57 protein-coding genes, 3 pseudogenes and 1 other annotated feature (2 of these 61 only partly in view) are annotated in these 55,191 nt (G+C 65.7%); of the genes and pseudogenes, 30 read left to right on the top strand and 30 right to left on the bottom strand.

The annotated features are described in order from the left end of the window. The 5 genes from ACQW02_RS10050 to ACQW02_RS10030 all read left to right on the top strand — a co-directional run. Positions 1-740: the 3' portion of a LysR family transcriptional regulator gene (locus ACQW02_RS10050; RefSeq protein ID WP_431285104.1), read on the top strand. 157 nt of this gene lie to the left of the window's left edge; only the last 740 of its 897 coding nucleotides appear in the window; its start codon lies off the left edge, out of view; it ends in the stop codon at positions 738-740. Positions 741-1,679: 939 nt separating this feature from the next. Next, positions 1,680-3,155 carry a DUF6880 family protein gene (locus ACQW02_RS10045; protein ID WP_431285103.1) on the top strand — a complete coding sequence of 492 codons (1,476 nt, stop codon included), beginning with the start codon at positions 1,680-1,682 and terminating at the stop codon, positions 3,153-3,155. Then, the gene (locus ACQW02_RS10040) at positions 3,152-3,949 is read left to right on the top strand and encodes an MFS transporter (protein WP_431285102.1); all 798 of its coding nucleotides are present in this window, start codon (positions 3,152-3,154) and stop codon (positions 3,947-3,949) included. Before ACQW02_RS10045 ends, ACQW02_RS10040 begins: the two co-directional genes overlap by 4 nt. Positions 3,950-4,006: 57 nt before the next feature. Beyond that, the gene (locus tag ACQW02_RS10035) at positions 4,007-4,375 is read left to right on the top strand and encodes an MFS transporter (RefSeq protein ID WP_431285101.1); all 369 of its coding nucleotides are present in this window, start codon (positions 4,007-4,009) and stop codon (positions 4,373-4,375) included. Positions 4,376-4,706: 331 nt separating this feature from the next. Continuing rightward, positions 4,707-4,988, top strand: coding sequence for a hypothetical protein (locus ACQW02_RS10030; protein WP_431285100.1), 282 nt, complete (start codon positions 4,707-4,709; stop codon positions 4,986-4,988). 324 nt (positions 4,989-5,312) lie between these two features. Here ACQW02_RS10030 and ACQW02_RS10025 read toward each other — a convergent pair whose 3' ends face one another. Further along, positions 5,313-5,438: a hypothetical protein gene (locus tag ACQW02_RS10025; RefSeq protein ID WP_431285099.1), complete on the bottom strand. Its 126-nt coding sequence runs from the start codon at positions 5,436-5,438 to the stop codon at positions 5,313-5,315. Between ACQW02_RS10025 and ACQW02_RS10020 the strand changes: the two genes are divergently transcribed. Next, complete coding sequence (locus tag ACQW02_RS10020) at positions 5,437-6,078, top strand: MBL fold metallo-hydrolase (protein WP_431285098.1); 642 nt, start codon at positions 5,437-5,439, stop codon at positions 6,076-6,078. The two genes, ACQW02_RS10025 and ACQW02_RS10020, sit on opposite strands and share 2 nt — an antisense overlap. Further along, entirely contained in the window at positions 6,075-6,323 is a 249-nt protein-coding gene (locus tag ACQW02_RS10015; protein WP_431285097.1) for a hypothetical protein, read from the top strand. Before ACQW02_RS10020 ends, ACQW02_RS10015 begins: the two co-directional genes overlap by 4 nt. Positions 6,324-6,331: 8 nt before the next feature. Here the strand turns inward: ACQW02_RS10015 and ACQW02_RS10010 are convergent, their stop codons facing one another. Both ACQW02_RS10010 and gnd read right to left on the bottom strand, forming a co-directional pair. Continuing rightward, complete coding sequence (locus ACQW02_RS10010; protein ID WP_431285096.1) at positions 6,332-6,850, bottom strand: gluconokinase; 519 nt, start codon at positions 6,848-6,850, stop codon at positions 6,332-6,334. Beyond that, a complete protein-coding gene (gnd, locus tag ACQW02_RS10005; RefSeq protein ID WP_431285095.1) occupies positions 6,847-7,824 on the bottom strand; it encodes a phosphogluconate dehydrogenase (NAD(+)-dependent, decarboxylating) in 978 nt (325 codons plus the stop codon). The genes ACQW02_RS10010 and gnd overlap by 4 nt, the downstream gene beginning before the upstream one ends. Before the next feature lie 43 nt (positions 7,825-7,867). On the opposite strand from gnd, the gene ACQW02_RS10000 reads away from it, so the two are divergent. From ACQW02_RS10000 to ACQW02_RS09975, 6 genes and pseudogenes are all read left to right on the top strand, one after another. Beyond that, the gene (locus tag ACQW02_RS10000) at positions 7,868-8,053 is read left to right on the top strand and encodes a hypothetical protein (protein ID WP_431285094.1); all 186 of its coding nucleotides are present in this window, start codon (positions 7,868-7,870) and stop codon (positions 8,051-8,053) included. Positions 8,054-8,065: 12 nt separating this feature from the next. Continuing rightward, positions 8,066-8,344, top strand: coding sequence for a UTRA domain-containing protein (locus tag ACQW02_RS09995; RefSeq protein ID WP_431285093.1), 279 nt, complete (start codon positions 8,066-8,068; stop codon positions 8,342-8,344). Between the two features lie 15 nt (positions 8,345-8,359). Further along, positions 8,360-9,025 carry an amino acid ABC transporter permease gene (locus ACQW02_RS09990; RefSeq protein ID WP_431285092.1) on the top strand — a complete coding sequence of 222 codons (666 nt, stop codon included), beginning with the start codon at positions 8,360-8,362 and terminating at the stop codon, positions 9,023-9,025. Positions 9,026-9,175: 150 nt separating this feature from the next. Next, positions 9,176-9,310 (top strand): annotated as a pseudogene (locus ACQW02_RS09985) (IS481 family transposase); the annotation flags it as partial. Positions 9,311-9,500: 190 nt separating this feature from the next. Then, positions 9,501-9,989, top strand: coding sequence for a hypothetical protein (locus tag ACQW02_RS09980; protein WP_431285091.1), 489 nt, complete (start codon positions 9,501-9,503; stop codon positions 9,987-9,989). After that, positions 9,986-11,143, top strand: a complete 1,158-nt coding sequence (locus ACQW02_RS09975) for a DUF2252 family protein (RefSeq protein ID WP_431285090.1) — start codon at positions 9,986-9,988, stop codon at positions 11,141-11,143. Before ACQW02_RS09980 ends, ACQW02_RS09975 begins: the two co-directional genes overlap by 4 nt. A gap of 277 nt (positions 11,144-11,420) precedes the next feature. Here the strand turns inward: ACQW02_RS09975 and ACQW02_RS09970 are convergent, their stop codons facing one another. Continuing rightward, on the bottom strand, positions 11,421-12,443 hold the full coding sequence (locus ACQW02_RS09970) for a 2-hydroxyacid dehydrogenase (protein ID WP_431285089.1): 1,023 nt from the start codon (positions 12,441-12,443) through the stop codon (positions 11,421-11,423). A 48-nt stretch (positions 12,444-12,491) separates the two neighbouring features. Beyond that, the gene (locus ACQW02_RS09965) at positions 12,492-14,063 is read right to left on the bottom strand and encodes an aspartate:alanine exchanger family transporter (RefSeq protein WP_431285088.1); all 1,572 of its coding nucleotides are present in this window, start codon (positions 14,061-14,063) and stop codon (positions 12,492-12,494) included. 725 nt (positions 14,064-14,788) lie between these two features. On the opposite strand from ACQW02_RS09965, the gene ACQW02_RS09960 reads away from it, so the two are divergent. Next, positions 14,789-15,100, top strand: coding sequence for a hypothetical protein (locus ACQW02_RS09960; RefSeq protein ID WP_431285087.1), 312 nt, complete (start codon positions 14,789-14,791; stop codon positions 15,098-15,100). Positions 15,101-15,251: 151 nt separating this feature from the next. Here the strand turns inward: ACQW02_RS09960 and terL are convergent, their stop codons facing one another. The 8 genes and pseudogenes from terL to ACQW02_RS09920 form a co-directional block, all read right to left on the bottom strand. After that, positions 15,252-15,512, bottom strand: coding sequence for a phage terminase large subunit (terL, locus tag ACQW02_RS09955; RefSeq protein WP_431285086.1), 261 nt, complete (start codon positions 15,510-15,512; stop codon positions 15,252-15,254). Positions 15,513-15,562: 50 nt separating this feature from the next. After that, a pseudogene (locus ACQW02_RS09950) lies at positions 15,563-15,751 on the bottom strand (IS481 family transposase); the annotation flags it as partial. A gap of 57 nt (positions 15,752-15,808) precedes the next feature. Next, positions 15,809-16,615: an enoyl-CoA hydratase/isomerase family protein gene (locus tag ACQW02_RS09945; protein WP_431285085.1), complete on the bottom strand. Its 807-nt coding sequence runs from the start codon at positions 16,613-16,615 to the stop codon at positions 15,809-15,811. Beyond that, on the bottom strand, positions 16,608-17,054 hold the full coding sequence (locus ACQW02_RS09940) for a MaoC family dehydratase (RefSeq protein ID WP_431285084.1): 447 nt from the start codon (positions 17,052-17,054) through the stop codon (positions 16,608-16,610). Before ACQW02_RS09940 ends, ACQW02_RS09945 begins: the two co-directional genes overlap by 8 nt. Further along, on the bottom strand, positions 17,051-17,464 hold the full coding sequence (locus tag ACQW02_RS09935; RefSeq protein ID WP_431285083.1) for a RidA family protein: 414 nt from the start codon (positions 17,462-17,464) through the stop codon (positions 17,051-17,053). Before ACQW02_RS09935 ends, ACQW02_RS09940 begins: the two co-directional genes overlap by 4 nt. 16 nt (positions 17,465-17,480) lie before the next feature. Continuing rightward, positions 17,481-18,800, bottom strand: a complete 1,320-nt coding sequence (locus ACQW02_RS09930; protein ID WP_431285082.1) for a phenylacetate--CoA ligase family protein — start codon at positions 18,798-18,800, stop codon at positions 17,481-17,483. Between the two features lie 24 nt (positions 18,801-18,824). Continuing rightward, positions 18,825-19,784 (bottom strand): Bug family tripartite tricarboxylate transporter substrate binding protein, encoded by a 960-nt coding sequence (locus ACQW02_RS09925; RefSeq protein ID WP_431285081.1) that lies wholly within the window; start codon positions 19,782-19,784, stop codon positions 18,825-18,827. Then, positions 19,778-20,989 (bottom strand): NAD(P)H-dependent flavin oxidoreductase, encoded by a 1,212-nt coding sequence (locus tag ACQW02_RS09920; RefSeq protein WP_431285080.1) that lies wholly within the window; start codon positions 20,987-20,989, stop codon positions 19,778-19,780. The genes ACQW02_RS09925 and ACQW02_RS09920 overlap by 7 nt, the downstream gene beginning before the upstream one ends. Before the next feature lie 72 nt (positions 20,990-21,061). On the opposite strand from ACQW02_RS09920, the gene ACQW02_RS09915 reads away from it, so the two are divergent. From ACQW02_RS09915 to ACQW02_RS09905, 3 genes are all read left to right on the top strand, one after another. Beyond that, positions 21,062-21,844 (top strand): SDR family oxidoreductase, encoded by a 783-nt coding sequence (locus tag ACQW02_RS09915; RefSeq protein WP_431285079.1) that lies wholly within the window; start codon positions 21,062-21,064, stop codon positions 21,842-21,844. Then, complete coding sequence (locus ACQW02_RS09910; protein WP_431285078.1) at positions 21,841-22,308, top strand: MaoC/PaaZ C-terminal domain-containing protein; 468 nt, start codon at positions 21,841-21,843, stop codon at positions 22,306-22,308. The genes ACQW02_RS09915 and ACQW02_RS09910 overlap by 4 nt, the downstream gene beginning before the upstream one ends. Positions 22,309-23,416: 1,108 nt before the next feature. Continuing rightward, positions 23,417-24,115 carry a GntR family transcriptional regulator gene (locus ACQW02_RS09905; RefSeq protein WP_431285077.1) on the top strand — a complete coding sequence of 233 codons (699 nt, stop codon included), beginning with the start codon at positions 23,417-23,419 and terminating at the stop codon, positions 24,113-24,115. A 21-nt stretch (positions 24,116-24,136) separates the two neighbouring features. Here the strand turns inward: ACQW02_RS09905 and ACQW02_RS09900 are convergent, their stop codons facing one another. Continuing rightward, positions 24,137-25,039 (bottom strand): amidohydrolase family protein, encoded by a 903-nt coding sequence (locus ACQW02_RS09900; protein ID WP_431285076.1) that lies wholly within the window; start codon positions 25,037-25,039, stop codon positions 24,137-24,139. 255 nt (positions 25,040-25,294) lie between these two features. Between ACQW02_RS09900 and ACQW02_RS09895 the strand changes: the two genes are divergently transcribed. The 4 genes from ACQW02_RS09895 (at position 25,295) to ACQW02_RS09880 (ending at position 31,067) form a co-directional block, all read left to right on the top strand. Next, positions 25,295-26,836: a class I adenylate-forming enzyme family protein gene (locus tag ACQW02_RS09895; protein WP_431285075.1), complete on the top strand. Its 1,542-nt coding sequence runs from the start codon at positions 25,295-25,297 to the stop codon at positions 26,834-26,836. A gap of 114 nt (positions 26,837-26,950) precedes the next feature. After that, on the top strand, positions 26,951-28,330 hold the full coding sequence (locus tag ACQW02_RS09890; RefSeq protein ID WP_431285074.1) for an MmgE/PrpD family protein: 1,380 nt from the start codon (positions 26,951-26,953) through the stop codon (positions 28,328-28,330). Between the two features lie 5 nt (positions 28,331-28,335). Beyond that, positions 28,336-29,703: an FAD-dependent oxidoreductase gene (locus ACQW02_RS09885; RefSeq protein ID WP_431285888.1), complete on the top strand. Its 1,368-nt coding sequence runs from the start codon at positions 28,336-28,338 to the stop codon at positions 29,701-29,703. Beyond that, positions 29,700-31,067: an MmgE/PrpD family protein gene (locus ACQW02_RS09880; protein WP_431285073.1), complete on the top strand. Its 1,368-nt coding sequence runs from the start codon at positions 29,700-29,702 to the stop codon at positions 31,065-31,067. The genes ACQW02_RS09885 and ACQW02_RS09880 overlap by 4 nt, the downstream gene beginning before the upstream one ends. A gap of 37 nt (positions 31,068-31,104) precedes the next feature. On the opposite strand, the gene ACQW02_RS09875 is transcribed toward ACQW02_RS09880, so the two are convergent. From ACQW02_RS09875 to ACQW02_RS09865, 3 genes are all read right to left on the bottom strand, one after another. After that, complete coding sequence (locus ACQW02_RS09875) at positions 31,105-32,100, bottom strand: Bug family tripartite tricarboxylate transporter substrate binding protein (RefSeq protein WP_431285072.1); 996 nt, start codon at positions 32,098-32,100, stop codon at positions 31,105-31,107. Positions 32,101-32,306: 206 nt separating this feature from the next. Continuing rightward, entirely contained in the window at positions 32,307-32,966 is a 660-nt protein-coding gene (locus tag ACQW02_RS09870) for a GntR family transcriptional regulator (RefSeq protein ID WP_431285071.1), read from the bottom strand. After that, the gene (locus ACQW02_RS09865) at positions 32,950-33,312 is read right to left on the bottom strand and encodes an amidohydrolase family protein (protein WP_431285887.1); all 363 of its coding nucleotides are present in this window, start codon (positions 33,310-33,312) and stop codon (positions 32,950-32,952) included. The genes ACQW02_RS09870 and ACQW02_RS09865 overlap by 17 nt, the downstream gene beginning before the upstream one ends. A gap of 141 nt (positions 33,313-33,453) precedes the next feature. On the opposite strand from ACQW02_RS09865, the pseudogene ACQW02_RS09860 reads away from it, so the two are divergent. Then, positions 33,454-34,016: pseudogene (locus tag ACQW02_RS09860) on the top strand (transposase); the annotation flags it as partial. Beyond that, positions 33,738-33,854, top strand: a sequence feature (AL1L pseudoknot). It overlaps the preceding pseudogene by 117 nt. A 49-nt stretch (positions 34,017-34,065) precedes the next feature. Here the strand turns inward: ACQW02_RS09860 and ACQW02_RS09855 are convergent. Then, positions 34,066-34,626 (bottom strand): Bug family tripartite tricarboxylate transporter substrate binding protein, encoded by a 561-nt coding sequence (locus tag ACQW02_RS09855; RefSeq protein ID WP_431285070.1) that lies wholly within the window; start codon positions 34,624-34,626, stop codon positions 34,066-34,068. 215 nt (positions 34,627-34,841) lie between these two features. Here ACQW02_RS09855 and ACQW02_RS09850 point away from each other — a divergent pair, with 215 nt between their 5' ends. Then, positions 34,842-35,561, top strand: a complete 720-nt coding sequence (locus tag ACQW02_RS09850; protein ID WP_431285069.1) for an enolase C-terminal domain-like protein — start codon at positions 34,842-34,844, stop codon at positions 35,559-35,561. A 16-nt stretch (positions 35,562-35,577) separates the two neighbouring features. Here the strand turns inward: ACQW02_RS09850 and ACQW02_RS09845 are convergent, their stop codons facing one another. From ACQW02_RS09845 to ACQW02_RS09790, 12 genes are read right to left on the bottom strand one after another with little or no spacing between them, the layout of a single operon-like run. Then, on the bottom strand, positions 35,578-36,747 hold the full coding sequence (locus tag ACQW02_RS09845; protein WP_431285068.1) for an NnrS family protein: 1,170 nt from the start codon (positions 36,745-36,747) through the stop codon (positions 35,578-35,580). Then, positions 36,744-37,304: a molybdopterin adenylyltransferase gene (mog, locus tag ACQW02_RS09840; RefSeq protein ID WP_431285067.1), complete on the bottom strand. Its 561-nt coding sequence runs from the start codon at positions 37,302-37,304 to the stop codon at positions 36,744-36,746. The genes ACQW02_RS09845 and mog overlap by 4 nt, the downstream gene beginning before the upstream one ends. Further along, positions 37,301-37,864 (bottom strand): DUF2478 domain-containing protein, encoded by a 564-nt coding sequence (locus ACQW02_RS09835; RefSeq protein ID WP_431285066.1) that lies wholly within the window; start codon positions 37,862-37,864, stop codon positions 37,301-37,303. Before ACQW02_RS09835 ends, mog begins: the two co-directional genes overlap by 4 nt. Beyond that, a complete protein-coding gene (locus ACQW02_RS09830) occupies positions 37,861-38,622 on the bottom strand; it encodes a carbonic anhydrase (protein WP_431285065.1) in 762 nt (253 codons plus the stop codon). The genes ACQW02_RS09835 and ACQW02_RS09830 overlap by 4 nt, the downstream gene beginning before the upstream one ends. Next, positions 38,609-39,148, bottom strand: a complete 540-nt coding sequence (locus tag ACQW02_RS09825) for a hemerythrin domain-containing protein (RefSeq protein ID WP_431285064.1) — start codon at positions 39,146-39,148, stop codon at positions 38,609-38,611. The genes ACQW02_RS09830 and ACQW02_RS09825 overlap by 14 nt, the downstream gene beginning before the upstream one ends. Then, positions 39,135-39,476 (bottom strand): hypothetical protein, encoded by a 342-nt coding sequence (locus tag ACQW02_RS09820; RefSeq protein WP_431285063.1) that lies wholly within the window; start codon positions 39,474-39,476, stop codon positions 39,135-39,137. Before ACQW02_RS09820 ends, ACQW02_RS09825 begins: the two co-directional genes overlap by 14 nt. A gap of 10 nt (positions 39,477-39,486) precedes the next feature. Next, the gene (locus ACQW02_RS09815) at positions 39,487-40,311 is read right to left on the bottom strand and encodes a peptidylprolyl isomerase (protein WP_431285062.1); all 825 of its coding nucleotides are present in this window, start codon (positions 40,309-40,311) and stop codon (positions 39,487-39,489) included. Between the two features lie 5 nt (positions 40,312-40,316). Further along, complete coding sequence (gene narI / locus ACQW02_RS09810; protein WP_431285061.1) at positions 40,317-41,048, bottom strand: respiratory nitrate reductase subunit gamma; 732 nt, start codon at positions 41,046-41,048, stop codon at positions 40,317-40,319. 12 nt (positions 41,049-41,060) lie between these two features. Next, positions 41,061-41,807, bottom strand: a complete 747-nt coding sequence (gene narJ, locus ACQW02_RS09805; RefSeq protein WP_431285060.1) for a nitrate reductase molybdenum cofactor assembly chaperone — start codon at positions 41,805-41,807, stop codon at positions 41,061-41,063. Then, positions 41,807-43,384, bottom strand: coding sequence for a nitrate reductase subunit beta (gene narH / locus ACQW02_RS09800; RefSeq protein ID WP_431285059.1), 1,578 nt, complete (start codon positions 43,382-43,384; stop codon positions 41,807-41,809). Before narH ends, narJ begins: the two co-directional genes overlap by 1 nt. Beyond that, a complete protein-coding gene (locus ACQW02_RS09795; protein WP_431285886.1) occupies positions 43,330-47,073 on the bottom strand; it encodes a nitrate reductase subunit alpha in 3,744 nt (1,247 codons plus the stop codon). Before ACQW02_RS09795 ends, narH begins: the two co-directional genes overlap by 55 nt. Before the next feature lie 28 nt (positions 47,074-47,101). Continuing rightward, positions 47,102-49,870 (bottom strand): nitrate/nitrite transporter, encoded by a 2,769-nt coding sequence (locus ACQW02_RS09790; protein WP_431285058.1) that lies wholly within the window; start codon positions 49,868-49,870, stop codon positions 47,102-47,104. Between the two features lie 246 nt (positions 49,871-50,116). On the opposite strand from ACQW02_RS09790, the gene ACQW02_RS09785 reads away from it, so the two are divergent. The 7 genes from ACQW02_RS09785 to ACQW02_RS09755 all read left to right on the top strand — a co-directional run. Beyond that, positions 50,117-50,815, top strand: a complete 699-nt coding sequence (locus ACQW02_RS09785) for a cyclic nucleotide-binding domain-containing protein (RefSeq protein ID WP_431285057.1) — start codon at positions 50,117-50,119, stop codon at positions 50,813-50,815. Positions 50,816-50,825: 10 nt separating this feature from the next. Beyond that, complete coding sequence (locus ACQW02_RS09780) at positions 50,826-51,515, top strand: Crp/Fnr family transcriptional regulator (RefSeq protein ID WP_431285056.1); 690 nt, start codon at positions 50,826-50,828, stop codon at positions 51,513-51,515. Between the two features lie 247 nt (positions 51,516-51,762). Next, positions 51,763-52,080 carry a hypothetical protein gene (locus ACQW02_RS09775; protein WP_431285055.1) on the top strand — a complete coding sequence of 106 codons (318 nt, stop codon included), beginning with the start codon at positions 51,763-51,765 and terminating at the stop codon, positions 52,078-52,080. Positions 52,081-52,648: 568 nt separating this feature from the next. Then, a complete protein-coding gene (locus tag ACQW02_RS09770; protein ID WP_431285054.1) occupies positions 52,649-53,299 on the top strand; it encodes a hypothetical protein in 651 nt (216 codons plus the stop codon). An 81-nt stretch (positions 53,300-53,380) separates the two neighbouring features. Continuing rightward, the gene (locus ACQW02_RS09765) at positions 53,381-54,727 is read left to right on the top strand and encodes a site-specific DNA-methyltransferase (protein ID WP_431285053.1); all 1,347 of its coding nucleotides are present in this window, start codon (positions 53,381-53,383) and stop codon (positions 54,725-54,727) included. After that, entirely contained in the window at positions 54,720-55,088 is a 369-nt protein-coding gene (locus ACQW02_RS09760) for a DUF5681 domain-containing protein (protein WP_431285052.1), read from the top strand. Before ACQW02_RS09765 ends, ACQW02_RS09760 begins: the two co-directional genes overlap by 8 nt. Before the next feature lies 1 nt (position 55,089). After that, positions 55,090-55,191: the beginning of a hypothetical protein gene (locus tag ACQW02_RS09755; RefSeq protein ID WP_431285051.1), read on the top strand. 1,149 nt of this gene lie beyond the right edge of the window; only the first 102 of its 1,251 coding nucleotides appear in the window; its start codon is at positions 55,090-55,092; its stop codon lies off the right edge, out of view.

Here is a 55,191-nt window from a genome sequence, read left to right as displayed (position 1 = left end):
GCCGGACCGTGCAGTTGACCTCGGCCGGCCGTGCATTCCTCGCCGAGGCAAGGGCCTTGATGCTGCAGGCCGAGGCTGCCGGCCACGCAGCGCGGCGCGCCGTTGGAATACAGAGCGGTTCCGTCGCCATCGGCTTTATCGGCGCGGCAACCTACAGCGCCGTGCCTCGGCTCATTGCGCGAGCGCGGGATCAGCTTCCCAAGGTCGATCTGGTGATAAAGGAGCTTCTCACTGTCGATCAGATCGATGCTCTTGCCTCACGTAGGATCGACATCGGTCTCGTCCGACTGCCGCTCGAGCATCGAGGTCTCGACAAGCTGCTCGTGCAGAGCGAACCATTGATGCTTGCCGTTCGACGGGGCGAGCGTCTGGCGACCAAACGCGCATTGCGCCTCGCCGACCTCGATCGGCAGCCCTACGTCATGTATTCGCCACATGACGGCTGGTACCTGCACGAGATGCTGACGCTGCTCTTCCGTGAGGCAGGCATTCTGCCGGACTATGTGCTGCACGCGAGTCAGACACATGCCATCCTTTCGATGGTCAGCGCCGGCGTTGGTGCAGCGCTCGTGCCGTCCAGTGCGCAGAACGCGTGCTTCGCGAATGTCGTGCTCCGCCCGCTGCCGCTGCCACCGAACCTGCGCGTCAGGCTCCATGCGGTCTGGCGGCGGGACAATGGCAATGCGGCAGTTCCACCTGTCCGCGAGTTGCTGGCATGCCTCTTCGAGCAAGAGACATAGTGGATGCATCGCACTCCGCGTTTTCCGGCTGTCAGTCCGGGAGCCTGACTTGCCGCGGGTCGATGTGCGCGGCCGCGACAACCGGCATCGGCGAGGCAACGATCGATCGCCACCAGGTCGTCATTCATGCCGGTGGGTAGGGCACGTTCCATGCCGACATCGATGCACCGCTTCGCCAACTGAACCAATGGCGGGAACGCCTTGAGGATCATGCCGACGGTTTCCGCAACGGCGGCTCCCAACTCCTCCGGCTTCACCAGCTTATTGATCAGGCCAACAACCGTCAGCTTTTCGGCGATTCACCGCACGATCCAGCAAACTGCGGAAATCTCCAGACTGCCTGATTGTGGACGCAGTCTGCTGCGAACCCGTCTCTGGCTTCAGTTCCCTGCTTTCAGGGAAAAAATCAGGGAAAGTAGGCCAAACGTGCTTTCGGCCAAGGCACACTCTGGCAGCTTCTTTAGAATATCAAAGACTTGTGGTTCGCCCACCGGCGCATCGACCAGGGAATGATCCTTACAGAACAGGGACGCGTCTGGCCGAAGCGGCGCCTTGCAAAGACCGCTTGGCAGGCAAGGAAACCTGATAGGGCGCGTAGGACCACGCGCGTCGGTCGTCTCCGGGACATCGGCCCCCCTGCCCCGCTCACCATGACATCGACCAACGACGTCGTCCCCGGCGCCCGCCCCTGGCGCCTCCAGTGCACCTCGGCGCAAGCCTATCCACTCTCCGCCGGCGCCGACAACTACGGCGTCTCCACCCGAACCGGACCCCAACGACCCGGCCGTGATCCACGACGCCGTGGCCGAGGCCATCGCGCGCCGCGGCATGCATAGCTAGCGCTCCATCCAAAGCATGTCCTGATCGGCGAAGACGACATCGACGACAGAGCCATCCGCACGGATGGTGTGCGCTTGCGCCTGCGCGCGAGCGACCGCCATGATCCTCTCCATGCCGGCCAAACCTCAATCGCGCCGAAAACAGAACACGATGGCGCCCTCCGCCCCGCCCACAAAGGCACCCTCGCGCGCATCGCCCAGACTGACTGCATCTGCGCTGGAGCAGCTCGGTGCGGCGCGCCTTGCCGCGTTCCTGATCGCGCAAGCCGAAGGTGATCCGGTGCTGGCGCGCAGCCTTCGCCTTGAACTCGCGGGCGCCGATAGCACGACGCGCCTGGCCGCCGAGGTCGACAAGCGCCTGCGGACGATCCAGCGTTCACGCAGCTTGGTCGACTGGGCCAAGGTTCGCCCCCTCGCGCGGGAGATCGACAGCCTGCGAGAGGCCGTCGCCGGGCCGCTCGCAGCCGCCAGCCCACGCATGGCAGCCGAGCAGATGCGCCGCCTGCTGGAGTTGGCCGGGGGCATCTTCGAACGCAGTGATGACGGCAGCGGCACCCTGGGCGAGGCATTCCGGACGGTCGGCGCAGCGCTGGGGCAGGTCTGGAGCCAACTGCCGGATCGCAAGCCGGCGGACCTCGCCCGAGAATTGCTCGCCATCCTCGACGCGGATGGCTATGGCGCCGCAGATCGCCTGCTGGAGGCGGCCAGTCCGGCACTGGGACCCGACGGGCGCTCGGAGTTGCGCCGGTTGCTTCTGATACGGCTGGCGGCGTCGCCGCCGATGCGCAGTGCGAGCGGCTATGACACCAGCCCCGATCGCCGTGAGGCGCTGCGGCACCTACGGGACCTCGCCGATCTCGACGGCGATGTGGATGCCTTCATCGTCGCCATCGAAGCCCTGGACCACCCGGAGTTCTTCGCCGGGGAGGTGGCCGAGCGGCTGCTGAAGCACCAGCGCCCGGCCGAAGCGCTGGCATGGTTGGACCGCGCACCCGACCGCCTGGCCGACAAGGCCCTACGCCTCGCCGATCTGCGGATCGCGGCGCTCGATACGCTCGGACGGAAGGAGGAGGCCCACACGCTCCGCTGGGCGACGTTCTGCCGCTGGCTCAGCGCACCCCATCTGAAGGCACACCTGCGCACCTTGACCGGGTTCGACGATGTCGAGGCGGAGCAGCGCGCCTTGGACCACGCGCTCGGCCATGCCGACCGGAACCTGGCGCTGGCTTTCCTCGTGGCCTGGCCGGATCTGACTGCGGCGAACCGGCTGGTTCAGGCGCAGGTAGGCGCCATGGATCCGCGCGATTACCACCGTCTCCGTCCTGCCGCCGAAGCGCTGGCCGAACGCTACCCCGCTGCCGCGGCCTTGCTGCATCGCGCGCTGGCCGAGGATGTGCTTCGGCGGGCCGCATCGAAGAACTACCCCTACGCCGCGCGCGATGTGCAGAGTTGCGCGCGCCTGGCGGACCGCCTGCCGGACGAAGAAAGTTTCGAAAGCCATGCCGCCTTTGTGGCGCGCCTGCGGCGCGAGCACCCCCGCAAGAGCGGCTTCTGGACGCTGGTCCCGGCCGGGTGACCGGCGCAGCCCCACCCGCCGATCCGCTTCGCCGCATCCTGATCGCGCGCGGCCTGCGGGATTTCGGCGACGGCTTCAGCGCCGTCCTGCTGCCGGCCTATCTCATCATGCTCGGGCTCGATCCCTTCGCCATCGGGCTGGTGGCCACGGTCGCGCTGTTCGGCTCCGCGATGATGACGCTCGGCATCGGCCTGATCGGCGCGCGCATCGGCCAGCGCCTCCTGCTCCTCGCGGCCTCTGCATTGATGGCGATGACGGGGCTGGCCTTCGCCGCGACCGATGATCTCGCCATGGTGCTGGTGGTGGCGCTGCTCGGCACCATAAACCCCTCCGCTGGCAGCGTCAGCGTCTTCACGCCCCTCGAACAGGCGGTCCTGGCGCATACCGCGCCGGACGCGGAGCGCACCGGCATCTTCGCCCGGTACAGCCTGGTCGGCGCGCTCGCCGCGGCCGCCGGCGCTCTGGCCGCAGCGAGCCCCGAACTGATGGAACGCCTGGGGCTTCAACCGCTGGCCGCCTTGCGCGCGATGTTCCTGGGCTATGCGGCACTCGGCGTCGCGGCGGGGCTAATCTATTCCGCGCTCGAGCCGGAGGCGCCGGCCAGCGCGGCCGGGCCGGTCTCGGCGCTCGGGCCCTCCCGCGGGATCGTCTATCGGCTGGCCGCGCTGTTCAGCGTGGACAGCTTCGCCGGTGGCTTCGCGGTGCAGTCGCTGCTCGCGCTGTGGCTGTTCGATCGCTTCGACTTCTCGCTGACCTCGGCCGGGCTGTTCTTCTTCTGGTCGGGCGTGCTCTAGGCCTTCTCGTTTCCCGTCGCGGCCTGGCTGTCGCGCCATATCGGGTTGGTCAACACCATGGTGTTCACGCACATCCCCTCCAGCCTCTGCCTGATCGCGGCGGCACTGGTGCCGAACCTCGAGGCTGTGCTGGTCCTGCTGCTGCTGCGCGCGACGCTTTCGCAGATGGATGTGCCGACGCGCACCTCCTACGTCATGGCGGTGGTCACGCCAGGCGAACGCACGGCCGCCGCGAGTTTCACCGCGGTGCCGAGGAGCCTGGCCGCCGCCGCCAGCCCGGTTCTGGCCGGGGCGCTCTACACGGCAGGCTACGATGCCTGGCCGTTCATCATCTGCGGCGTGCTGAAGATCAGCTACGACATCTTCCTGTTGCGCGGCTTCCGGCACCTGCGCCCACCGGAGGAGCAACGTCGCTATCCGAGTTGATGTGAGGAAGCTGGACGGGGAGCCCGCTCGTCCCCTGCCCGACCCGAAACTGGGACCTTCCAGCTCAGGGCCGTCCAGGAAACCGGGGGCAGGTCACCCGCGAGAAGACTGCACCATCAATCCCCGCGATCAAACACTTAGGTCTTCGGAACGGGAGCACTTCTTCTGGCGTTCAAAAATCGCAGGCGGGAACGCCTTCTTGTATATGGTGGCCATTGATCACATATCTGAACGGGCATTAAGAGGACCGTCGCGCTGTACAATTCTATATACAATAAGATATGAGATAATATTAACGTATTTAATATTTTATCTCTTCGCGCGAGAGTTTTTGTCTGCCCCCAATCATTTCATTAAAATTACCGTCTTTATTGAAACAGATATTAACGAACTAGCCAAACCATCTCATCTTATTATTTTTTGCGATTGCATTGCTCGCCACTCGCCGCCCACATTCTCTACTTTTTGGGAACTCGACATGGCCAAAGGTCAGATGCGCAGCACTCGCGAAATCAAAAAGCCGAAGGCGAGCAAGCCGGTTACCGCGGCCATTGTGTCGACACTCATCAGCAAGGGCGTTAAATCCCTCGCCGCCCATCCAAAGAAGGCCTGACGTGCGCGGCGCGCCCACGGAGCAGGAGCTACCGACACCTCCCCTGCCCCGTTTCTTCGCTGCCCAGAACATGCGCGTTTGGTGACCATGGAACGCGCTCGAGCGCATTCCGTTCGCAAGCCATGGTGCGCCACCGACCTTCGACCCTGGAGCCATCTCGGGCAGGCGAGCGAGGCGCAGCGCCGTACCGCCGGGATCGGCACCGGCTTCGCCGAAGGCGACACCACGCGCGATGGAAGACAGCGACTGGTACGGGCGACCCTGATATTCCGTACCCGGCATGCGGCACGATCACGTGGTGCTCGACGCCCCGGTACTCACGGATCAGCCGCGGATGGTGCGGGAGAAGCAAGGGTCGTTCCGGTCCGCCATGCCGCCATGCCGTTCCAGCAGGCGCAACAGGTCACTCCACCTTGCCGCACCGGCGCCGCCACGCCAAGGTCGCGCCATGAGCATTGCCGCCTCCATCATTCCCGTGACCCCCTTCCAGCAGAACTGCACCCTGGTCTGGGACGATGAGACAAAGGAGGGCGTGGTCATCGATCCGGGCGGCGATGCCGAGCGCATCCAGGAGGCGATCCAGCAGTCCGGCATCGCCGTACAGCGCATCCTGCTGACGCATGGGCATCTGGATCATGCCGGTGCGGCGGCCGAACTCGCCGCGACGCTCGGCGTGCCCATCGAGGGGCCGCACCGCGCCGATGCCTTCCTGCTCGAAGGCCTCCCGGCACAAGGTGCGAAATATGGGATGGCATGCCGCCCGGTCGCGCCGGATCGCTGGTTGGACGAAGGCGAGACTGTCGATATCGCCGGGCAGGATTTCGTGGTGTTGCACTGCCCGGGGCATACACCGGGGCATGTGGTGTTTGTCTCCACCGCACTCGGCTTCGCGTTGGTGGGGGATGTGCTGTTCCAGGGCTCGGTCGGGCGGACAGATTTCCCGTATGGCGACACGGCGGCGCTGATCGCGGCGATCCGAGGGAAGCTGTTCCCGCTTGGCGACGACATCCAGTTCATCTGCGGGCACGGGCCCGGTTCGACCTTCGGCGCCGAGCGGCGCACCAACCCCTATGCCGGAGACGGCGCATGACCATGAACGACGGCATTATCCAGTCCGCCAGGAAAAACGGCGTACAGCCGCGTGATGCGCGCGCCAAGATCCGCAATTTCCCCCCGCAACCCGAGCCGTCTCGGCGCGGCGAGGCCGGTCGGTCGCAGCATGGGCCCCGATCCGACCGGCTTCGGTTCGGCGAAGCGTTCCAGCGCCGTCACGCGATGCCCCGCACGACCGAGCAGCGTCACGACGGCAAGCCCGCCCACACCGGCACCCGCTAAGTCACAGATCACGCGAGGTCGCCGCGACGACGCAATGCGGAAATGGCATTGGCGATGATGGCGGGCGGTTCGGAACCGACGTCGAGGTTGATCACGTCCACCTCGGTCTCCGGCTGTTCAAGCGTGGCGAACTGGCTGGCGATCAGGGAGGCCGGCATGAAATGCCCGGTCCGAGCGGCCTGGCGGGCGATGATCAGTTCCGCCGAGCCGGTCAGATGCAGAAAGCGGATATCGGCGTGACCATCGCGCAGCACGTCACGATAGGCGCGCTTCAGTGCCGAGCAGCCGATGATCACCGGCGTGCCCGCCGCTCGCGCGCATGCGATCCGTGCGGCAATCGCCCGCAGCCAGGGCCCGCGGTCGTCATCGGTCAGCGGCGTGCCGGTGGACATCTTCGCGACGTTGGCAGGCGGGTGAAAGGCGTCGCCATCCTCAAACGGCCAGCCGAGGCGTTCGGCCAGCAGGCGGCCGATGGTGGATTTGCCGCAACCGGACACGCCCATAACCACGATGGCGGCGAAGGTCATTTGGGTTCGAGATGCCCGCCGAAGCCGGCACGCATGGCTGACAGCGCCTTGCCCGCGAAGCGGGTTTCATCGCGCGAGGCGAAGCGGGCGTACAGCGCCGCAGTCAGCACCGGCGTCGGCACCGCCGTCTCCACGGCCTGCTGCACGGTCCAGCGGCCTTCCCCTGAATCGCCGACCGTACCAGCGTATTGCGCCAGCGCCGGGTCCTGCGCCAAGGCCGACGCCGTCAGGTCGAGCAGCCATGACGTGATGACCGACCCGCGCCGCCAGACCTCCGTGACATCGGCGAGATCGACGGTGATGCGGTGGTCCACTGGCAGCGCGGGGCTGTCGGCGGCGCGCAACAGGTCGAGGCCCTCGGCCAGCGCCTGCATCATCCCGTATTCGATACCGTTATGGACCATCTTTACCAAATGCCCGGCGCCGTGGCCGCCACAATGCAGCCAGCCCTGTTCGACATTCGGCGCGCGACCATCGCGTCGCGGCGTAGCGGGAATGTTGCCGGACCCTGGCGCCAGCGCATCGAAGATCGGCGCCAACCGCGCGACAGGCTCGGGATCCCCGCCGATCATCAGGCAAAAGCCGCGCTCCAGCCCCCAGACGCCGCCCGAGGTGCCGATATCGAGGTAATGGATGCCATGGGGCCGCAATTCGGCGGCCCGGCGGACATCGTCCTTCCACTGCGTGTTGCCACCATCGATGGCGACGTCGCCAGGCGAAAGCATGTCGCCCAGGGCGTCGATTGCCTGCTCCGTCGGCTCGCCATGTGGCAGCATGACCCAGACGGCGCGCGGCGCATCAAGGCCGGCGACCACGCCCGCAAGATCTTCAGCCGGGATGGCGCCCTCAGCCGCCACTGCGGCGACCGCCGACGAGTCGCGGTCCCACACCACGCAGCGATGCCCGGCGCGCATCAACCGCCGCGCGATATTCGCGCCCATGCGCCCCAGGCCGACGATCCCGATTTCCGCCATGCACCGATCCCCCTGCAGGGCGATGGTGGCCCGAGAGGATGGCATGGCGCAACAGCACGCAGCAATCGGCATCTATGCAGAACCGCCAGTGGCCGTTGAAGCGCAGGTGACCGGAGTGGAAGTGGCGCGGACCACTCCCATCGAGGAGTTGGTGCCTGACGCGATCGCCGCGACGCAAGCAGCGGCTGCGGCACGAGCGAGCAAGAGCCAGCAGGCCCGCGATGCCTAGGGCGGTCATGCGTTGCCCGCAGACTGGGCGGCGCAGCTGCCGCACTGGCGGATGCTGCACATGGTCGCGGCCGCCGGCGGCGTGGAGGCACAGCGCGTGCAGCAAACCGCCACCGCGCTGAACGCCAATGCGGCATCGGCCAGGCTACTGAACGTGAAGCCCGGCGCGGCGTTGCTTGTCCTGCAACGCTGCCACTTCGACCGGTCGGACCGGATCATCCAGGCGTCGCGCATCGTCGCGCGCCCCGATCGTGGCCAATCCATAGTCGAGTTGTTCCGCGTCAGGCTCTGAAGGAGATCGCAGATCATGGACTACGAATGGAACTTCGCCATCCTGCTACGTTACCTGCCGCTCCTCCGGGACGGCATCGTGATGACCCTGCTCTTCACCTTCGGCACGGTCTTCCTCGGCCTGATCCTGGGCATGCTCATCGGGATGGCGCGGCTTTCATCCCTGTGGATCGTCAACGCGCCGCTGATGCTCTTCGTCGAGATCTTCCGCTGCACGCCACCGCTTGTGCAGCTCGTCTGGTGCTACTACGCACTACCGGTGCTGCTGGGCGTGCAGATCCCCGGCGTTGTCGCGGCAGTAAGAGTACTCGCCTGCTATGTCGGCTGCTTCTATGCGGAGATCTTCCGCGGCGGCATCGTCTCGATCGAGAAGGGCCAGTGGGAAGCAGCACGCGCGCTCGGTCTGCGCTTCTGGCCGATGATGCGCAAGGTGATCCTGCCGCAGGCGGTCCGCCGCATGCTGGCGCCTTTCATGAATCAGTCGGTCGTGCAGCTCAAGACGACCTCGCTGGTCTTCACCATCGCTGTGCCGGACCTGCTCTACAACGGGTCGCTGATCACCACCGAGACCTATCGGCCGCTGGAGGTCTACACCGTCATCGCGCTCGCCTATTTCATCATGCTTTTCCCGGCCACGCGCTTCGTGCAGTGGATGGAACGTGAACGCGTCGGGACTGCCTAGTACTGTGTCATAAGGAGCTTGCGGCGGCGCTCCGCTACACCGCCTGGCGTCGGGTGACCTAGCTGCAGGGCACGAATACGCCGCTCGCCTCCCGCTTCGCCGCCGATCGCTTCCGCCCCGCCCCGCCCACCGCGACGACAAGGCCGCGCCGCCTACAACTTCGCCCGCCGCCTCAAGCGGCTACGCGGCCTCACACCCTACGAATTCATCTGCAAGGCATGGGCCGAAACGCCCGAACGCTTCAGCAAAAATCCGCACCAGGAAATGCCGGGACTAAACACCTAGGTTCAGGACCTGTTAAACTTCGTGCTGCGACGCGGCGGCATGTGATTCATCCCATGGCGGCGGCATCATAGCAGCGCTCCAGGGCGGTTGAGCGAGGCGCTGTCAGCGTTGCAATCGCCGTCAAACCACCGATACGCTCATCGCTGGATGGCCGGATCGGCTGACCATCTGGGGAATGTCGGTGCATGCAATGAAGGAAGCCGACCCCAAAGCGCGCAACGCGCAGCGGCTGACGGAGTGCCACCCGACCCTCGCCGCGAGCCTCACGCGCGTCATCACGCGGCTTGAGGGCGTCGAGATACGGCCGCGCATCCAGGACGTCTGGCGATCGCCGCAGGACCAGCTGACGGGGCTCCTGAACGGCAGCACCAAGGTGAAGTTCGGCTTCCACAACGTGACGGGCGCCGACGGCCGGAAGGAGTCGCTGGCCGTCGACCTGCTCGACGACGATCCGCCGCTGGCTCCCGGCGCGCCTTATGTGCTGCGCCTGGCCGCGGCGGCGGAGGGCCTGGCCACCGGGGCGCTGTGGGGACTGCCGACGAAGCTCAAGTCGGGCACCGCAGCCGCGATCGCGGCCGGCGACTTCGATGCGCCGGTCAAGGTCGGCTGTGACCCGTGCCATGTCGAGCCGACCGGCATCACGATCGCACAGGCCAAGGTCGGGAAGCGCCCGCTGTGACCGGCATCGTCGCCGCCACAGAGGCGAACGAGGCCTGGCTGCGGGGTCAACTCGGCGCGGAGACCGTCGAGGCCGACCTGCGTGAGCGTCGGCGCAAGATGGCGAAGGATCCCTTCACCTTCCTGCGCGCCGCCTACTGGCGCTGGGTGCAGGTGCTGCCGGCGGTCTGGCGGCCAGCGGTCCCTGGGACCGTCGTGCTCGCCGTCGGCGACATTCATCTCGAAAATTTCGGCACCTGGCGCGACGCCGAAGGGCGGCTGGCTTGGGGTGTGAACGATTTCGACGAGGCGGCCGAGATGCCGTGGCCGCTCGACCTGCTGCGCCTCGCGACCAGTGCGCACCTCGCCGTGCCGGACGCGGCCGCCGCCGAAGCTGGCGCCCCGGCGCGGGCCGCCGCGATCATGGCCGGCTATGTCGATGGGCTGAAGGCGCCCGCGCCGATCGTGCTCGACCTCGACTTCGCCTGGCTGCGAGCGGCGGTCATGGCCGAGCGCAGCGAAAAGGCCTGGCGCCTAGCCGAGGACACGCGCAGCGCATTCTGGCACAAGATGTCCGCGCCCGCGGGGGACTTCGGCGCGCCCCCGTCGCGCCTGCGCGCGGCGCTCGAGGCGGCGATGCCGGCGGGCGCGGTGTCGGTGGGCCTGTGGCCCCGCAGCGCGGGGGCGGGCAGCCTCGGCCGCCCGCGCTGGGTGATGCGCGCGACCTGGCACGGCGGGCCGGTGCTGCGCGAGGCCAAGGCGATGCTGCCCTCGGCCTGGGCGGCCGCGCATGCGGGCACGCCACTGGTGTGCCGCGCGGTGGAGGCGGCGCGCGGCGCCCACCGGGCTACCGACCCCTGCCTCGCCTTCCGCGACGGCGTGGCGGTGCGGCGCCTGTCGCCCAACAATGCGAAGTTCGAGGTGGACGAGCATCCCGAGTTGCTGCTCTCGGCGGACATGCTGCGCGCCATGGGACGCGACATCGCCGGCGTGCATGCCGCGACCGCCGGTGCGGTGGCAGCGATCCTCGACGAGATCGCGCTCGGCGCGCCGCTCGATGCCGCCGGCGCGGCTCTGGCGGGGGGTGCGATGGCGCTGGCGCGCGCCATCCAGGAGGACCAGGCCGCGGTGCCGCCCGAATGGCGCAAGAAGAAGAAGAAGAAGGACGGCGGCTGAGTGGCCGGTCAGGCCGCCTGCGTCGCCTGGATCTCCGCCAGCGCCTCCTCGATCAGCGCATTATGGCAGTTCCGTACTGATAAAGTGGTTCCCAAAACCCTCCGCCAGTTTTCGTGGCAGACGAAAACCCTGCGAGCTGCCCCCCATGGCCGGGCGGAGAAGATCGCAGACGCGGTCGTTTTGGTCTGCTCTGACCGGCGCCTCCGTAAAACGAGCCGCCTGAACGACCGATGGCGGTCACGCTGCCGCTGGAACAAGCGCAAAGTCAAAGGAGGCGCTACCCGCCTTTCACGGCCCGCCCGGGTAGCGTGACTTCCGCCGGCCCGAGTGCTCTGCCCGCCGCGATGGTGCTCGCGTTTCCCAGCGTCACCTCGGCGATCGCGCCCATCGCCTCGGCAGTGAAGAAGGCCTGATGGCCGGTCACCAGCACATTGGGGAAGGTCAGCAAGCGGGCGATGACGTCGTCATTCAGAATCTCGTTCGAAAGGTCCTCGAAGAAAAGGTCGGCCTCCTGCTCGTAGACGTCGATTGCAAGGCCGCCGAGCTGCCCGGACTTGAGCGCGTCGATCACGGCGTCGGTGTCGATCAACCCGCCACGGCTGGTGTTCACCAGCACCATCCCCGGCTTCGCGAGGGCGAGTGTATCCGCCCGGACCACGTGATGGGTTTCGGTTGTCAGGGGACAATGCAGCGTCAGTATATCGGCTTGGGCGGCGATCTCGCGAGGCGCAGCGTAGGTGACGCCGATCCCTACCAGTGCCGGGTCGGGGCGGACGTCATGGGCCAGGACGCGGCAACCGAAGCCGGCGGCCAAAATGCGCGCGACGATAGCGCCGATCTTGCCGGTGCCGAGGACGCCCACCGTCTTGCCGTGCAAGTCGAAACCGAGAAGGCCTTCGAGCGCAAAGTTTCCATCCCGTGTGCGCTGATAGGCCCGGTGGATGCCGCGCACGAGGCTGAGGATCAGTCCGACGGTGAACTCAGCCACCGCATGCGGCGAATAGGCAGGCACCCGGGCGACCTTCATCCCCAGCCGCTCAGCAGCGGCGAGGTCAACATTGTTGAACCCCGCGCAGCGCAGCAGCACTACGCGTGTGCCATCCGCGGCGAGGCGCTCCAGAACGGCGGCACCAAGATCGTCGTTGACGAACACGCAGACCGCTTCGGCTCCGGCCGCGAGCGGCGCCGTGAGCGGCGCGAGGCGTGGCTCGAGGTACAGGATCTCGTGCCGCGTGCCCTCGTTCACTGCATCGAAGCTGCGGCGGTCGTAGGGTTTGGTGCTGAACATTGCGATGCGCATGGACTTCTCCTCCCGACTCTCGCGCTCTGCAGCCAACCTACAGTGCCTCTAGCCGAGCATGAGCTGGACGGCGATGATCTTGGCGATAGTCATGGTGGGGAAGACGATCGCGTAGCCGACATCGGCGCGGTCGGAGCCCAACATGCGGTTGGCGCCCGCGAGAATGGCCGGGTTGCCTGTGGCCCCTGAGCAGACGCCGAACAGGTCGTCGATGCGGATACGTAGAAGCAGGTGGCCAACCAGGAGCACTGTCAGCACGATGGTCGCGAGAACCAGGGCGGCGCCGAGAAGGACAGCGAGGCCTTGTGCGGCAACGGTATCGACGAAGGGCCGGCCGGAGGCGATGGCGACTTGGCCCAGGAAGATCGAGAGGCCGAAATTGCGCAGCACCATGTTGGCGGCCACCGGCATACGCCAGCCTATCCCGAAGGTGCTCCCCCGCCAGCCGAGGAACAGGGCGACGACCAACGGTCCGCCCGCGACGCCGAGGCTGAAACTCCCACTGCCCGGCAGGGGGATCGTGACCAGCCCCACCAGTAGCCCGAGCGCCATGCCGATGCCCATGGAAACGAAGGACAGCTCGGCGTTGCCTTTCACGCTGTCCCCGAAATGCGCGACGAGGTCTGGGCGGCGCCCCGCTTCGGCAAGTAAGACGAGAACGTCGCCGTATTCGAGTTCGAGATCCGGGCCCGCTGGCATGAGGGAATCGCCGCGACGGACCTGGGCCACCCGCACCGGAAAGCTCGGCTTCGGCATAGTGGCCAGGGTGCAGCCCCGGAACGCCGGCTTCGAGATCATGACGCGGACCACGTCTAGGTCAGCGCGGTCCTTCGCCAAGCGACCCTCCTCCTCCTCCCCCAAAGCGACCACGGCTTTGTCCACCGCAGCGGGCGGACCGAAGATGAGCAGCCCGTCGCCCGCGGCGAGTCGTGCGCCCGGCTCGGCCGGAGCGTTCTGATGGTTGTGCCGCATGGCTAGGACGGTGACGCCCTCGGGCAGGCTGGCGCTGATTTCGGCCACGGTGCGGCTGGCTGCATCGGGACGCACCGTGATCTCCGCATGCCGCAGCGTCGGGCTGGGGGCGGGGATCTGCAGGTGGAACAGCCGCAGCATGAAGCTCATCAGAAGGATCGGGCCGATTACGCCGATCGGATAGGCGACGGCATAGCCGATGGTCGGTTCAGGGCCCCCGCCAGCAGCGGTGATCGCGGCCTGGAGGGCCGAGGTGCTCGTGCCCGCGCCGGCGAACATGCCGGCCTGGATCGCGGGCGACAGTCCGAGCACGCCGCCGACCGCCTGAGCCGCGAAAAGAGCGGCCACTACGGCCACGAGCGCGAGGAGGATCCAGCGCAGGCCCGGCCCCTTCAGCCCGGCGACGCATTGCGCCCCATACTGAATACCCGTGCCATAGAGGAACATCAGCAGACCCAACGTACCGACTAGCCCGGGCGGCGCGGCGCGCGGTGCGATCGCCCCGATGGCAAGGCCGGAGAAGAGGACGGCGCCCGCACCGAATGTGACGCCAAGGACCGGAATCTGGCCAAGGGCGTAGCCAAGGCCAATAGCCATGAAGAGGGCCAACATGGGCGAGCCCTCGAGGATGCTGCCGAGCAACGCCATGGCACGGTTCTCTCCTTGCCTGCATCCGAGGGTCCGCGGGGCGGGCTTAGGTAGAGAATGCGCGTGAGGCGATGTTCCGTGAAGCGTGAATACGCCTTTCGCGCGACGGAGATCGTTGGCCTGCGTCATTGCGGAAGAAGCGAGGCGAGACCCCGGTCGCGCTCGCGGGATCGGACGGCGATCATGCAAAGCACCCGACCAAGCTAGCAACGGCCGTTTCTCGGGAAGGCTTACCGGAGAGCGGACGTTCCCCTTTCGGCTAGTATCGGACACCCAAAGGGCCGGCTATTGCGATGGGGACACGGACCCGAAAGCGTGGGGACCGCCGTAGACGCTGCACGAGGGGCAGATCGAGGGCGGTGGTGGGGATGGCGGAGAACCCGTCTGCTCGGCAATATCGAGGTCGTGGCGCGCCTGTGCGGCCGGGGTGAACCCGCGTTAGATCAGCGTCTCCATGCCCTTCGGCTGGCGCTGGGGAAGGCCGTCGCCACGTAGCGCGTAGCCGCGCCGGATGATCGATACCTACCGGCTGGATCTGCGGGGTATCCACGGCCCATCGCATTGCCTGCGAGTGACCGTGGTGACCTGAGGCGCGATCGCCTCTCCTACTCCACGACAAGGGACGCCACCATCCGCACGGTTATCATGTGGATATAGTTATTTCGTTCACTCCTTACGGATATGATCTCGCGGGGACGCAAACTAGGTCCACCTGGAGATCATTGATGAAGAATATTCTGCTCGCCTCGGCTGTGATGGTATCCGGTTTGGTCCTCGCCCCTCGGGCCTGGGCCCAGCAGGAAGCCATGGCCATGTTCTACCAGATGGAGATGGCTCCGCGGGTGTGTGCATGGAGCGACGCTGCTAGCCCGGCCAAGATCACCGCTGCGATTGCCGGTCAGGAGCGTGCCCTCGGCGTGACCGCAGCCCAGCGGACCAATCTGATGCGCGCCGCCGAGGCCGACCTACGGTCGGACCGCGCCAACTGCGCTGCGGATGGAATGCTGCGTATGATGTACAACGAAGCCGTCAAGTGACCTGACGTCAGTCAGTGAATAGCTAACGACCATCGGCATTCACTGGCGCCTCGCCAGCCTGTCCCTGAGATCCGGCTGGTCCAGGGCGACGACACGCGGTGTAGGATCAAAGATCCTCGGCGAGTTGCTCGGCCGGGTAAGCCGGCCGCCGTCATCCGCGCGGTCGCGATGGGTTCGGCCGTCGTCGTGGCGTGCCTGCGGCAATCTTGCGCGACAGCCAGTTGAGCGCCTGTGACGTGCTGTCGACCTGATCGTCGTGCGTGCCATTCGGAAAGGCTAGCAACTCCGATAGATACGTCGCCAGCCACGACGCCTCTCGCGGCAGCAGCACCTGCCCGGCTTCGAACATCGGCGCCTGGGCCAGCAGCCGCGCCTCCTTGTCGTACTGCGGACGCCACAGGATCGGCTTCACCGCCCTGTGCAGCCGCATCTCCTGCACCACGGCCCGGCCTATGTCGGTCTCACGGTGCTGTGCGGCGAGTTCGGCCCCATGGGCGCATCATCGGTCGTGGCCCGCGCGCGCCACTTGGCCACCGTGGTGCAACTCAGACCGCGGCGCCGGGCCATGCAGCTGGTCTTTTCTTGCGACGCTTAGAGCTCGGCTCGAATTCGCGGCGTTGTTCGGGCTGAACCATGAAGACTGCCTGCCATAGCGCTTCCTCCCCCTCACGGGTCAAAGTTGCGTCACGACTCTCCGGGACCAAACACTTAGGAATGATCCGCTTCCGGGTTCCCGCTGCCGCCTTCCAACCCTGGCATTTGTCCAAAGGCGCGCACGGCCGTGATGCGTTCGGGCGTGTTCAACAACAGGCTGAGCAGGTCTGTCTCCAGCCGCAGTCCGTCCTGCAATGGCAGGTCCTGGGCGGCGTGTATGGCCTCCTTGGCGAAGGCCAGGGCCAGTGGCGACCGCGCCGCCAATTGCCGCGCCAGCGCCTCGGTCTCGGCTGCCAGCGCGGCCGGCGGCACGATGCGCGTAACAAGCCCGGCGGTCAGTGCGCGCCCGGCCGAAATACGATCGCCGGTCAGCATCATGTCCATGGCCAGGGCGGTCCCCACCGCGCGAGGCAAGCGCTGCGAGCCGCCGACGCCGGTCAGCATACCAAGCCCCGTTTCCGGGAAACCGAAACTTGCGTCCTCCGCGCAGATCCTGATGTCGCAGGCCAGCGCCATTTCCAACCCGCCGCCCAGGCAATAGCCGTGGATGCTGGCGAGGACAGGCTTGCGCAATTCCTCCAACGGCTGAAGCCAGCGCGCCGTCATGCGGGACTGTCGCGCTTCGGCCGCGGAGGGCACCTCGTCGAATTCGTGAATATCCGCGCCGGCGCAGAAGGCGCGCGGACCTGCGCCCCGCAGGACGACGACGCGCACCTGTGCATCCTCGGCAGCCATACGGGCCGCGCGACCGAGAGCGGCCCGCATGGCGGCGTTGACCGCGTTCAGCTTGGCGGGGCGGTTCAGCGTGACCCATGCGATGCCGCCCGACACAGCGAACAGGACCACCTCTTCCTCAGCCATCGACGGGGCGCCGCAACACCAGCGTGACCTTGTCCACGTGAAAGACCTCCACGCCATCCTGGTTGGTGACATGGTCACGGAAGGTGACGACGCCATGTTCAGGATTGCGGGACTCCTTGCGGGAAACGACCTCCACCTCCGTGCGGATGCTGTCGCCTGGCCGTACGGGGACGAGGAAGCGGCCGTTCTCGATGGCGAGCTGGCCCACCATCGTCTCCCGGAACAGGCTCTCCGTCATGGCGGTGGAAATCGCCATGATCATGCCGCTCGGCACGATGCGGCCCCCGAAACGGGTTTTGCGTGCCGCATGCTCGTCGATGAAAAGCGGCACGTGATAACCGACATAGGCACAGAAGAAGGAGAGGTCGCCATCGGTGATGGTGCGGCCATAGGTGGGGAAGCGCCGCCCCGGCTCGAAGTCCTCCCAATAGAGGCTCATCGCGCCGCGTCCGGGATCACCGCGATCGCATGGATCTCGATCAAGGCATCCGGCCGCAGCAGTCCCGAGACGAGCACACCGGTCGACGTCGGCATGCCGCGCTTGAAAAACTCCCGACGCACGGCCGCCGTGCCGCGGTAATTCTCGGTGGTGGTGAAGTGATCGACGGTCTGGACGATATCGTCGAAGGTGCAGCCGGCTTCCTCCAGCAGCGGCGCCCATTTGCGGAAGACCTGGCGCGTCTGTTCCACGATGTCGCCGGGGGCAGTGATATTGCCCGCGTCATCCGTGCCCGTGGTGCCCGAGATGAAGAGCAGGTTTCCGGCGCGCCGCGCCGGCCAGTAGGTGTAGCGATCCGACCAGGGCTTGCCACCCGTGATCCGCCCTTCCGGGGCTGCCTCGTCCGGCATTGAAATTCCTTTCATTTTAGTGTTGGCGCCGATCCACGAAGCGCACCGCCTTGGTTTCACGTGACGGATCGTAGATGGCAAGACGCTCCTCCACCACGACGCGTGGCCGCACGCCGATGGTCGCCTGCACGGCGGCAAGCACCGCCGCGGAAGCAGCGATGGGTTCACCGCGCGGTGCGATGCGCAGGATCAACTCGTCCATCGAGAAGGGGTCGGCCGGGTCCATCCGGTCGACCACGACCTGAAACTCATCCAGCCCTTCAACGGACTGCATGCTGCCCAGAAGTGCGGCGGGGTTGATCAGCATCCCCTTCACCTTCAGCAGATCCTTGGTGCGCACGATGGGCCCCACGACCCGCTCGCCACTTCGGCCGCAATGCGGGCATGTGCGCCGGTCGAGCGAGACGATGTCACCGACCAGGTAGCGCATCAGCACGGTGCCACGCCGGTCAAGATGCGTGATCGCCAGCGGCCCGCGTTCGCCATCTGGCAGGGGGCGTCCCGTATCGGGGTCCACGACCTCATGGTGCAGCAGTTCGGGGGCGGGATTGTGCCAATCCGCTTCCTCGTGGCATTGCGCCAGGCCACCGGATTCGGTGGAACCGTAGCGGTCGAAGACAATACTGCCGGCGGCACCCAGTTCCCGCATCAGTCGGCGCAGATCCTCGCGCAAGGCGGGGGAGCTCGCCTCACCCGTCACCGCGCACATGCGGACCGACCGGAAATCAGCGCCGATATCCTGCGCGCGGATCAGCACGCGGCGGATAAAGCTCGTCACCCCCCAGAGCACGGTCGCGCGATGCCGCTCGACCAGGCGAACGGCCTCCTCCATCGGCTTCTGCACGCCAAAGGGCCCAACGGGCGCCCCACCCAATGCGGCCGCGACGGAAGCACCGGCGGCATAGGCCAGGGTCGAGGAGCGCATGAACGCCCCCATCGACGCGGCGGTCAGCGGAAACAGGTTGGCGATCACGTCACGGTCGTTGATGCCCGCGATCTCGGCGACGCGCCGGTTCAGCAGCAGGTAGCCGTGATAGTCCAGCGTCGTGTTGTAGATGGGCGTCGGGTCGCCGGAACTGCCGGTGGTATGCACGACCTCCCACAGCGCCCGCTCGGCCACCGGCAGGTCGGGGCAGTCGAGACGGAAGGCGAGCGGCTGGTCCATCAACGCCTTCTTCGGCGTCAGCGGCAGGCGCCACAGGTCGTCGATACCCCGGATCGCATCCAGATCGACGCCCGCCCAGGCCTGCTGGTAATAGGCATGGCCGCGCCGGCACAGCGCCAGCATATGCCGCAGCTTCGAATCTTGGATGCCCCGGATCTCAGCCGCAGACAAGCGCAAGGTGTCCTGCATTTCTCTTCAATCCACGCGGATGTTGTTGTCGCGAACCACCTGGCCCCATTTTTCCGTCTCGGCGACGATGTGGCGGGCGAAGGCTTCGGGTGTCGAAGGGATCACGTCATACATCTGGCTCGTCAGGCGCTCGCGCAGCGGCGGGTCGTTCAGCGTGTCCACGATAGCGCGGTTCAGGATGGCCACCAGCGCGGGCGGCGTGGTGCCCGGGACCAGCGCCCCCATCCAGGTCGTGACCTCATAGCCAGGGTAGCCCATCTCCGCGACGGTGGGGATTTCCGGCGTAACGGGCGACCGCCGCAGGCTGGTGATGCCAATCGCGCGCAATTGGCCGGCGCGCACGCGCGGCAGCGCCCCCGGCGCGTTGTCGAACATCACGTCGATGCGTCCCGCCATCAGATCCACCTGTGCCGGGGCCCCGCCGCTGTAGCCCACGGTGACCAGCCGAATCCCCGCCATCGTGCCCAGCAACCCGCCCGAAAGCTGCCCGGAGGAGCCGACACCGACCGCGCCGTTGGTGATTTGATTCGGCCGGGCGCGCGCCGCGGCAATCAGGTCCGGAAATGCCTGAATCGCGGAGCTGGGCGGTACGACCACGATGTTCGGCACCGACACCATCAGGCTGACCGGGGCCAGGTCGCGCTGGGGATCGAAGGGCATGCGCATCATGTGCGGCAGCACCGTCAACGGCCCAAAGACGCCAAGAACGAGCGTGGTGCCATCGCCGGGCGCCCGTGCCGCGGCCTCGGTGCCGGGAATGCCGTTCGCGCCCGGGCGGTTTTCCACGACGATGGCCCGACCGAGCCGTTCGGCGACACCCGGGGCCACGCTGCGGACCACGATGTCGCCTGTGCCACCTGCCGCGTAGGGCACCAGCCAGCGCAGCGGACGGTTCGGCAATTCCTGGGCCGCGGCGGGCAAGGCCAGGACAGCGCCCAACAGCAAGGGCAATGCGCGTGTCAGCATGGCTGTGTGTCTCCGTTTGTTGAAGGGGAAGGTTCGACCGCAAAGCCGCCGAGCCGGCCGATCGTGGCCGCTGCCCCCGTCACCAGATCCCGCAGGATTGCGGCCGCCGGGCGGATGTCACGCAGCATCCCGGCGACCTGGCCGGCGGGGTTGCTCACCAGGTCGAGACGGCCCGCCTGGCGTGCGGAATGGAGAAAATCCTCGAGCAAGACCTTCTGGTGCGGCATGCCCAGTGGCTCCAGCCCCGTCGCGGCCCATTCCGCATGGATGACATTGCGGAAGGTCCGGGCGGTTTTGCCGGTGTAGATGCGGGTCGCCAGGAAATCCTCCGAGCGCCCATCGACGATCTGCGCGCGATGGTCAGGATGCAGATAGGCTTCCTCGGCGAACAGGAAGGCGGTGCCGCACCACACGCCTTGCGCGCCAAGCGCCAGCGCCGCCGCCACGCCGCGCCCATCGGCGATACCGCCGCCGGCGAGCACGGGAATGTCACCGGCGGCATCGACGACTTGCGGCAACAGGGGAAAGGTTGAAATGGTGCCGACGTGGCCGCCGGCCTCCGCGCCCTGGCAGACGATCAGGTCCACGCCGGCGGCGATCTGGCGTCGGAGGTTGCCGAGGCTACCGACGAGCCCCGCGACGAGCGTGCCCACCGCGCGCGCACGCGGCATCAGTTCGGTGGGGTCACCGAGTGCCACGACAAACAGCGGGACCCGTTCCTCAAGTACAACCTGTGTCTGCGCGCCGGTCAACGCCGGCGTCCAGGTCAGGTCGAGGTCGATCGGAAGGCGTGGCACACCGTGGCGTTCATGTAGGGCGTCGACGAAGGCCCAATGCCTGGGGTGATCCTTGCGTATCTCGGCACGGATTTCCTCGCGCGTGCCGTCGCGCGTCGAAAGCCTGGCAGGCAAAATCAGATCGACGCCGAAGGGATGCGGTGTAAGCGCACGTACGGCGCGAATGGCATCGCGCAATTCTTCAGGCGTGAGGCCGGAGCCTCCGAGGCACCCCATGCCGCCAGCATTGCTGACGGCGGCAACCAATGGGGGCGTCGTCAGCAGGCCGCGATAGATCCCCATGCCTGCCTGTACGATGGGGTATCGCACAGACAGCCGCGCACAGAGCGGTGTGGAAAGCACTGCGATGATGATCTCCTGCCGAGATCGCGACGCTAAACCTGTATGGCAGAGGGCCACAAGCCGCATACGGCGAGCTTGACGCCATTGCCGGCCCATGGAGATTAAAGGCGCGCAGTTTGGGGCGGCAGGAAAAAGCAAATGGATCTGGAACTTGTCGGCAAGGTTGCGCTGGTCACCGGCGCCAGCCGCGGGATCGGGCGCGCGATCGCGCAGCGTCTGGCGACCGAAGGCGCGACGGTTGCGCTGGTGGCCCGATCGGCTGATGCGCTTGCCTCGGTGGCTGCGACAATGCCTGGCGATGTCTTCACGCTTGGGGCCGACCTCTCGTCGCTCGCTGGCGTTGAGGCCGCGGTCGCGGCTGTGCTGGCCCGTTTCGGGCGGATTGACATCCTGGTGAACAACGCCGGCGCCATCCCGGCCGGCGATTTCCTGACAATGCCCGACGAGGCCTGGATCGATGCGTATTCCCTGAAACTGCACGGCTACATTCGCGCCGCGCGGGCGGTTCTGCCGATCATGCAGCGCCAGAATGGAGGGCGTATCGTGAACGTCATCGGTGCTACGGCGCGCAACCCACTGCCGACCTATCTGGCGGGGGGTGTCGCCAATGCTGGGCTGGTGAATTTCACCAAGGGTCTCGCCGATATCGGCGCCGCGCATAATATCCTGGTGACTGGTGTGTCGCCGGCCGCCACCGCGACGGATCGGATTGAAGAGCAGTTCGTGCAGATCGCCGCCGCGACGGGCCAGACGGTTGCGGCGGTGCGCGCCGAGCGGATGCAACGCCAGCCATTGGGCCGGATGGCGTCGCCCGAGGATATCGCAGATATGGTCGCCTTCCTGGCTTCCGCGCGCGCGTCCTTCGTTTCGGGCGCATGTGTCACAGTCGATGGCAATTCAACCCGCGGTGTCTGGCTGTGATCGCCGACGCATCGCGCTTCTTCGAGGATTGGCGACTGGAGGAAACCCTGGCCACGCATGGCCGCACGGTGACCGAGGCGGATGTCGCCAATTTTGCCGGCCTGACGGGCGACATCAATCCACTGCATATGGATGCGGTCTATGCGGCCAGCACACGCTTCGGCCAGCGGTTGCCGCACGGGCAGTTGCTGTTCGTGCTTGCTCTGGGCCTAGCGGAGCGCGTGATAGCGCCTTTGTTCCACAGCAGTGTCGTGGCATTCGCGGGTGTGGACCGTTTGCGCTTCGTGCGTCCGGTTTTTATCGGCGACACCATTCGGCTGGAACGCCGCGTGATGGCGTTGGAGGTTCGCGATGCAGACACAGGTATGCTGGTTTTCGATGACCAGGTGCTGAAGCAGGACGGCAGCGTCGCGATCGCCTTCCGTCCACGCTATCTGATGAAGCGCAGGCCAGCATCTTGCTGAAGGTTGAGCTGGTCGTGACGGAGGAACCGGTTGTGGCGGTTGCCTTTCGGAGAGGTGCAGGATGATCGGCCGTCCCTTTCCGTCGCAAGCGGCATAGAGCCTGGAATTCAGCCCTGCCTTGGTGCGTCCGATGCGGTGGGGAACACGTCCTCTTTGAGTAGGCTGGCCGCGGTCCGGAAGGCCTTGAGGTGGGCCGCATCGATCATCACTCCGTCGCGCTGGCCATCCTCACCGTTCAGTCGCCCGATTCGGCGACGAGGAGCTTGAACCCGGCCGGTACGTTGGGAAAATTAGTCGTAATTCATCGCCCTCTAAATTCGCGGCGCGACCGTCAACGAAGTGTACCGGCACAATGGTGTTGGCCTACAGCTGCCGAAGAACCAGCACCATAGGTTTGTCAGCCGCTCCGGTCGCTCGCCTTAGGTGCGCGGCATCTTCATGCCGATGAACCGCCGCCGCGCGCCAAAGGCTAACCAGGCCAGGGAAGCGACCTTGGCATTCAACGCTTCATCCATCCCCATTTCCGCTATGACATGCGCCTGAGCCTCCCGGGCGCGCGCAAACTGCGCCGAAAGGCAACCACGACCCTCGACCGCCCAATGCCTGCCCGTGCTGGACGACGGCATCCCAGTCGATGGCGGTGAGTGTTTCGTCCCCGGCCATGCGTTCGAAGATCACAGCCCCGAGCTGGGGCGGTGGCGACTTGCTTCCCCCGCGCGAGCAATCGATCTCGACATCACCGGGTTTGTTCATCCAGACGTGCCGGGTGAGCGCTGCCACTGTCCGTCGTCGAATGCTTTGAGACAGCGGGATCGGTTGGCTAACGGAGGCTCTGGCCCATCGACCCGCAGTCGTGCATGCTGCGCCATTCTCGCCCCTTGGTCCCACGGCAGCAAGCGACGCAGCTGCTCCGGCAGAGGGGTCGGCCAAAACCGTCGCTGGCGGCCTTGCGGGCCTTAGGTCGCGTGGCCTGAACGCATCCAATGGACCGCTAGAAACGCGCTATGCAGGGCAGGCATCGAGACGGCGGCATTCATGTGGTGAAGCGCCCTTCCGCCTGTCGCGCTATTTGTTGACTGTCATCCGAGCTACGTGCAACGAACTCGGCATGACCAAGCGCGCCTCCCTCCTTCCTGCAACCCTGCCTCGACACCTGGCAGACCAGCTCGCCCTCGACATCGAGCGTGGCGAGTTCCCCCCGGGGACGCGGCTGAGCGAGGCTGCCATCGCCCTGCGCTTCGGCACCAGCCGCGGCCCGGTACGCGAGGCGCTGGCCCTGCTGGCCCGCGATGAACTGGTCGAGTTGCGGCCACGGCATGGCGCCTTCATCCTGGCGCTGTCTGCTGATCAGTTGGACGAGATGTTTGAACTTCGTGGCGCCCTCTACGCGCTGGCTGTGCGCCTCTTCACGAGCCGCGCAACCCAGGAGCAGCTGGCCGAATGCACCCGGCACACCGAAGCGGTGCTGAAGCTCGCCGAAAATCCGGCCGCCCTGCCGCAAGACTTCGCCCGCGCGAATCAGGCCAAGAGCCTTTTCATCGTCAGCCACGCCGGCAACCAGCGGCTGCTCGACACCATGGGCCGCATGACGCGGCAGGCATTCCAGCACTATGCTGCACTCGCCCATCTGACGACAGAACGGCGGCGCGAAACCGCATCTTCGGGTGCGCGCATGCTTGAACAGATGAAGCAGCGTGATGCCGCCGCGGCGTCGGCGATCGCATGGCACATCGTCGAGGCCAGCCATGCCGCTGTTCGGTCAGCACTTGGCACGCGCCCGACTGCCGCCGAAAAGGCGCCTGACTGAACGCAGGCGGCCGTCGGTCTCTCAGCTCGGAAGATTGAAGACGCGCAAAGCGTTATCCCTAAGCATCTTCCTCTCGGGGACCGGCCGGAATTTCAGGTCGGAGATGTCATTCATCGCACGCTCCGGATCGATAACCCACCAGTCCGTGCCGAATAAGAACTTATCCTGGCCGTATGTGTTGATGTAGTGATTCACGTTGGCACCCCAGTGCTTGGGCGCGTAGGCATCGCCAGCCATGAAGACATTCGGGTGCTTCTGGCAGACCGCGATCATCTCCTCGGTCCAGGGATACCCAAGATGGATGCCGATGATGGTCAGCTCGGGGAAGTCGATGGCGACACGATCGAGCGTGATCGGCTTGGCCACTGTCGCCAGCCGATTATCCGAACGATACAGCAGGCAATGCCCGACCTGCATCATGATCGGAATCCCAAGCTCCGCGCATCGAGCGTAATAGGGATAGTAGATTGCCGCGTCCGGCGCCTGCCCGAACCAGTGCGGATAGAGATGGGCACCGACGAACCCCAGTTCCTTCACCGCATAGTCGAGTTCCTTCAGCCCTGCGATGCCACGGAGCGGGTCGATGCCGGCCAAGCCGGAATACCGGTGCGGGTATTTCTGGCAGGCCTCGTGCACCATCTCGTAGGGAATTTCGACGGAGGTGCTCATGCGCGGGTCACCGCATCGGAACGCGATGAGCAATGACCGCTCGATACCGGCCCGGTCCATCTTCTCGATGTACTGTTCGTGCGTCAGGCCGGCGCGATAGCCGCCTTCCAACCGGACCTTGTCGCGAAAGCGATCGTCGGTCGGTACCCTATTCTGGGCGATGACCTCGGGTGTGTACATATTCACGACGATATCGATTGCCCCGTAGCCGAGCTTCGTCCTGGACGCGTCGAAGTTAAATTGTTTCGCGGTCATGGCTCCACCCCACACACACCGACCCAGGCTAGAGCGGCGTCACGCAGCGGACCCTAGCCTTGACTGGCTGATTGTCAACAATCGATTTTGTATGCCTAGACGGGATTATTTCGTAGTTTACACAAGGATGACGACAGTTGACATATTGCCAGAATAGCTGCCACCACCCAATCCCGTGACCTTCACCTCCGCCCACGGCAACCGGAGACGTTAATCGGATCACGTTCGGCCTGCGTTTGAGGAGAGGGCGAAGCGATGTCCCATTCGGCACCGGCGCAGCAGCGCATGTCCGGCAGTGTCACCTTCGCGCACGGCATCCGGGCGGCCGCCTACAGAACGCCAGGCAAGACGGCGCTTCAGGTCGGAACACAGGCGATGAGCTTCGCCACCCTGTCGGGCCGCATCGATCGCTTCTCCAACCTTATCCACGCAGGCCTGGGGATTGCGCCGGGACTGCGCATCGGCATCGTGGCCATCAACCGCATGGAGTATGTGGAGGTGGTCTGCGGCGCCGCGGCCGCTGGCGTCGCAGTGACCACAGTGGGGCCCGCTGCATCGGGGATCGAGATTGCCTTCATCGCGCAGGACGCGGCACCGCAGGCGCTGTTCGTCGACCCAGGGCTAGAGGAGATGGTTCGGGCCCATGCCGGTGACCGGGTAAAGCACATCATCCCGTTCGGCCCGGCTTATGAAGATCTGTTGCTCTCCGCGGCCGATGCGCCCTGCCCCGTCGACGTGGACGAGACAGATGTATTCTGCATCCCCTACACATCAGGCTCGACAGGACGCCCCAAAGGCGTTCAGCTGACGCATCGCGGGCGCGTGCTGGCAGCCTTTGCCACCGCGGCGGAACACGGGTGCTATTCGCCGGATGATCGCGCGATCGCCATCACGCCGCTGTTTCACGGCGCCGGCCTGCTGGCGACCCTGACGCCGCTGTTCTTCGGCGCCAGCGTCAGGCTCATGCAGAAGTTTTCCGTCGAGGAGCTACTGCAGACGATCGAAACCTTCGCCGCCACCAGCACCTACATGATCCCGTCGCATTTCTCCGCGATCCTGGACCTTGGCGATCGCGCAGGCCGATACCGCACAGACTCCCTGAAGGCGGTGATGTCGGGCACCTCGCCCCTCAGCCAGTCGGTGAAGGAGCGGATCATCGGCTACTTCGGCGAGGGGAAGCTCTACGACCGCTACGGTTCGACCGAGGGCGGCATCGTCTCCTGCCTGCGGCCGAAGGACCAGAGGCGCAAGATCGCCTGCGCCGGCCAGCCCATGCCCCTGACCCGCATCCAGCCCATGACGCCGGAGGGCCTGCCCGTGCAACCTGGCGAAGCCGGCGAGATCGCGGTCTCCTCGCCGTACTTGTTCGCCGGATACCTCAATCTGCCGGAGCAAACGCAGCGGGTGATGAAGGACGGTTGGTACATCACCGGCGACATCGGCCGCATTGACGAGGAGGGCTACCTCTACCTGCTCGCGCGCAAGAACGACATGATCATCTCGGGCGGCGAGAACATCTATCCGACGGAAATCGAGGATATCATCGCCTCGCATGACGCCGTCGCGGCCTGCGCCGTGGCGGGGGTGCCGCATCCTTACTGGGGCGAGGCCGTGACCGCCTTCGTTGTCCTGCGCGAAGGTAGAACCGTCGATGCCGACACGTTGATCAACCTCTGTCGCGCCAGTCTGTCTCGGTACAAATCGCCGAAGGACATTCGCTTTGTCGCCGATCTACCGCGGAATCCGATGGGCAAGATCCTGCGCGGCCGCCTGGCGGGCGACATCGCTTCGACCTGACCACAGTCATTTTCCCAGGATTCTCGCGACAAGGAATGTTGCCCCGATGACGACGCGTCCAGAAGCCACACGGAAGATGGCACCCGCATGAGCGCGAGCGCACGGGACCCACTGATGCGCGCCACGGCCGGGCGCGGCGTGACGCAGCTCATGACCTGGGCCGCCGGGGCGTCCGTTCGCGATCTGCCAGCCCCCATTCGCCGGCGCGCCGCCCTCATCCTGGCAGACAATCTGGGTGCGATGGTCGCAGCAACGAGCGAGCCCATGGTGCAGGCGGCCCAGCAGGACCTCCTCCGCCGCTCGTGCCACGCAGAAGCCACCATCTTCGCGCGCGGCGCGCCACGCGGCGATCGAAGTGCCGCCGCGGCCGTCAACGGCATGGCGGCGACCTGGTGCGAACTCGACGAAGGCTTTCGCAGCGCCCCCTGCCACGCCGGCGCCTATGTCATCCCGGCCTTGCTGGCCGAGGCGGAAGCGTCCGGCCTGCCGCTGTCCCGGATGCTGGTCTGCCTCGCGCTGGCCTACGAGATCACCGCGCGGGCGGCGCGGGCCTTCCCCTACCCTGTCATGACCGTGCATCCGCATGCGGGCTTCGTCACGATCGGCGCGGCCGCCGCATCGGCGCTGGTGCGCGGCTGCGATGCCGCCACGCTGCTGGGCGGGGTCACCGGGGCTGCCAGCATGAGTTTCGCCGGCCCGTTCAACCATGCCGTCGACGGCGTGATGGTGCGCAACGCCTGGACATCGGCCGGCGCCTGGGTGGGGATGCAGGCGGTCGACTGGGCGATGCGCGGGATCAGCGGCATTCCGGAGACGTTCTACGATGTGTTCGTCGGCGCCTTCGGAACCGACGTCGCGCCTGGTGCCCTGACGGAGGGCCTGGGAGAAGCCTGGGCGGTCGCCGACGGCTACCACAAGATTTTTGCCTGCTGCCAATATGCCCACAGCGCGGTCGAGGCGAGCCTGGTGTTGCACCAACGGCTCCGCAGCGAAGGGCTAGACCCCGATGCGATACATGAGGTCGTCGTTGCGACTCACCCCCGCGGGCTGCTGCTGACGACCGTCGAACCTGCGACGGATCTCGCCGCACGCTTCTCCATGCCGCATGCGACCTCGGCCTCGGCCGTGCTGGGCACTGGCGGGCAGGCAGCCTTCTCCGCCCAGGCGATGGCCGACCCACGCATCGCCAACCTTCGCCGGCGTGTCAGCCTCGTCCCGCATCCCAATATCCAGCCTTCCCCGAACGACCGGCCCGCGCGCGTGCTCTGGCGCCTGCGCGATGGCCGGGAATGGGCCGCCGACTGCAGTAGCGCGCAAGGCGGCGCCGACCGGCCGTTCGACGAGGCGACGCTGCTGACCAAGCTGCGGGAGAACACAGGCAGCGACTTCCCCGCCATGGCCGATAGGCTGTGGGAAGTCGTGGAAGGCACCGGGCATGACAACATGCCCTGGCGCGACATGGTATCGAGAATAACAGCGGAGACTGCCAAGTGAACGACATGGTCGACGTCGACGTCCTGGTCATCGGTGCAGGTGCGTGCGGCCTTGCCGCCGCCATCGCGGCGCATGACGCCGGTGCCTCCGCGGCGATCATCGAGAAGCATGACAGGCCCGGCGGCAACTCGTCGCTCTCCACTGGCTCGGTTCCGGCCGCCAACAGCTGCTTTCAGCGCGCTGCCGGGATCACCGACGACAGCCCGGCGCGGATGTTTGAGGACCTGATGCGGATCGCGGGTCAATCCGACGATACCGCGCTGGTGCGCCGGATGGCCGACGTATCAGCGGAAACCGTTGAATGGCTGGTGGATACGGTCGGCGCCCGGTTGGCGCTGGTGACCGCCTACAAGCACATCGGCCACACCGTGCCACGGCTGCACGCGCCGGTGTCGCGGCGTGGCCAGGACCTGGTCGACGATCTGCTTGCAGCCGTTGCCGCACGCAACATTCCGCTGGCGGTCGGCAACGCCGCGCGATCCCTGATCATCGAGAATGGCGCGATCCAGGGCGCGATCGTCGAAACCGATGGCGCGCAGCATGCGATCCGCGCGCGCAAGACGATCCTCGCCGTGAACGGCTTCGCCGGCAATCCTGATCTGGTGAAGCGCTACTGCCCGGAAATTGCCGGCACCGAGTATTTCGGCGCCCGAGGCTCAACGGGCGAAGCGATCATCTGGGGCGAGGCGGTCGGTGCGGATCTTGCCAACATGGCCGCCTATCAGGGCTATGGGGCGGTCGCGTATCCACATGGCAGTCTCCTGTCCTGGACCACGATCGAGAAGGGCGGGATCATCGTCGGCGCCGACGGGCGACGCTTCGGCGATGAGAGCGTCGGCTATTCCGGCTTCGCCCGGGTCGTGCGGGGCCAGGGCGACTATGCCTATGCGATCTTCGACCAGGCGATCTTCGACATCGCTGCCCAGGAAGAAGAGTTTCTCGAGCTGGTCAACCATGGCGGCGTCAAGATGGGCGATACGCCCGCCGACATCGCCACCCCCTTTGGCCTCGGTGCAGCGGCGGTGGCGGAGGAGATCGCGGCCCGCAACGCCGCCGCGGCGGCCAACGGCCGCGACCGGTTCGGCCGGTCCGACTTCGGCCTCGGCGCCTTGCGGGCCCCGTTCTACATTTGTCGCGTCGTGCCCGGCCTGTTTCACACACAGGGCGGCCTGCGCATCGATGGCGACGCCCGCGTGCTGCGCAAGGACGGCGGGACGGTTCCGAACCTTTTTGCTGGCGGTGGCGCCGCGGCCGGTATCAGTGGCCGGGCGGGGGCGCTGGGCTATGCCTCTGGCAACGGGCTGCTGACGGCCATTGCGCTGGGGCGCTTGGCCGCGCTCGCGGCGGCGTGCGAGATCCGGGCCAGCGCATGACGCTGGCGCGGCGTATCGTCCGTAGCTTGGCCGAACTGGCCCGTGGCGACCTGCCCGCGCCGGTCATGGCGGCGGGCCGGCTGCACCTGCTCGACGCCATCGGCGTGGGGCTGGCGGCGGCGGGAAGCCCCGTTGGGGCGCCCTACCGTGCATTCGCGTCGAACCTGCGGGAGGCTGGCGTGGCGAGCCTGCTAGGCGGCGGTGGCGGCGCCAGCGCCGCCTCGGCCGCCCTGGTGAACGGCGGGTTGGTCCATTCGCTGGAATACGACGACACCCATACGGGCTCCATCGTGCACCCCAGCGCCGTGCTGATGCCGGCGGCGCTCGCCGTGGCGGAGCAGGTGGGAGCAAGCTCCCACCGCATGCTCGGCGCCTATGTCCTGGGCTATGAGTTGCTGGTGCGGATCGGTCGCGCAGCGCCCGGCGGATTCCAGGCGCAGGCCTTCCAGGTGACGTCGGTGGCGGGCACGCTAGCCGCCGCCATAATAGCGGCCGAGCTTTACGGGCTTGGCGAGGACAGCACAGTCGCGGCGCTCGGCATCGCGCTCAGTCAGAGTTCCGGCGTCTTCGAATTCCTGTCGAACGGATCGACCGTGAAGTCCTTGCATCCCGGCTGGGCGGCGCATGGCGGCGTGATCGCGGCACAGCTCGCTCAAGCCGGCATGACCGGACCCGAGACGGCAATCGAGGGCAAACGAGGTTTGTTCCAGGCTTTCACCCGCGACCCTGACGCCGCTGCGCGCTTTGCCGTGGAGAGCGACGATATCGGATATGTCTGGCACGTGCTGGACGCGGCCTTCAAGTTCTCGCCCTGCTGCCACTACCTGCATCCTTTCGTCGAGGCCGCGGGCCTCCTCGTTGCGCGCGGCGTGCGGCCGGAGGCGATCGCCGAAATCGTCTGCGAAGTGCCTCTGGGGGCCGACGCCGTCATCTGCGAACCCTGGGCCGACAAGCTGGCGGCGCCCACGGGGCATTCCGGCCGCTGGAGCCTGCCCATCGTGGTCGCCGCGCGTATCGTGGAGGGCCGCGTGGATCTTGCCACCTTCGAGCAACCGGCCTCCGCCGCCGTCCGGGCCCTGGCACAGCGCATCTCCTGGCAGCCACTGGCCGGTGCCAACTTCCCAAGCCGGTTCGAGGCGGTGGTGACCTGCGTCACGCGCGATGGCGCGCGACACCAGGTGCGCATCGACGACGCCTATGGCAATCGCAGCCGCCCGCCTGCCGTCGAGGAGGTTTTGGGCAAGTTCCGGGTCAATGCCGCGTTGAGCCTCTCGCCCGACGCGGTAGCGGATCTTGAAGCGGCGTTGATGAGCGATGATATGGCGCGCGTCAGTGCGGCACTCCGCGGCAATCGGCGGATGTGACGGCCTCGCGCGGCGGGACATGCCCGCCGCGCGCAAGCTATTCCTGCGGGATGTTCGCCTGGCGAACCACGTTCTCCCACTTCACCACTTCATCACGGATCAACTGCCGGAAGGCTTCGCCGGTAAGCGTACCGGGGATGCCGCCGCGGGCACGGATTTCGGCTTGGAACGACGGATCCTGCACCACGGCCGAGAGTTGCGCCTCCAGTGCCGCGCGGATGTCGTCGGGAATGCCCCTGGGGGCGAACAAGCCGTACCAGGCGGCCGCCTCGAACGGCAGGCCGGCTTCTGCCGCGGTGGGCACATCAGGCAGCGTATCGATACGGGACGTGGACGCCACGGCCAGGGCCCGCATGTTGCCGGTTTGCAGGCCGCCCAACACACTAGAATTATCCACAATGAACAACTGGACGTCGTTGCTCATCACCGCTGGCACGGCGGCCGGGCTGCCGGGATACGGGATATGCACCATGTCGAGCCCGGCGGTCTGCAGGAACAGCGCGGACAGTAGGTGCACCGCGCCGCCGACGCCGCCCGCCGAGGCGTAGTTCAGTTGACCGGGCCGCGCCCGGACGTAGCTGATGAATTCCGCAAGATTCTGGACCGGCAGCGCGCTGGGGATGGTAATCGCCATTGGCGACATGTTGATCATGACGAGCGGCGTCAGATCCTCACGCGCGTCAAAACCCGGATGATTCTTGCGGATGGCGAGTGCTGTGCCGAGCGTAACGCTACCGACGAGTAGCCGGTAGCCGTCCCTGGGCGCCCTGTTCACGAAGTCCAGAGTCGCGGTCATGCCGGCGGCACCTGGCCTGTTTTCGACGATGACGGGCTGGCCAGTGCGCCGTCGGAGACGATCGGCCACGGAGCGAGCCAGGACATCGTTCGGCGAGCCCGGTGGGAATCCAACCACGATGGTGAGGAGCCTGTCCGGGAATGCGGCTTGGGATGGCGCAGGCGTGAGCACGGTTGAAACCAGCAAAGGCACAAGAAGGCGTCGCGAAAGCCGGACGAATTTCGTGAAAGCAGCCACGCCCTTCTCCTTAAGCTATGTGACAGCAGGAGGGCAGGCAGGCGAAACTTTGTCAACAGTTTACCACACGGTAGGGAGTAACGCAGTCAACACCGGTCACAGCGTTCACTTGGCTGTAGTTGCACCTCCATCACGTTCCGCCATGGAGCAATGCGTGTCCTGCTCGAGCTGAACGGCAGATCCTACTTCCTCACGGTGCTACGCGCTCAAGCAGGTCGGCAGACGGTCTCCAACGCCATGTCGCGGTCGGCACGCAGGTGTTCGCGCATCAGCGCCTCGGCCTTTGCGCCATCCCGCGCCAGGATCGCCGCGATGATCCCGCCATGTTCCTCCAACGCGCGCGGCGCGCGGCCGTGGCGCAGGGTCATCAGGCCGAACCGGTGCACCTGATCACCAAGTTGGTTCATGAACGTCACAAGCCGCGCGTTGCGCGTCAGCGCGATGATCTGGGCGTGCAGCACGACGGAGGCCTCATAGGCCGCCTGAAGGCGCCCGGCGGCGAAATGGGCCAGCGCCACGGCGTGGTCGGCCGAAAGGGTCTGCGCCTCCGCCGCGGTCACATGCTCGGCCGCGAGGCGCGCGGCGAAGCATTCGAGCTGCTCGCGCAACTGGTACACCTCGATGATGTCCTGCACCGACGGTTCCGACACCACGACGCCCCGCTGCGGCAGGATGCGGACCAGCCCGCCCGCCGCAAGCTCGCGCAGGGCCTCGCGGATCGGCGTCCGGCTGATTCCAAGCTCCTCGGCGATCTGGTTCTCCGAAAGCAGGCTGCCGGGTGGATAGCGTAGATCGAGGATGCGCTCCCGGATCGTGTGGAGCGCCTGCTCCCGCAGGTTGCCGGCCGGCTTACGCGTGCGTGCCATGGGTCAGTCTACGTCGCACATATTGGCCTGTCCCCACGGCGGCATCGTCGAACGCGCCGTCACGCAGGACGAAGCGGCCGCGCACAAGTGTGTGGATCACGCGCCCGGTCAACTCCCAACCTTCGTAGATCGAGTATCCGGCCGAACTCACAACCGAATCCCGTGTGACCGTCCAGCGCGCGGCGGGGTCCACGATGGCGAAATCCGCATCCATGCCCGGTGCGATGACGCCCTTGGCGTGGTCGAGCCCCATGGCGCGCGCCGGATTGCCGGCCGTCAGCGCCGCGATGCGCGCAAGGCTCAACCCGCGCTTGGCAAAGCCTTCGCTCAGCAGGACATGCTCCATGGTGTACTTGGTCAGCCACTGCGCCAACTCGCCGGCGATGTAGCAGGGCCCGTTGTCGGACAGCAGGCGCGGCCGGTGCCGCACGCGGGCTTGAACCGCGCCGGGTTTGTCGGAGGCTCCAACTCTTGAGAGGCTGGAGCGATGAAGAGCAAGACGACGAACAAGTTTTCGCCTGAGGTTCGCGAGCGGGCGTTGCGGATGGTGCTGGCGCATGAGACCCAGCACCCGTCGCGCTGGGCGACGATCCTATCGATCGCGGCCAAGATCGGCTGCACGGGCCAGACGCTGAACGAGTGGGTGAAACAGGCGGAGCGGGACACGGGCCGCAGGCCCGGCCCAACGACGGAGATGGCGACCCGGCTCAAGGCCCTAGAGCGCGAGAACCGGGAGCTGCGGCAGGCGAATGAGATCCTGCGCAAGGCGTCGGCGTATTTTGCCCAGGCGGAGCTCGACCGCCGGTTCAAGCCATGATCGGCTTTATCGATGATCATCGCGAGGTCTATGGGGTCGAGCCGATCTGCAAGATCCTGCCGATCGCCCCGTCGACCTATCGTGCGCAGGTGGCCCGGCGGCGGGATCCGGCCAAGCTTCCGGCCCGGACGCAGCGCGATGCCGCGCTGATGCCCGAGATCGCGCGCGTGTTCGAGGAGAACTTCCGCGTCTACGGCGTGCACAAGGTCTGGCGGCAGCTGAAACGCGAGGGCCATGGGCAAAGCCAAGCTGGAGCTCGTTCCTCAGGATCGCCGTGGCGAGCTATCCGCCGCTGTTGTAAGAGATGTGCACGATGTCGATCCCGGCGGCGGCGCGAAGCTGCTCCGCCGCGAGATGCGGCATGCTGCCCGAGCCGGTGGAACCGAAATTCGCTGCGCCTGGCCGCGCCCGCGCCGCGGCGACTACCTCCTGCATGGTTTGGAAGGGCGAGACCCCGGGCACCGCTAACCGCTCTGGCGCGAGCACCGCCAGAGTGATCGGCGCTAGGTCGCACAGCGGATCATACGGCGTGCCGCGGTCGAGATTGGGTGAGATCGCTAGCGCGCCGGCACTACCGATGGCAAAGGTGTAGCCATCGGGCGTCGACTTGGCCGTGATGTCGACGCCGGTCACGCCGCCGGCGCCGACCCGGTTCTCCACCGGCACGCGCTGGCCGAGCGTCGCCGACATCGGCGGCGCGATGGTGCGTGCCACGATCTCGCTCGGCCCGCTTACCGTGAAGGTCACGATGAAGCGGATTGCCTGGGTCGGATACGCCTTCTGCGCCGCCGCGGGCAGCACCTGCAGCGCGCCCAGCAGGGCGCCAAAAGGGGTGGCCAGCATCCTACCTATTCTCATGAAGTTCCTCCTTGCCGGCTTCTGTAGGCCGGCCATGGGTGAAACAGTCGAGACTGCCGGCTCATGCCGGAAGCTATGGGAGACACGCATGAAGATCGCCCGGGTCGAGAGCCTCATAAAAGCGTAGCGCATTCACCTATGATGCGGGCAGCGCAGGCTTCGGCGGCAACCTTCGTCTGCGCGACATCGAAACGCTGCTGGTGCGGGTCGAGACCGAGGACGGCTTGCATGGCTGGGGCGAAGGCTTCGGCTTCAACTTGGTCGCGACGACGAAGGATGCGGTGGACCGGCTGATCGGCCCGGCCTGCATCGGCCATGATGTCGGCGACATCGCCGGCCTGCAGCGCCTGCTGCTGCGGCGGTTCCACAATTTCGGCCGCAATGGGCCGGTGCGCTACGGTATCTCTGCCATCGACATCGCGCTGTGGGACATTGCTGGCAGGCGCGCCGGCAAGCCGCTGCACGCGCTGCTCGGCAGCGCCGGCCGAGGGGCCGCCCGGTCCCGCGTGCCGGCCGATGCCTGCCTGCTGCGCTATGGCGAGGCGACGGCGGTGGCGCACAACGTTGCCGAGGCGATCCGCCAGGGCTACCGCCAGATCAAGCTGCATGAGGTGGATCTCGCCTGCATCCGCGCGGCGCGTGACGCGGCGCCGCCCGAGGTGCCGCTGATGCTCGACATCAACTGCGCCTGGGAGAGCGCGCAGGATGCCATCGGCTTCCCGCCACGGCGCCCAGTCCCGGAGCGGCACGTGCGGTGCGCGCCCCACCATTCCGATCAGCCGGGCCGGCATCCGCACGGGCGCCACACTGTAGCCAACGAGGTGGCCACGCTGGCCAAGGTACGCGACAAGCACATAGCGAGCCCGGGCCGTGGCGGAAGCAAGTGGCTGAGCAGAAACACGGCCCAGGCGGCCGTATAATCCCCCCAGCCACCCATCACCCTGGCTTCCCATCCGCGCGCGGGCCCAGAAGCATTGGCGCGTAGACCATCAGGATCAACAAAAACGCCGTCACCCAGCACAGTGCAGCGACAATCAGCACGGTCAGCGCATCCACCCCCGCCACGCTGCTGAAGACGCGTAGCAGCGCCGCGGCCAACAGCAGCACATACGCCGCAACCGCCGCGGGTGCCGCGACCAGCGCGTTCCCAGTGTGCCCGAGCGTCGCGCGTGTCATTACCGCGACGATCATCAGCGAAACCGCGCCTGCCATTTGCAGGTGCAGCCAGGCAGATGCCCACGGCGCCTCGGAGAGGAGCGAGACGGCCTTCACGGCGAGCGCCACCGGGATCAGCGCGTAAGCCAGGTGCAGTACCCACAGGATCGGCCAGCGGAGCGTTCGCAGCCCGTGCCAACGTGACAGGCGCAGCGCCACCAGCACCGCTGCGATGGCGGCCACCAACCCGGCCGGAAGGCTGCCAGGTGCGGCAAGGTCCACCACCGCAACCGCTGCCACGGCAAGGATCGCAGCGCGGTCCACTCCCGGCAGTGGCTGGGCTTCGGCCGGCCACCGTGTCTTGCGCAGTGCATTCAGCGTGAAGGACGGCACGATCCGCCCGCCGATCAGGACGACTAGCAACAGAGCCATGTCCGCCATCAGCAACTGCCCGACCGCCCAGCCCGGCGAGGTCCACCATCCAGCTTCCTCAGCCAGCATCATCACCTGCCCGGACCAGAACACCAGCACCAGCGCAGGCGGGCCGAACAGCCGGGGCGCCTTCGCCTTCAACAAAGCAGGCAGCACCAGCAAGAGCGTCGCAGGCAGCGGTGCAAGGGCGAACAGCGCCGCAATCTCGATGGGCACCGGGGAGCCCGGCAGCATCGCAAAGCGCGCCGCCAGGAACAGGGTAGCCAGAACGACCAGCGGCGCGCCGGAGTAACCGCGCCGACCTGTCCAATTGGGGATCGCCGTCATCAGAAAGCCGATCATGGCGGCCGCGACGAAGCCGCCCAGCGCCTCATGCGCGTGCCATCGCATCGGTGGCAGCGGACCCTCCGGCAGTGCAAAGCCGGCCAGCGTCAATACCCAAACGCCGATGGCAGCTGGCGCCACCAAAGCGGCCATCAGAAAGAAGGGCCGGAAGCCATGCGCGAACAGCGCCATCATGCCCCCTTGGGTCGAAAAGCGACGCAGACGGCAGGATCCGTCTCGATCCGCAGCCCTCCGATCAGGTCAATGCAATAGGGAATCGCCGGGAAGACCGCAGCCAAGCATTCGGTGATGGCCGAGGGCTTGCCCGGCAGGTTGACGATCAAGCTTCGCCCACGTGTACCGGCCAGCTGGCGGGAGAGGATCGCCGTCGGCACGGCGTTCAACGAGACGGCGCGCATCAATTCGCCGAAGCCTGACAAAACACGGTCGCAGACCGCCTCCGTCGCTTCCGGCGTCACATCGCGCAGCGAAGGGCCAGTGCTACCGGTGGTAACGATCAGCGGGCAGGCCTCAACATCCGCCAGCTTGCACAGCACGGCCTCGATGGCCGGGCGTTCGTCCGGCACCAGACGCCGCGCCGCCTGCCGGGGGGAGGCCATGATGCGCGTGAGTGCCGCCTCTATCCCCGGTCCGCCCTGGTCAGCGTAGATCCCTCGAGAAGCGCGGTCGGAGACAGTAACCACGCCAATCCGGACCGCCGCGCCGGCATGTTCCGGCTCGGCCGATATCATGCGCTGCGCGGCCCGGGTTGGCTTGGCGCAGGTGCCACCCCCGCCGGACAAAGGCGGTCCAATGCCAAGCCGTTATCCGTGCTGGTCAGGTGAATCTCACGCGCCAGGTCGCCGACGAAGGCCCGCCACGGATCGATGTTGCGGTAGGGCACTGCGATCAGCACGGGCACTCCTTGGTCGATGGCCTCCGCGATCAGCGCACGAAAGCCGCCGCCCTCGACTTCCGTCTTGCCAAATTTGTTCAGGACCAGCAGGTCGGGTGACCCCCGGAATGCCATAGACGCCAGTTGGATTGCCCGCGTCATCTCGCCCAGGTCGAGACGGCAGCCGCGCGCGTGCGGCCCGCGATCCTGCGAGATTTCGATGGCGGTGCCGGTCGAGAGTTCTTCCAGCGTCATGTCACAGCCGGTCCGGCCGGCACGCGGCGTATCGCGTTGAACGACACCCGCCAGTCGGCGACCGGCGGCTTCGAATTGTCGTACGGCTTGGCGCAGCGCCTGGTCCGCCAGCGCGCTGTCAGCATAAACCAACGCCGTGACGAGGGGAACATCATTGGTCATTGCGGGAAATTCTCCATGGGAGGCATGCAGCAGGGTGGTGAGGCCATGTCCTCCAGCCCGATGGCCGAGAAGGCTTCCAGCGCATGGCGCCGCCGGGGGCTCAGGGGTTCGGTTCGCACCGTCACGCGATGATCAATTGAAGGCAGCGCGTCTCGCTCCGCGATGGTCGCTACCGTGGCGCCGAGGTCGCGCAGCAGCCCGTCATGCATGCCGTAGATCCAGCCATGCAGATGCAGATCAACACTGCGAGCCCAGGCGCCCTCGACGATGGGCGTCGCGGCAACACGCCTGATCTGCATTTCGACATTGAGTTCGCAGAGCCGGTTGAGCTGGCGTTCCGCGTCGCCCATCTCATCGAACAAGCGGCGATGCTTGCGATAAAACATCGAAAGCGGCTGTAGCCAGTGGTCCACCAGCGCGCCGCGCTTATCCGCCATCGCGCGCTGCACCCCGCCGCAACCGTAGTGGCCAGAGACGATGATATGCTGCACCTGCAGGACATCGATGGCGTATTCCAGCACCGCGAGGATATTCATGTCACTGGTATGGACGATGTTGGCGATGTTCCGGTGCACGAAGACCTCACCAGGATCGAGACCCAACACGTCATTCGCGGTGATGCGGCTATCCGAACAACCGATCCATAAATACTTGGGCGCCTGCTGCTCCGACAGCCGCCGGAAGAAAGTGGGATCCTGCTCCGTCTTGCTGTTTGCCCAGGCGACGTTGCGGTCAAACAGGTGATCAAGGCTGGTCATGCGCCACCACCCCTCGCCGCTGCTTCATACCGCGGCTGATCGCCTTCAGGTCAGGCCGCGTCAGGCGAATGCGTGCCAGTGCCAGCACCACGCCATTCTCAAGTGCCAAGTGCCGCATCTCACTTGCCGCATAGGCTTGCATCGCCTCCCCTGCCGCGAGGTCGATGTGCACTGTGTCGTCAGCTGGCTTTGCGGAAAGGGCCTCCACGATGATGTCGGCCATCGCCGCACCTTGACGATGTTCCTCCACGAGCCGCGCCAGGGTGATGCCCAGCCCATCCGCCGGCAGCGCCCGGCGTCGGAGCACCGGGTACAGGTCGAGATCCTCATCCTCATGATGCAGGCGAAGATCACCTGTCAGATAGGCGGTCACTCTGTCGGCTTCTGCGCGGCTCGCCACGCAATCCGTCGCGAAGCGCCGCAGCACCGCGCAGACGGCACGCTGCCGGAGATGAGCCGCAAGAATATAGGCCAGCGGGTCATCCAGCAGGGTGAAGGGCGGTGGCGCCGTATCATAGCCGGGCATCGCCCGGCCCGCCCTTGCCGCAGCCGCAGCCCGTAGCGGCTGGCCCCGCAGTATCGCGGGCGAGCGACCACCGGAGCATCTTGTCGAGCGTGGTGCGCGCTGGATCGTCACTGCGCTCAATCGCCGTCATCAGTGCAAGCCAGTCCTCGCTCGAAGCGTACGCGGCGAACCGCCTGGTGGCGCCACAGACGTAATCGGCCGGGCTTTCGTCGTGCAGCTCACCCATGGCCTGGACCTCGGTGAGAAGGATGATATCGCCCATTGCTTCGAGAGCTTCGGCCGCGTCGGCCTCATTGCCGAGGCGCTTCAAGATGGTGCCGAGCAGCATGGCCTCCCCCTCACTGAACCAGCGGCGAGGTTGACGCGTCCAGGTCGATGCCCTGGATGTCAGCCTGGCCGGCCAGGATTGAGACATATTGCCGGATCGCCGCGCGACGGACCTTCTCACCCATCCATTCGGCGATACGCCCCCGCACCATGTCGAAGGGTAGGTCACGCCCTTCGATGCGCCGGTCGAGCGCCACGATATGCAGCCCGTAGCGCGTCTCTACCGGCTCCGGATGAATGGAGCCGACGGTAATGCGCGCCAAGGCTTCCTCAAACTCAGGAACCGTTTGCCGAGGTCCAATCTGGCCAAGGTTGCCGGAGGTCTTGCCCGATGGACAGGCGGAGTGGGCGAGCGCGAGGGCTGCAAACTCGCTCGGTTCGAGCGCCAGCCGCGCCAGGATCGCCACCGCCAGAACAGGACTCTCGGGCTGGTTCGCAGGCAGCAGAATATGACGCGCTTCGTAAAGATCAGGCGTGCGGAACCGGCGCCGGTTCTGCTCATGGAAGCGCCGGCAGGCCGCTTCGTCGGCCTCGGGCGTGCGGACCTCGCGCTCGATCAGGCCGCGGACCAGTGCTTCCTCATCGGTCTCACGACGGCCCTCGCCATCACTGGCGGGCTCCACCGGAATGGCAAGGCGACGCGCCTCCTGCAGTAGAAGCTCACGCACCACCAACGCGGCGGAGGCGGCCTTCATGGCGTCGAGCGGCTTGCTGGCTGGGTGATTTTGCGTCTCCTGCGCGATGGCCGCGCGTGAGATCACCACGCCGTTCACGCTGATCGTCTTGCGGGTGGCAGGCAGCGCGGGCTTTACTGCGCAGGCTGAGGTGATGCTCATCGCCTTCACTCCGCTGCCTGCGTCGGGGTGGGCTTCACGCCCGGGGCGCCGAGCGGCCGGCGGCTGCGCACCACCTGGTAGCCACGCCGCCCGAGATACCAGATCGGCGCCGACCAGACATGCACCAGGCGCGAGAAGGGGAAGACGAGAAAGATCGTCATGCCCAGCACGAGATGCGCGAGGTAAGGAAAGGCCAGCCCCTGCAACGTTCTTGCATCCACCGGCTGCAGCGTGAGGATACCCTGCGCCCAGTGCGCCAAGGTCAGCATCGCAGACCCATCGGAGTGCGCGAGCGAGAAGGGCAGCGTGATCAGGCCAAGCGAAAGCTGGACCCAAAGAATGATCAGCACCGCGAGGTCCATGTAGGTAGAGGTGACGCGGACGCGCGCATCATACAGCCGGCGATGCAGCAGCAGCGACAGCCCGATGAAGCAGATGAACCCCGCGATACCGCCGGCGATGACGGCAATGAGCTGCTTCTGCTCGACCGTGATGAACAACGTGTAGATGAACTTCGGAGTCAGCAGCCCCGCCGCATGGCCTAGGAACAGGAACAGGATGCCACCATGGAACAGGTTCGAGCCCCAGGTAAGCTGCTTCTTGCGCAGCATCTGGCTGGAACTCGCGCGCCAGCTGTACTGCTCGCGGTCGAAGCGGATGAGGCTGCCGAGCAGGAAGGCCGTCAGCGCCACATAGGGGTACCAGACGAAGAGGAGGTGGAAGATGGCGTCGCGCATGATGGTTACTCCTCAGCCGGCGGTACGATGGGTGACAACAGTGCGCGGACGCTGGCCCGGTGGCGGCGCCAGCCCCGGTGCGGGGCGCCCGGCCTGGCGCAGCTTGGCGGCAAGGGTATCGGTGCCGCAGGCCGCAGCAGCTGAGCCGGGGCCGAAGGTCACTTCTTCCTCTTCCCAGGCGGCATCCAGCGCTTCCAGGTCGTCGGGCTCCGGATCCGGCTCGGCGCGTAGCGCCGCAAGTGCTCCGGCATCGAGCTTTGCGCGCGACAGCGCGGTGAGGGCCGCGAAGATGGCCTCATAGGGCGAAGACCGCTTGGCCAGGCGCTCCCGCAGCGCCGCGAAGACATGGCCGGGCTGGCCAATCAGCTCGATCGCCTCGGCCGGTGCGCGGGTGGCCGCATATTCCAGGAACAGCGGCAGGAAATCCGGCAGTTCCGCTGTGGTGGGCGTGAAGCCGCCATCCTCATAGACCTTGATGAGGTCCACCATGGCCTGGCCCCGATCGCGGCTTTCGCCATGTACATGTTCGAACAGATGCAGCGAGAGCGAGCGCGTGCGGTCAAACAGCAGGATGTATCGCTCCTGCGCATCATAGAGGTCTTGCGTTGCGATATCCGCGATCAGTGCGTCCACCGCCGCGCGCTCCCGCTTTGGCAGCACGGCCTCCCGGTCGAGCACGGTGCGAAGCTCCGCGCCGGCGGCGACGAGTTCGGGGGTCGGGTAGGTGAGCAGGGCCGAGAGAACCTTGAGCGTGCGCATCACAGCACTCCCATCTTCGGCTTTTCGTTCTTCAGCTTCATGCCGCCGAACAGGTTGCCTGACTGCTCGCTCGGCGCGCAGCCATCGCCGAAGGAAAAGCCGCAATGGCCGCGCATCTCATAGGCGTCCTCGGTGACCTCGCGATGTGCGGTCGGGATCACGAAGCGGTCTTCGTAATTCGCGATCGCCATGATGTGGTACATGTCCTCGATCTGTGCCGCCGTCATGCCGACACGCTGGGGGATCGTCTCGTCGATGACGCCGTCAACGGTCTTGGCCCGCATATAGGCGCGCATGGCGAGCATGCGCTCGAGCCCGCTGGCCACCGGCGCCTCATCGCCAGCCGTCAGCAGGTTGGCCAGGTACTTCAGCGGAATGCGGAGCGAGCGCACATCCGGCATCCCACCATCGATGCCCATCTTGCCGGCTTCCGCCGCGGCGGTGATGGGCGAGAGCGGCGGCACGTACCAGACCATCGGCAGCGTGCGGTATTCCGGGTGCAGCGGAAAGGCGACCTTCCACTCCATCGCCATCTTCCACACCGGCGATTGGCGCGCGGCTTCCAGCCAGGAGTCGCTGATGCCATCCGCGCGCGCCCGCGCGATGACCGCGGGGTCGTTTGGGTCGCAGAAGATGTCCATCTGCGACTGGTACAGATCCTTCTCATCGGGAACACTTGCAGCCGCCTCGATGCGGTCGGCGTCGTAGAGCACCACGCCCAGGTAGCGGATGCGGCCGACGCAGGTCTCGGAGCACACCGTGGGCTGACCCGCCTCGATGCGCGGGTAGCAGAAGATGCACTTCTCGGATTTGCCCGAGGACCAGTTGAAGTAGATTTTCTTGTAGGGGCAGCCCGAGACGCACATGCGCCAGCCGCGGCACTTATCCTGGTCGATCAGGACGATGCCGTCTTCCTCGCGCTTATAGATCGCCCCTGAGGGGCAGGCCGCCGCACAGGCCGGGTTGAGGCAGTGTTCGCACAGCCGCGGCAGGTACATCATGAACGTATTCTCGAACTGCCCGTACATCTCCTTCTGGATGCCTTCGAAGTTGGCGTCCTTCGAGCGCTTGGCGAATTCGCCGCCCAGGATTTCCTCCCAGTTCGGCCCCCACTCGATCTTCTCCATCCGCTCGCCGGTGACGAGTGAACGCGGGCGGGCGGTGGGGAAGGCCTCCATCTCGGGCGCCTTCTGCAGGTGCTCGTAGTCGAAGGTGAAGGGTTCGTAGTAATCGTCGATCTCGGGCATGTTCGGGTTGGCGAAGATGCTCGCCAGCACGCGCCACTTGCCACCGATGCGCGGCTGGATCTTGCCGCTGCGAAGGCGCTTCCAGCCACCCTTCCATTTGTCCTGGTTCTCCCAGTCCTTGGGGTAGCCAATGCCGGGCTTGGTCTCGACGTTGTTGAACCAGGCGTATTCCATGCCCTCGCGATTGGTCCAGACGTTCTTGCAGGTGACGGAGCAGGTGTGGCAGCCGATGCACTTGTCCAGGTTGAGCACCATGGCGATCTGCGCGCGGATCTTCATGCCACTTCTCCCGTGACCAGCGTTGCGTCGACATGCGGGCGTTCGAGCCAATCGATCGTCGTCATCCTGCGGACAATGACGAACTCATCGCGGTTGGTGCCGATCGTGCCGTAGTAGTTGAAGTCGTAAGACTGCTGCGCGTAGCCGCCGATCATGTGCGTCGGATTCAGCACGATGCGGGTGACGGAGTTGTGGATCCCGCCGCGGTTGCCCGTCATCTGCGATCCGGGCATGTTCACGATCTTCTCCTGCGCATGGTACATCATGACCATGCCGTCCTTGACGCGCTGGGAGACGACGGCGCGGGCGACCAGCGCGCCGTTACTGTTGAAGGCCTCCACCCAATCATTGTCGACGATGCCGGCGCGCTTCGCGTCAGGCTCGCTGATCCAGATGCAGGGCCCGCCGCGCGACAGGGTGAGCATCAGGAGGTTGTCGGTATAGGTGGAGTGGATGCCCCATTTTTGGTGTGGCGTAATGAAATTCAACACGATCTGCTTCTCGCCATTTGGCTTCATGTCGATGACCGGCTTGATGGCGCGCAGATCCACCGGCGGGCGATAGACGCACAGCGCCGCACCAAAGGCCCGCATCCACAGGTGATCCTGATAAAGCTGCTGGCGCCCCGTCAGCGTGCGCCAGGGGATCAGCTCATGCACATTCGTGTAGCCCGCATTGTAGCAGACCTTCTCACTCTCCAGCCCGGACCAGGTGGGAGCGGAGATGATCTTGCGCGGCTGAGCCACAACGTCGCGGAAGCGGATCTTCTCGTCTTCCTTCGGCAGCGCGAGATGCGTGTGGTCCAGGCCCGTCGCCTTGCCCAATGCCTGCCAGGCATGGACGGCAACTTCGCCATTCGTCTCGGGCGCAAGCATGAGGATTACCTCGGTCGCGTCGATGTCGCTGACGACCCGCGCGAGACCCTTGTTCGCACCTTCGGCATGCACCCCGTTCAGCGCTTTGAGGTGATGGACTTCATGGCCAGTCTTCCAGGCCATGCCCTTGATGCCATTGCCGATCGTCTCCATCAGCGGGCCGAGCGCGGTGAAGCGCGCATAGGTCGCGGGGTAGTCACGTTCCACCTCGAAGACCATTGGCATGGTCTTGCCGGGGATGGGCTCGCATTCGCCGCGCTTCCAGTCACGCGGATCGAAGGGCTGCGCGATCTCGAGGGCGCTGTCGTGCTTGATGGGGTTGAGCACCACATCCTTCTCGACGCCCAGAACCTCGGGGGCGACGCGGGAGAATGCCTTGGCGATGCCCTTATAGATTTCCCAGTCGCTGCGAGCCTCCCAGGCAGGGTCCACCGCGCTGGTCAGCGGATGGATGAAGGGGTGCATGTCGGAGGTATTGAGGTCGTTCTTCTCGTACCAGGTGGCCGTCGGCAGCACGATGTCCGAATAGACGCAGGTGGTGGACATGCGGAAATCCAGCGTCACCAGCAGGTCCAGCTTTCCCTCCGGCGCATGCTCATGCCAGACGGCCTCGGTGGCTTTCGCGCGCCCCTCGGGGCCAAGGTCTTTGCCCAGCACGCCATGCGTCGTGCCCAGCAGGTGCTTGAGGAAATACTCGTGCCCCTTGCCCGAGGAGCCGAGCAGGTTGGACCGCCAGACGAACATGTTGCGCGGCCAGTTTCTCGGATTATCCGGGTCTTCGCAGGACAGCTTCAGCGTGCCGTCCTTCAGCCCCTTCGCCACGTACTCCTTCGCCGGCATGCCGGCCGCCGCCGCGTCCTTCGCGACCTGCAGCGGATTGGTCTCGAGCTGCGGCGCGGAGGGCAGCCAGCCCATCCGCTCGGCGCGGATGTTGTAGTCGATGATGGTGCCGTCCCACGGGCCTTTCGGCGCGGTGGGAGAGACGATATCGCCCACATTCATCGTCTCATACCGCCACTGGTCGGTGTGCGCGTAGAAGGCCGAGGTGGAGTTCTGCTGGCGCGGCGGGCGGCCCCAATCCAGCGCGAAGGCGAGCGGCGCCCAGCCAGCCTGCGGGCGCAGCTTCTCCTGGCCCACATAGTGCGCCCAGCCGCCGCCCGATTGGCCCACGCAGCCGCACAGCACGAGCATGTTGATGACGCCGCGGTAGTTCATGTCGGCGTGGAACCAATGGTTCATCGCCGCGCCGATGATGATCATCGACCGGCCCTTGGTCTTCTCCGCATTGGTCGCGAATTCGCGCGCCACATGGATGATCTTGTCCCGCGAGACGCCGGTGATCTTCTCGGCCCAGGCCGGCGTGTAGGGTGCGATCTCGTCATAGCCCGCCGCGATGTTGTCGCCACCGAAGCCGCGGTCAACGCTGTAGTTGGCGAGGAAAAGGTCGTGCACGGATGCTACCAACGTCTCGCCATCGGCCAACGCCAGGCGCTTCACCGGTATTCGACGGTTCAGCACGCTCGCATGCGTGGTCGAGGTGAAATGCTCATGCTCGATATTGCCGAAATAGGGGAAGGCGACCTCCGCCATCTCGTCCTGGATGCCGTCGAGCGAGAGGCGCAGCTTCATGGCCTCGCCGCCTGAAGCCTTCTCTTCCAGGTTCCACTTGCCGCTCTCACCCCAGCGGAAGCCGATGGTGCCACGTGGTGCGACAATGTTCCCGGTGGTCTCGTCGAAGGCGACTGTCTTCCATTCGGGATTGTTGGCTTCGCCCAGCGACTGGTCGAAGTCGCTCGCGCGCAGGAAGCGCTCGGGCACCAACTGGTCACCCTGCTGCACCAGCTTCACCAGCATCGGCATATCGGTGTACTGGCGCAGATAGTCGCGGAAATACGGCACCTGCCGCGCGACGTGATACTCCTTCAGGATCACGTGGCCCATCGCCATCGCCAGGGCTGAATCCGTGCCCTGCTTCACCGAGAGCCAGATGTCGCCGAACTTTGCTGCTTCCGAGTAGTCGGGGCAAATCACCGCGCTCTTCATGCCGCGATAGCGCGCCTCGGTATAGAAATGCGCGTCCGGCGTGCGCGTCTGTGGCACGTTGGAGCCCCACAAAATGATGAAGCCGGCATTGTACCAATCGGCCGATTCCGGCACGTCGGTCTGCTCGCCCCAGGTTTGTGGCGAGGCCGGCGGCAGGTCGCAGTACCAGTCATAGAAGGACATGCAGACGCCGCCGATCAGCGACAGGTAGCGCGACCCCGCGGCGTAGGAGACCATCGACATGGCAGGGATCGGCGAAAAGCCGAAGATGCGGTCCGGGCCATAGGTCTTGGCCGTATAGGCATTGGCGGCCGCGATGATCTCTTGCACCTCGTCCCAAGGCGCGCGCACGAAGCCGCCATGGCCGCGCTTGGTGACGTAGGATGCGCGCTTCTCCGGGTTCTCGACGATGGAGGCCCAGGCGGCCACCGGCGTCATCACCGCCCTCGCCTCGCGCCACAGCTTGATCAGGCGCGAGCGCACCAGCGGGTATTTCACGCGGTTGCCGGAGTAGAGATACCAGCTGTAGGAGGCGCCGCGCGAACAGCCGCGCGGTTCATGGTTGGGCAGGTCCGGCCGGGTGCGCGGGTAATCCGTCTGCTGGGTTTCCCAGGTGACGATGCCGCCCTTCACATAGATCTTCCACGAACAGGAACCGGTGCAGTTCGCGCCATGCGTGGAGCGCACGATCTTGTCGTGCTGCCAGCGCTTCCGGTAGCCATCCTCCCAGCGACGATCCTCGTTCGTGGTGATGCCGTGGCCGTTCGAGAAGGGCTCCTGGACCTTCTTGAAGAAGGTCAGGCGGTCAAGAAAATGGCTCATGCGCTGATGCCTCGGCTGTCGATCGGGATCATTGGACGGGGGTGATGGCGGGGCCGGCGCGGCCGCCATGCTCGATGTCGTAGAGAAGCCCGCCGCGGCGCGTGTAGAACCACCAGGTCGCCGCCACGCAGCTGACGTAGAAGGCCAGGAAGCCATAGAGCGCGGCCTCGGCACCGCCGGTCATGGCGATGGAGGTGCCGAAGCTCTTGGGGATGAAGAAGGCGCCATAGGCGGCAATGGCGGAGGTGAAGCCGATAATGGCCGCGGCCTCCTTGTCCGACTGCTTCACGCGCTCCGCGGCATTCAGTACGGGCTCCAGCCGCGCCACTTCCTTGCGCATGATCGCGGGGATCATCTGGAAGGTGGAGGCATTGCCGACGCCGGTTGCCGCGAACAGGAACAGGAAGCTCGCGAAGAATACAGGGAAGGATGTGGGATCCGCCTTGCTACCGATGGCATAGAGAATGCCCATCACGCCGGCCGACATGGCGATGAAGACCCAGAAGGTGATCCGCCCGCCGCCGATCCGGTCACACGCCTTCCCGGCCACGGCGCGCGACAGGGCGCCGACCAGCGGGCCAAGGAAGGCGTACTTCAGCGCGTTGACCTCAGGGTAGAGGATCCGCGAGAGCAGCGGGAAAGCCGCAGAGAAGCCGATGAAGGAGCCGAAGGTGCCGGTGTAGAGCCAGCACATGATCCAGTTGTGCGTGCGGCGGAAGATCACCGCCTGGTCGGCGAAGGAGGCCTTCATGGTCGCGATGTCGTTCATCCCGAACCAGGCCGCGAAGGCCGAGGCGATGATGAAGGGCACGAAGACGAAGCCCGCATTCTGCAACCACAGTGTGGTGGTGACACCGGCAACGGTCGCGGTCTGCGGCGCACCACCCAACCAGCCAAAGACGCCCGCCGTGATGGCCAGCGGCACGACGAACTGCACCACGCTGACACCCAGGTTGCCCAGGCCGGCGTTGATCGCCAGCGCGTTGCCCTTTTCGCTCTTGGGAAAGAAGAAAGAGATGTTGGCCATCGAGGACGCGAAGTTGCCGCCGCCGAAGCCGCACAGCAGCGCCAGCATCAGGAAGATCCAATACGGGGTCGCCGGGTCCTGCACGGCGAAGCCCATGCCCAGCGCCGGGATCAGCAGCGACCAGGTGGCCAGCGTCGTCCAGAGCCGGCCGCCGAAGATCGCCGGCATGAAGCTGTAGGCGATGCGCAGCGTCGCACCCGAAAGCCCGGGCAGCGATGCCAGCCAGAACAGCTGTTCGTTGGTGAAGGCGAAGCCCACGCTTGGCAGCTTCGCCACCACGACGGACCACACCATCCAGACCGAGAAGGACAGCAGCAGGCAGGGCACGGAGATCCACAGGTTGCGGCGCGCGATCCGGCTGCCGCCGCCTTCCCAGAATGCCGGGTCCTCGGGCCGCCAATCCTGGATCGGGCCGGTGGCGGCCAGCGCGCCCTGCTGGGCCGCGCCGTGGATCGGCTGCATCTCCGGCAGTTCGGGCAGGCTGCGGATGGCCACGCCCTGCTCGGCGGCTTCGCGTTCCATCTGGCGGATGGCGATATGCATCCACATTAGGGAGACGGACACCAGCACGAACAGCAGCCAGAAGCAGCTCTGCCACACGCCGGTCAGGTCGTTCAGCGCGCCGAAGGCGATCGGCAGCACGAAGCCGCCGAGGCCACCGACCAGCCCGACGATGCCGCCCACGGCGCCGACGCGGTCGGGGTAGTACACCGGGATGTGCTTGAAGACCGCGGCCTTGCCGAGGCTCATGAAGAAGCCAAGCGTGAAGGTCGTGACCATAAAGCCGATCAGGCCCATGGACATGCTGAAGCTCACTGGCCCGCGAATGCCCTGCACGACGTATTCGGTCGGCGGGTAGGAGAGGATGAAGGTGCACACCACCGAGACCAGGAAGGTCCAGTACATGATGCGGCGCGCGCCGAACTTGTCGGACAGGTGGCCGCCATAGGCGCGGAAGATCGAAGCCGGGATGGAATAGGCCGCGCCCACCATGCCCGCGGTGACGATATCGAGCCCGTAGACCCCGATCAGGTAGCGCGGCAGCCAAAGCGCCAGCGCCACGAAGGCACCAAAGACGAAGAAGTAGTAGAGCGAGAACCGCCAGACCTGGATGTTCTTCAGCGGCTCCATCATGGCCGAGAGCGGCTCGGGCTTCGCGCCGGTGGCCCGGCGGCGGGCCAGGTCGGGATCGTCCTTGGTCATCAGGAAGAAGACGATCGCCGTGACCAGCAGCGCCGCCGCCCAGATCAGCGCGACGGTCTTCCAGCCATAGGCGACCATGATGACGGGTGCGGCGAACTTGGTGACCGCGGCGCCCACGTTACCCGCGCCGAAAATGCCCAGTGCGGTGCCCTGCTTCTCCTTCGGAAACCACTTGGCGACATAGGCGACGCCGACCGAGAAAGAGCCACCGGCGATGCCGACACCCAGAGCCGCGAGCAGGAAGGTCGGGTAGTCATAGGCAAGCGTCAGCAAGGCGGTCATCACCGCGGCCGACAGCATGGTGAAGGTGAACACCATCCGCCCGCCGTACTGGTCCGACCAGATGCCGAGCATCAGCCGGATCAGTGAGCCGGTGAGGATTGGCGTGCCGACTAGGAGGCCGAACTGCGTTTCGCTCAGGCCCAGGTCGCGTTTGATCTGGACGCCGATGATGGCGAAGATCGTCCAGACCGCGAAGCACACCGTAAAGGCAATGGTCGACAGCCAAAGGGCGCGGCCCTGTTCGGGCCCGCCGTCTATGGCGGATGGTGCAGTGGCGCTGGACATTCATGCCCCCTTCCTCGCGACGCGCGGCGTCCGGTCGGGGCGAACTGAACGTAGGGGCCGGGGAATTCTGCTTGATTTAAGTCAAGCTCAGGTTAGTCCGGGAGCGATTCAAGACGACTGCCAACGCAGGGCATGGGGGATGGAGGCAAGAATCAAGCGCTAGGACGACGTCCGGCTGGTCCTCACTTGACAATAGTCAAGCAGACGGCGCGCTGGCGGAGTAAGGTACGGTGCGGGAGGCGAGCCATGCGAAGCCAAGATTTGGAGGAGATGCGGCGCATCCCCTTTCTCCGGAGTGTCGAGCCTGGCCAGGTCGAGGCCATGCTGCGCGGCGCCTTCCTGCAGCGGTTCCCTGCCCATGTAGAACTCATCCATACCGGGGAGCCGGCCGACTTCCTGCACGTTGTCGTTGAGGGGACGGTCGAGATGTTCTCGGTTCACCGCGACAGGGAAACGACGCTGGGGGTTTCAGGACCAGGAGACAGCTTCATTCTCGCCGCCGTACTGTTCGACCGCCCTTATCTCCAATCCGCGAGGGCCCTGGTGGCGTCGCGGATTCTGATGGTGCCGGCGGACGCCGTGCGCCAGGCTTTTGCCGCCGATGGCGGCTTTGCGCGGGCGGTGGCCGAAAACCTGGCCCTGGCCTACCGCGGCGTCATCAAGGAATTGAAAAACCAGAAGTTGCGGTCCGGTTTGGAGCGGTTGGCCAACTGGTTGCTCACGCATGACGCGGAGAATGGCTCTACCGGGCACTTCGACTTCCCCTTCGACAAGAAGGTGCTCGCGGCACGCCTGGGCATGGCGCCTGAAGTCCTGTCGCGGTCCTTCGCGGCGCTTGGTGCCTACCACGTCGTGGTGCACGGTCCCTCGGTCGTCATCCAGGACGTGGCCGCGCTGCACAAGCTGGCCCATCCCTGCTCCACCATCGACGGGACAAGCCTGTGATGCATCGCCGATGCTGACGTCAGAAGATTGGGCGATCCTGCGAAGGAGTGCGATCCTGCGCGATCTGCCTCCGGCAGATCTGGCGGCCCTGGTGGATGAACGCTCGGTACGATCGATCGAGCGCGGCCAGGTTCTGTTTCAGCAAGGCGATCCGGCCCGCGCGTTCTTTCTGGTGCTGGGCGGCCAGGTCAAGCTGAGCCGCGTGAACCCTGGGGGCGATGAGGCGGTCGTCCACATTTATGGCGCGGGGGAGAGCTTCGCCGAAGCGGCGATGTTCCTGGGCGGCCGCTATCCGGTCGCGGCCGAGGCGGTGGTGCCCTCGCGCGTCATGCACGTCGAAAGCGATGCCTTGCGCCGCAAGGTGGCCGAGCGACCGGAGATCGCCTTCGCGATGATGGCCTCGATGTCCCGGCACCTGAAGGTGCTGGTTGATCAGATTGAGAAGATGAAGCTGCTTTCCGCCGACCAACGCGTGGCCGAGTTTCTGCTCGGCCTCTGTGGCGAGAAGACAGGTGCCGTCACGCTGAGCTTACCGCATGAGAAGAGCCTGATCGCCAACCGCCTGGGCATGAAGCCCGCGACCTTCTCGCGCGCCATCGCGCGGATCAGAGACCTGGGCGTCGAGGTGACAGGTAACCAGGCAAGTATCCGTGACACCGCGGTGGTGTTGGCTTTCGTCAATCGCTCGACGGAAGACTGAATTGGACGTGCGTTTCTGAAAGGAGGCGTAGGGCGGCGGCCGGTGGGGACGGTCGCGATGCGTACGTCTGCCTACCCACCGGAGACATGGCTTTCGCCCAGAGAAGGTTGGAATCCGGTTCCCACTGCTGCAGCATCTGCTTGGCCAGAAGCTGACCTCCCCCCCGCAAGTACCATCCGACTCCGCGCCGGGGGAGCAGCCAGTTATCCTCTCGGTCAGTGCAGCGCTGCGCCGTGCCGGTCAGGAGATGGCGCTGGTGGTGGATCAAGCCGGCTCGGCCGTCGGAACGGACGAGGCGCTGGTGCAGCTGGTGCTCAAGGCCCAGAGCCTGCGCAACCGGTTGATCGCCGACGACAGCGCCAGTCTGACGGAATTTGCCGAACGCGAAGAGTTGAGCAAATCCTACATCACGCGTCTGGCGCGGATCGCCTACCTCTCCCCGCGAATCGTCAGCCAGATCCTTGAAGGGCAGCAGCCGCCCGGCCTCACCGCGCAGGCCCTGATGCTCGACACACGCCTGCCGCTCGACTGGCAGCAGCAGGAGCAGACGCTCGGCTTTCGCTAGCCTTGAGCATGTCCCGTTTGTGACCACTCGCTGCACCAGGCACAATCGCAAACCAGGCGAAGCTCTCGCCTCTCCTTAATCAACCCGTCTGAACGATCGATGCTCGAACTGCGTTACGCGCCAGGGCTGGCACTCGCATCGTCCTGCCCGGGTGCTGCCAGAAGTCCCTTCAGAGACACCGTCGCGAAATCCCCGACAAGTCTCCGATTCCCGCGTCTCTCATGACCTGAGAGCACCGAGCCTCACCGGCAAACCCCCGGACAACCGCCAGTTTTTCAGCGATCCACGACACCACCCAGCAAACCGCGGAAGTCCCCTGACTGGCTAGTTGTGGACGCAGTCAGCTGCGAACCCGTCTCGGCTCTGTTATCCCTGTTCCCATCCTGTTTCTGGTGGATCGTAAAGGAAAGCACGCGTTTGACACACTGGAAATACTGGAAAACATCGCCTGTTCAAAGGGTTAACGCTCTCGCTTCCCGACTCACTTATCAGGTATTAATCTGGTGATATCAGGCGGGTAACAGGCAGCATTGGCCCGTTTATCCCCGCACCAGATCGGAAGGTCAGGATGGTTCTGCAGGAGCGGCGGCTCGGGCCGGGAGAATGTTCAGATCTAGAAACGGGCGCCCGATTCTTCGCCGCCCTGGCCTTTCCGGGAACCAATGAGGAGGTCGCCCGTAAGAAGGCAGAGGTGGCCTGGGCTGCACAGTTCCTTCACGAAGCCAATCGGATCGATGAGAGTTCTATACCGTTCGCCGATCCGCGCTTGAATGAGCTCGTGAATGCGGACCCCACCTGGTGTAGGGCAGCGTTGCGGACATCGAGGCGTCGGTTGGACGATAGAATGGCAGCGGCGAGGTCGGTGCGCCCATGGATGCGCGATTGGCTTGCAGGTCCACAGCCTCTCCCCACGGGCCTCAAGAAATTCTCCCAGCGCCAAGTCGCCCACTATCTTTCGGGTGGCGACAAAGAAAAGGCGGACAATTTCCAGAAACGCGTGCTGCGGCCCAGTAGGCCAGTCCTCCACCTCGCCGTCGCGATCGATATTCACGATTTGGCTTCGGGCCACATTGAGCAGGATTGCGGGATTATTTTGGATGATATCGATCGGATTGCCAGGTTGGTACCTCTAAGCAACATGTTGAAGGCGTACATGTGCGCCACGACGTGCTTCAAAGTTTGCGAGCAAGATTTCTTGCATCTGGTATGGATCAAATGACGCGCTTTCGAATTTTGACCCTATTTTTCTAAGACCGATCCGCATCATTAGGAGCTCCCACCGATTGGAGAGGAGCCCTCGATGTCCCGGCCGATCAAACCGCCGCGTTGTAACGCGACGCTGCAGATCGAGTATGTCCCGCCCGGTAGCATCAATCCGATGCCCGGCGCCCCGCGTAAGCATCCGGCGTCGCAGATCCGCAGCCTAGTCAAATCGATCAAGGCATTTGGCTTCAACGTGCCCATTCTGATCGATGGCGACCAGCGCATCATCGCCGGCCACGCCCGGGTGGAGGCGGCCAAGAAGTTCGGTATGGACGCCGTGCCGGTCATCCGCGTCGAGCATTTGAGCGAAGGTCAGGTCAAGGCCTTTATCATCGCGGACAACCGCCTCGCCGAACTCTCGACCTGGGACGAGCAGGCGTTAGGCGCGATTTTGCTCGATCTCAGCGGCCTGGATCTCGACTTCGATCTCGAGGCAACGGGGTTTGCGATGGCCGAGATCGAGCTGCGCATCGAGAGCCTCGTCGAGGGTGCCGAGGAAGAGACCCCGCCGGTTGATGTCGCGACCGACAGTCCGATCACCCACGTTGGCGACGTCTGGCGGCTCGGCCAGCACATCCTGATGTGCGGTAACTCCCTTTCGGACGCCGACTACGCAAAGTTGATGGGTCAAGACAGCGCTGCCTTGGTATTGACTGACCCGCCCTACAATGTGCCGATCGCCGGCCATGTCTCGGGCCTCGGTCGGTTTCAGCATCGCGAGTTCGCCATGGCGGTGGGTGAGATGGACAGTGCCGGCTTCACGGCATTCCTCGAAGGTGCCATGCGCCTGGCCTATCACCATGCTGCGCCGGGCTCGGTGCACTACTGGGCTATGGACTGGCGCCACGTCGTGGAAATCGGCCGCGCTGGCCAGGCCGTGTACGACCGCTTCCTGAACCTCTGCGTCTGGCAGAAGAATCAGGCTGGCATGGGCAGCTTTTACCGGTCGCAGCACGAGCTTCTCTTTGTCTTTTCCAAGGGGGGTGCCGCATCCCGCAACAACGTCCAGCTGGGGCGATTTGGCCGCTCGCGCAGCAACGTTTGGACTTACCCCAGCGCTGCCAGCCTCGCCCGCACGGCTGAGGAGGGTAACCCGCTCGCGATGCACCCAACGGTCAAGCCGCTAGCCCTCGTCAGCGACATCCTGCTCGATGCCAGCGTGCGCGGCGACATCATCCTAGACCCGTTCGCCGGCTCCGGTACCAGTGTCATCGCCGCGGATAAGCTCGGCCGGCGGGCGCGCGCGATGGAACTCGATCCGCTCCATTGCGACACCATCCTGCGGCGCTGGCGCAAGTGGAGCGGTGACGAACCCATCCGCCAGCGTGACGGCGCGTCCTTCACCGCGCTCGAAGCGGAAGCTGGGGAGATCCAGCATGAGTAGCAACCGCGATCAAGCCGGCCGGTTCCCCGCCGGCCGTTCCGGCAACCCGAACGGTCGCCCCAAGAAGGGCCGTGGCGTCGACGCCGCCATAACCCGCGCGGTCCAGGAAGTCGTGACCGTCACCGAGAAGGGACGCAGCAGGCGTCTAACGAAGCTCGATATCACCGCCAAGCAGGTGGCCAATCAGGGCGCCAGCGGGAATCCCCGCTCCATGAAGCTTGCGCTCGATTTTGCCCGTACGGCTGAGGAAAATACTCGGGCCGAGGCGGCCCGCGCTCCGGTGATGACTCAGTCCGACTGGGAGATCGCCGACCGACTGATTGCCCGCCTGACCCGGATCATACGCGAGCAGGAAGATTAGAATGAAGCTGACGCCTCAAGAGTTCGATGCCATGACCCGGTTGGACTTTTCGGTCTTCGTTCAGCGCGTCTTCGTAGAGCTGACCGGAGAACCTTTTGCGGAC

The sequence above is a fragment of the Humitalea sp. 24SJ18S-53 genome (assembly GCF_050632385.1).
Taxonomy (GTDB): domain Bacteria; phylum Pseudomonadota; class Alphaproteobacteria; order Acetobacterales; family Acetobacteraceae; genus Humitalea.
Note: the sequence above shows the minus strand (reverse complement) of the source record. Positions and strands in the feature narration are given on the sequence as shown.

What these genes read in the sequence shown, in the direction of transcription:
- ACQW02_RS10045 (WP_431285103.1), top strand. Translation starts at nt 1,680, where the DNA reads ATGATCCTCTCCATGCCGGCCAAACCTCAATCGCGCCGAAAACAGAAC.
- ACQW02_RS10035 (WP_431285101.1), top strand. Translation starts at nt 4,007, where the DNA reads ATGGTGTTCACGCACATCCCCTCCAGCCTCTGCCTGATCGCGGCGGCA.
- ACQW02_RS10020 (WP_431285098.1), top strand. Translation starts at nt 5,437, where the DNA reads ATGAGCATTGCCGCCTCCATCATTCCCGTGACCCCCTTCCAGCAGAAC.
- ACQW02_RS10025 (WP_431285099.1), bottom strand. Translation starts at nt 5,438, where the DNA reads ATGGCGCGACCTTGGCGTGGCGGCGCCGGTGCGGCAAGGTGGAGTGAC.
- ACQW02_RS10015 (WP_431285097.1), top strand. Translation starts at nt 6,075, where the DNA reads ATGACCATGAACGACGGCATTATCCAGTCCGCCAGGAAAAACGGCGTA.
- ACQW02_RS10010 (WP_431285096.1), bottom strand. Translation starts at nt 6,850, where the DNA reads ATGACCTTCGCCGCCATCGTGGTTATGGGCGTGTCCGGTTGCGGCAAA.
- gnd (WP_431285095.1), bottom strand. Translation starts at nt 7,824, where the DNA reads ATGGCGGAAATCGGGATCGTCGGCCTGGGGCGCATGGGCGCGAATATC.
- ACQW02_RS10000 (WP_431285094.1), top strand. Translation starts at nt 7,868, where the DNA reads ATGGCGCAACAGCACGCAGCAATCGGCATCTATGCAGAACCGCCAGTG.
- ACQW02_RS09990 (WP_431285092.1), top strand. Translation starts at nt 8,360, where the DNA reads ATGGACTACGAATGGAACTTCGCCATCCTGCTACGTTACCTGCCGCTC.
- ACQW02_RS09980 (WP_431285091.1), top strand. Translation starts at nt 9,501, where the DNA reads ATGAAGGAAGCCGACCCCAAAGCGCGCAACGCGCAGCGGCTGACGGAG.
- ACQW02_RS09970 (WP_431285089.1), bottom strand. Translation starts at nt 12,443, where the DNA reads ATGCGCATCGCAATGTTCAGCACCAAACCCTACGACCGCCGCAGCTTC.
- ACQW02_RS09965 (WP_431285088.1), bottom strand. Translation starts at nt 14,063, where the DNA reads ATGGCGTTGCTCGGCAGCATCCTCGAGGGCTCGCCCATGTTGGCCCTC.
- ACQW02_RS09960 (WP_431285087.1), top strand. Translation starts at nt 14,789, where the DNA reads ATGAAGAATATTCTGCTCGCCTCGGCTGTGATGGTATCCGGTTTGGTC.
- ACQW02_RS09945 (WP_431285085.1), bottom strand. Translation starts at nt 16,615, where the DNA reads ATGGCTGAGGAAGAGGTGGTCCTGTTCGCTGTGTCGGGCGGCATCGCA.
- ACQW02_RS09940 (WP_431285084.1), bottom strand. Translation starts at nt 17,054, where the DNA reads ATGAGCCTCTATTGGGAGGACTTCGAGCCGGGGCGGCGCTTCCCCACC.
- ACQW02_RS09935 (WP_431285083.1), bottom strand. Translation starts at nt 17,464, where the DNA reads ATGCCGGACGAGGCAGCCCCGGAAGGGCGGATCACGGGTGGCAAGCCC.
- ACQW02_RS09925 (WP_431285081.1), bottom strand. Translation starts at nt 19,784, where the DNA reads ATGCTGACACGCGCATTGCCCTTGCTGTTGGGCGCTGTCCTGGCCTTG.
- ACQW02_RS09920 (WP_431285080.1), bottom strand. Translation starts at nt 20,989, where the DNA reads ATGCGGCTTGTGGCCCTCTGCCATACAGGTTTAGCGTCGCGATCTCGG.
- ACQW02_RS09915 (WP_431285079.1), top strand. Translation starts at nt 21,062, where the DNA reads ATGGATCTGGAACTTGTCGGCAAGGTTGCGCTGGTCACCGGCGCCAGC.
- ACQW02_RS09905 (WP_431285077.1), top strand. Translation starts at nt 23,417, where the DNA reads ATGACCAAGCGCGCCTCCCTCCTTCCTGCAACCCTGCCTCGACACCTG.
- ACQW02_RS09900 (WP_431285076.1), bottom strand. Translation starts at nt 25,039, where the DNA reads ATGACCGCGAAACAATTTAACTTCGACGCGTCCAGGACGAAGCTCGGC.
- ACQW02_RS09895 (WP_431285075.1), top strand. Translation starts at nt 25,295, where the DNA reads ATGTCCCATTCGGCACCGGCGCAGCAGCGCATGTCCGGCAGTGTCACC.
- ACQW02_RS09890 (WP_431285074.1), top strand. Translation starts at nt 26,951, where the DNA reads ATGCGCGCCACGGCCGGGCGCGGCGTGACGCAGCTCATGACCTGGGCC.
- ACQW02_RS09885 (WP_431285888.1), top strand. Translation starts at nt 28,336, where the DNA reads ATGGTCGACGTCGACGTCCTGGTCATCGGTGCAGGTGCGTGCGGCCTT.
- ACQW02_RS09880 (WP_431285073.1), top strand. Translation starts at nt 29,700, where the DNA reads ATGACGCTGGCGCGGCGTATCGTCCGTAGCTTGGCCGAACTGGCCCGT.
- ACQW02_RS09870 (WP_431285071.1), bottom strand. Translation starts at nt 32,966, where the DNA reads ATGGCACGCACGCGTAAGCCGGCCGGCAACCTGCGGGAGCAGGCGCTC.
- ACQW02_RS09865 (WP_431285887.1), bottom strand. Translation starts at nt 33,312, where the DNA reads ATGGAGCATGTCCTGCTGAGCGAAGGCTTTGCCAAGCGCGGGTTGAGC.
- ACQW02_RS09855 (WP_431285070.1), bottom strand. Translation starts at nt 34,626, where the DNA reads ATGCTGGCCACCCCTTTTGGCGCCCTGCTGGGCGCGCTGCAGGTGCTG.
- ACQW02_RS09845 (WP_431285068.1), bottom strand. Translation starts at nt 36,747, where the DNA reads ATGATGGCGCTGTTCGCGCATGGCTTCCGGCCCTTCTTTCTGATGGCC.
- mog (WP_431285067.1), bottom strand. Translation starts at nt 37,304, where the DNA reads ATGATATCGGCCGAGCCGGAACATGCCGGCGCGGCGGTCCGGATTGGC.
- ACQW02_RS09835 (WP_431285066.1), bottom strand. Translation starts at nt 37,864, where the DNA reads ATGACCAATGATGTTCCCCTCGTCACGGCGTTGGTTTATGCTGACAGC.
- ACQW02_RS09830 (WP_431285065.1), bottom strand. Translation starts at nt 38,622, where the DNA reads ATGACCAGCCTTGATCACCTGTTTGACCGCAACGTCGCCTGGGCAAAC.
- ACQW02_RS09825 (WP_431285064.1), bottom strand. Translation starts at nt 39,148, where the DNA reads ATGCCCGGCTATGATACGGCGCCACCGCCCTTCACCCTGCTGGATGAC.
- ACQW02_RS09820 (WP_431285063.1), bottom strand. Translation starts at nt 39,476, where the DNA reads ATGCTGCTCGGCACCATCTTGAAGCGCCTCGGCAATGAGGCCGACGCG.
- ACQW02_RS09815 (WP_431285062.1), bottom strand. Translation starts at nt 40,311, where the DNA reads ATGAGCATCACCTCAGCCTGCGCAGTAAAGCCCGCGCTGCCTGCCACC.
- narI (WP_431285061.1), bottom strand. Translation starts at nt 41,048, where the DNA reads ATGCGCGACGCCATCTTCCACCTCCTCTTCGTCTGGTACCCCTATGTG.
- narJ (WP_431285060.1), bottom strand. Translation starts at nt 41,807, where the DNA reads ATGCGCACGCTCAAGGTTCTCTCGGCCCTGCTCACCTACCCGACCCCC.
- ACQW02_RS09795 (WP_431285886.1), bottom strand. Translation starts at nt 47,073, where the DNA reads ATGAGCCATTTTCTTGACCGCCTGACCTTCTTCAAGAAGGTCCAGGAG.
- ACQW02_RS09790 (WP_431285058.1), bottom strand. Translation starts at nt 49,870, where the DNA reads ATGTCCAGCGCCACTGCACCATCCGCCATAGACGGCGGGCCCGAACAG.
- ACQW02_RS09785 (WP_431285057.1), top strand. Translation starts at nt 50,117, where the DNA reads ATGCGAAGCCAAGATTTGGAGGAGATGCGGCGCATCCCCTTTCTCCGG.
- ACQW02_RS09780 (WP_431285056.1), top strand. Translation starts at nt 50,826, where the DNA reads ATGCTGACGTCAGAAGATTGGGCGATCCTGCGAAGGAGTGCGATCCTG.
- ACQW02_RS09775 (WP_431285055.1), top strand. Translation starts at nt 51,763, where the DNA reads ATGGCGCTGGTGGTGGATCAAGCCGGCTCGGCCGTCGGAACGGACGAG.
- ACQW02_RS09770 (WP_431285054.1), top strand. Translation starts at nt 52,649, where the DNA reads ATGGTTCTGCAGGAGCGGCGGCTCGGGCCGGGAGAATGTTCAGATCTA.
- ACQW02_RS09765 (WP_431285053.1), top strand. Translation starts at nt 53,381, where the DNA reads ATGTCCCGGCCGATCAAACCGCCGCGTTGTAACGCGACGCTGCAGATC.
- ACQW02_RS09760 (WP_431285052.1), top strand. Translation starts at nt 54,720, where the DNA reads ATGAGTAGCAACCGCGATCAAGCCGGCCGGTTCCCCGCCGGCCGTTCC.